We start from the raw sequence: 44,652 nt of genomic DNA, 5'->3' as shown, positions 1-44,652 counted from the left end.
TCCCAGCCGATTCGCGATGAGCGATGTCAGCATCGTGCCGGTGCCGCATGCGCCGCTGATGGCCTCCAGCGCCGACTGCCCGGTGCTGATCACGCTCGGCGAGGACGGCTGGCTCAAGGCCGACCGGGCGCGTCAGATCGTCGAGAACTCCCGGCTCGCCAGTTCGGATGTCATGCTGAAGGTGTTCAGCGCGGCCGAGACCGGCGCGGCGCAGGCCCATGCGGACAATCCGAGCCTTGCCAACGAATATATCTTCGACTGGCTCGAATCGCGGCTCGGCACCGCCGCGCGGCGGATCTGAGCGCGGGGCCCTAAAGCATGATCCGGAAAGTGCGCAGCGGTTTTCCGAAAAGATCATGCTTAAACAACAACCTGAAGCGAGATGACGATTCATCCTGATCGCATCGCGCTTTAGAAGTCGAGTGAGATCCGGACGCAGGCTTTCTGGAGGCGGTTCTTCAGCGTCGCGAGCTTGCCGGTGAATTCCGTCAATTCGTTCTCGTCGAACTCCTGGAAGACGAATTCGCGGATCGTCTTGTACTGCTCGTTGAGGCTTGCGATGTGCTTCTGGGTCTTGTCGGTCAGGGACAGCCGGACCACCCTGGCGTCGGTCGGCGAGGGGCGACGGCGGAGCAGGCCCTTCTTTTCGAGCAGCTTGGACTGGGTGGTGACGAAGGACGGATCGACGTGGAGGAGCTTGGAGACCACGTTGACCGGAATGCCGTCGTCCTTGTCGAGGTCGGAGATGGCCATCAGGATCAGCCATTGCGGGCCGCTGATGCCAAGCGTCTTCGCCCAGAACTGACGCAGCTCCTCCAGATACATGTTGATCGACGATATCTCCCAGGTGAAGCGCCTGATGATATCCAGGTTGCCGATCGAGCGCAGGCGCGCTCCTTCTTTCCTCGTCGCGGACACAGCGTCACTCCCGTGAACCGATTGTTCAGGCCGGTGTTCGTGGAGGGCCATAGTCCACGCAAGCCTGCTCTGACGCAAGTGCAGGGCAGGGTAATTTCGTCACTAAAACTACAAAGATGATCAGCTCAGCGATCGGCTTGGTCCCGGTGTTGCGCGCGGGGCACAGGCTTAGCGAAAACCGGAAAGCTGACTTAATAAAGTATTTTGATTAGCGAACGACGCAGGCATATTGGTGCGCGACGGTGGGGGGTACTCGATCGTCCCGTTGCAGGTGGTTCGCTGACGTTGCTCGCGTCGAAAGCGGGTGTGTCCGAAAGCGGCCGAGCGGATTGATAGAGACGGGGATCTTGGGGGGCCTCACGGTCCGGTCTCCGTAAAATGAGCAACTTGGAGGTTTTTAAGATGAAACTGGTGAAGAGCCTTTTGCTCGGCACTGCGGCGGGTCTGATCGCCGTCGGTGGAGCCCAGGCGGCCGATCTTCCGGTCAAGGCCAAGGCAGTCGAGTACGTCAAGATCTGCACGCTGTACGGCGCGGGCTTCTACTACATCCCGGGCAGCGACACCTGCATCAAGCTCGGCGGCTATGTGCGTGCCGAAGTGGCGCTCAACGCCGGCGGCAATTACAGCGCCCAGTACAACGGCGTGTTCGCGGCCAACAACCGCCTCACCAACTACTACTCGATGCGCGCTCGTGAAGACCTCAACATCGACACGCGCACCGCGACCGAGTACGGCGTGGTCCGCACCTATTTCGACGCGGTCTTCACCTGGACGACCGGCAGCTATGGCGGGACCGGTTCGGGCACGGGTGCGACCCAGTACAGCGGCACGATCGGCCTCAACGCGGCCGGCACCGGCCTCACCGGCTCGAGCGGCGGCAACATCAACGGCACCGACGGCAATCTCTCCGGCGGCGCGCTCGGTGTCTACTACGCCTTCGTCCAGTTCGCCGGCTTCACCATGGGTAAGGCCGTGTCGCAGTTCGACGCGCCCTGGATCAACTATCCCGGCAACAATTTCGACCAGCTCGTCGGCGGCAGCGGCACCACCAACGGCGTGACCCAGTTCACCTACACCGCCGACTTCGGCCAGGGTGTGACGGCCGCGTTCTCGGCGCAGGACCAGACGCAGGTCTTCCAGACCAACATCTGGAACACTGCGGGCATGTCGACCACTGGCGTTCTCGGTGGTGCCTACGGCTCGAACGACATCGGCGGCACCCGCTCGCCCGACCTCGTCGCCATGGTTCGCGTCGACCAGGCCTGGGGCCTGTTCCAGGCGTCGGTCGCCGCGCATGACAACCATGTCGGCTATTACGGTGCGACCGAAGCCACCGGTCATCCCGAAGACAAATGGGGCTGGGCCGTTCAGCTCGCGTTGGGCATCAAGAACATCCCGACCGGCGCCGGCGACGTGATCAACATCTCGGGCGTCTACACCGAAGGCGCGAGCCGCTACAACTTCCAGGAGCTGGCCGCGACCAGCTACTCGATGTTCGGCAGCTCGAACGCCGCCTATCAGAGCATCGGCTTCGCCGGCGTGTCCGATGCGGTGTTCGGACCGGGCGGCCAGCTCGAGCTGACCAAGACCTACGGCTTCCGGGGTGCCTTCACCCACAACTGGAGCCCGTACTGGAACACGGCGCTGTACGGCGCGTGGGCTGCGGTCAATTACAGCGGCACGGCGAAGAGCATGATCTGCGGCAGCGCGGCGTTCGCCACCCTGACCGGCTCCTGCAACCCGGACTTCAACATCGGCCAGGTCGGCGTCATCACCCGCTGGACGCCGGTGAAGAACCTGACCTTCTCGGCTGACTTCACCTACAGCCATCTCGACCAGAAGTATTCGGGCGTGATCACGACCGGAGCACTGACGGGCGTCGCCAAGCCGGCGGCGACCTACGAGCTCAAGGACCAGGACACCTACAGCATGCTGCTGCGCGCCCAGCGCAACTGGTAAGCTCGAGGTCTTCTCCGATCCGACACGGCCCCGGCGGGACACCGCCGGGGCTTTTTTTGTGGGAGCCTTCGGAGATCCGAATGGCCCGTGCGGAAGGCGAAGACGAGCTATGCGATTCCGTCGACCCCGATTTATTTACTTACATGAGTTACTAAGCTATATATCTCGCAGCCAAATACGAAAGTTGCGGCTCTTAGCTTTATGCTAAGCCTCCAGAAACCTCCGGCGATGCCCCGCCGGAGGTTTTTCGTTTTTGGGAGGCACAGCGTTTTCGAGCGAAGTGGATACCGGTTCGCGTCAAGAGAACGCGTCAAACAGATGCTAGCCGCGCATCACGCGGGCGCGTGAGTTCGGCCGGTAGGCGAGGCGGCTATGGCCGGCGCAATAGGGCTGAGCGTCGGGCGCGGCGTTGCCGCAGAAGCAGAAATCCTCGGCGCCCGGCGTCGAGATCGGCCAGCGGCAGCGGTTCTCGGCCAGCTCCATCAGCGAGCAGCGATTGGCGTCGTCGATCGGACCTGTGGCCACGGGTGCGTCGGTTTCGCCATAGATCGTGGCGAGCATCTCATATTGCAGCCGCGGCACGGCTCTCGGCGCCCGCGCCGGCCTGTCCTGAACCTTGCGCTCGTCGATGGTGCGGCCGCGCGTGAGATTGAGGCGGGACAGCTTGCCGATCACCGCGTTGCGGCTGACGCCGATGTCGGCGGCGATCTCGCGGCAGGAGAGGCCGGCCTCGAAATGCCGCTTCAGAAGTTCGATGCGCTCGTCGGTCCAGGTTTTCGAGGAATAAGTCCTCGCGGAATAAGTGCTTGAGGAAGACGTCGGCGCAGGACAGGTCGATGAAGACGTTGGTGAGAGAACAGGCATGTGTCACGGTCCCAGGTTGCAGATGTGGCCATCCGCCTTGCCGAGATCCGTCCGCCTCGCATTCGGCGCGCGCTCACGTCCTGCCATTGTCGCGAATCGACAAAAGCCCGTCCTTGATGGCGAGACGGATGCCTTCCTCGATCAGGGTACGTGCGACGCCGGGAACGCTGGTGCCGTGGGTGCCCTGTCTCACCAGCTTCTCCAAATAGGTGATGGTCGAGAGCGCCAAGGTTACGGGAATACGGTCAGTCTCGGCTTTTTCGGTGGCCATGGCGCGAACGCTAGCCTCTTACTCGGGTACATAAAAGTAACGATTAAGACTCTATTTAGGTTCGGGGGTGGAAGTCAAATGCAGGCTGAGCTTGATGCTCAGAACGTTGGAATCGCACGGGAAATTAGACGCGGCGAGGCGCGCCGCGCGGGAGTCCCGGCGGCGGCGTGGCGTCGACAGGTCAGGAGGTGCGGGCCGGCTCAGCCGTGCACGATCGCCTTTTCGATCATGCAATGGATGCCCTTGGCGCCGTTGACGGTCTGGGTCACCCTGAGATCTGCGGCCAGGCTGCACAACGTGTAGGCATCCTCGCGCGACAGGTTTCGCCGCTCGCCGAGCAGCGCGATCATGCCCCGCAGCGCGCGTACGACGCACTGGTCGAGGTCGGGATCCATCGCCATGGTCATGTAGTGGGTCGCCGTCTCGGCGCGGGGATAGTCGAACTTCAGGTCCTTGCGCAGCGTCAGGCGGAAGCGGCCCTGCAGCGCGGTCTCGATCGCGGTGACGCACACCTCGCCGTCGCCCTGCACGCCGTGGCCGTCGCCACAGGAGAACATCGCGCCCGGCACGAACACCGGCAAATAGAGCGTCGCGCCGGCGCCGAGCTCCTTGTTGTCGAGATTGCCGCCCATGGCGCGCGGGATCAGCGAGGAGATGCGGCCCCAGCCAGGGGGCGGCGACACGCCCATCACGCCGAAAAACGGCTTGAGCGGCAGGTCGAGGCCCCACGGCATGCGGCCGGTCATCCGCGTCCGGTCGAGCGGGATGTTCAGGATGCGGGTCTCGTGGAAATCGTCGGGCAGGGTGCCGGACAGTGGCTTGATCATGTTCCAGCCCCAGTCCTGCCGGAGCTGGACGTCGAGGATCTCGACCGCGAGCACGTCGCCGGGCTCGGCGCCTTCGACCGCGATCGGGCCGGTGAGAATGTGGCCGGGCAGCATGCGCTCGTTGTTGGCGTGAACCTCGAACATCTCGGGGGGAATGTGAAACTTGTCGCGGTCGGGCAGCATGTCGGGGCCGCCGCTGATGGTGTCGACCGTCACCTCGTCGCCGCTTTTGATCGTCAGCACGGGCTTGAGCGCGGCTTCGAAGAAGCCCCAATGGCAGGTTTTGGGGCTGGAATGCAGGTGGTGATGGGTCATGTGCCGCGTCCGGTCGCTTTCATCAGGCCGGGCTTGACCCGGCGATCGATCCTCTTTCAAGAAGATTTCTGAAGATCGCCGGGCAGGTCAAGCCCCGCGCGGACCGGCCAGTTCATTCCAGCGAGGCTCCCCTGTTTTTCGTCCTTTCCAAGACGCTTGGCACCGCGTTGCTGCCGATCAACTTCATGGTCGAGCTCGGCATCCTGTCGCTGGTGCTGATGGCGACGCGCTTTGCCGCGCTCGGCCGCAAGCTTGCCGTGACCACGCTGGTGCTGCTGGCGCTGGCGGCGTTCTCGCCGCTCGGCAATCTCCTGATCTATCCGCTGGAGTCGCGCTTTCCGGCGTGGGACCCTGCGCGCGGCGCGCCCAACGGCATCATCGTGCTCGGCGGCTCCGTCGACACCGATCTGTCGGCGGCGCACCGCACGCCCGTGGTCGCGCACGCTGCCGATCGCCTGTTTGCGCCGGCCGAGCTCGCGCGCCGCTATCCGAATGCGCGCATCGTGTTTACCGGGGGGACCGCGAACCTGGTCGCGACAGACGCGAAGGAGGCCGACTACTCCGCGCCGATCCTGGAAAATCTCGGCATACCGAAGCAGCGCCTGATCCTCGAGCGCAATTCCCGCAATACCTGGGAGAATGCGATCTTCACAAAGGAGCTGGTGGCGCCGAAGCCGGGCGAGCGCTGGCTTCTGGTGACATCGGCCTTCCACATGCCGCGCTCGATGGGGATCTTCCGCAAGGCCGGATTCGACGTCGAGGCCTATCCCGTGGACTGGCGGATGGGCGGACGTGACGATCTCTTCGCCTTCACCAATATGGGCGCGGACGGGCTGGGCCGAACCGAAGTCGCGGTGCGCGAGTGGATTGGCCTCGTGGCCTACCGTCTGATGGGCAGGACCGGCGAGTTGCTTCCGGGACCGGGCAAGGACTAGAACGAGAGCTGTAAAACAAGAACACACGGCGCACGATCGCCGGGCCGGAGGAAGCCATGCAACAGCAGAGTGCAGACAGCATCGATCTTGGCGGCCTCGTCGCCGATCTCAACAGCCTGCTGCGGCTGAAGACGACAGTGATCGGCATGAAGCTGTTCGCGCAAGCGGCAGAGATGGAGGCGATCCCGAAAATCCGGCGGCCGAATGCGATCCATACCACCGACCAGATCGTCAGCATGGCCGCGCGCCTGGGCTGGACCGTCGGCATCACGGCCGATGACCTTGTCGGCGCGCAATGCCGCGCGGTGATCGGGCTTGCGCCGCAGGACGAGAAATGGCTCGCCGGTGAAAATTATGTCGGGGTCTGGCACGGCACGGCGGAGGACGCGCGCAAGCGCCAGGAGGCGCTGGACGTGGTTCCATTCGGACACTATCAGGCGCTCGCCGTCAGTCCGCTCGCCAGCGGCCGGCTCGATCCGCCCGACATCTGCCTGGTCTATGCGACGCCGGGACAGATGATCATCCTGATCAACGGGCTGCAATATACCGGCTACAAGAAGTTCGAATGGGGCGTGGTCGGAGAGACGGCTTGCGCGGATTCCTGGGGGCGGGCGCTCAAGACCGGGGAGCCCAGCCTGTCCTTGCCATGCTATGCCGAACGGCGCTATGGCGGCGTGCCGGACGAGGAGATGCTGATGGCCTTGAAGCCGTCGCATCTCGCCAAGGCAATTGAAGGCATGAAGGCGCTGGCCAGGAACGGCCTGCGCTATCCGATCCCGCCCTATGGCATTCAAAGCGACGTCCGTGCCGGCATGGGCGTGAGCTACGCGAAGAAGTAAAGGCCAGTCATGAGCTCTGCGAAATTCGACATCGTCGTCTACGGCGCGACCGGTTTCACCGGCCAGCTCGTCGCCGAGTATCTGGCGGCACATTACAAGGACGACAAGGCGCTGACATGGGCGATGGCGGGCCGCAGCCTCGACAAGCTCAAATCGGTGCGCGACGCCATCGGCGCGCCCGCGGATACGCCGCTGATCGTGGCGGATGCGTCGGACGCTGCCTCGCTGAAGGCGATGGTGGCGCAGACCAGATCGGTGATCACGACGGTCGGACCGTACCAATTCTACGGTGAAGAGCTGCTCGCAGCCTGCGTTGCACAGGGCACAGACTATTTCGATCTCTGCGGCGAGCCGGTCTGGATGCGCCAGATGATCGACAAGTACGATGCGGCGGCCAAGGCGAGCGGCGCGCGCATCGTGTTTTCCTGCGGCTATGATTCCGTGCCGTTCGAGCTCGGCACATTCTTCGTGCAGGAAGAGGCCAGGCGCGTGTTCGGCGCGCCTGCTGCGCGCGTCAAGGGCCGCGTGCGCGACATGCGCGGCACGCTGTCAGGCGGGACAGCGGCGAGCGCGAAGGCGACCTTCGATGCCGTCGCCAAGGATCTCAGCCTCGTCGCCATCCTCAACGACCATTTTGCGCTGACGCCCGGATTTACCGGTCCGAAGCAGCCGAAAGGCAACAGAGCGGCTTACGAGGAGGATCTGCAATCCTGGGCCGCGCCGTTCATGATGGCGCTGATCAACACCCGCAACGTCCATCGCTCCAACATGCTGATGGGCTTTCCCTACGGCCGCGAGTTCGTCTACGACGAGATGGTCCTGACCGGTCCCGGCGAGAAGGGCGAGGCCAACGCGAAGCGCGTGATGGCGGTCAATGCCGAGAAGACCGGGCCGAATGCGCCGAAGCCAGGCGAGGGGCCGTCGAAGGAAGAGCGCGAGAACGGTCTATTCAACCTGCTCTATGTCGCGATCGCGCCCGACGGCCGCATGGTCCGCGCCGGCGTCACCGGCGACCGCGATCCCGGCTACGGCTCGACCTCGAAGATGATCTCCGAATGCGCGATCTGCCTGCTGCGCGACGCCGCGGACGTTCCGGCCGGCTTCTGGACCCCGGGCGCAGCGATGCAGCACAAGCTGATCAAGCGGCTGCAGGATCATGCCGGGCTGAGGTTTACCGTTGAGAGCTAGCTCGGTGCCGTAGGGTGGGCAAAGGCGCAACGGGCCGTGCCCACCATTGTCCCGATTTGCCCTGCGGCAGCGTTCGTGCTGCTTACACCGCCCGCGCATCATACGCGTACATGAACTCCATGCTTTTCGATCCCAGCGGCAGCAGCCATTTCAGCATCTGATTGCGCACCCACGCGCCGGTGGCGCTGAATTCGCGCTTGCTGTTGCCGTTGCGGCGCGCCATGGCGACGATCTTCTCGGTGCGCGGGCGACGCTCGGCCTCGAAGGCCTGGAAGGTGGCGCCGAGCTCCTGGCCGTCCTGCATCAGGCGGGCAAGGCGCATCGCATCCTCGAGCGCCAGCGAGGCGCCCTGGCCGGCATGGGGGCTGGTCGCATGCGCGGCGTCCCCAATCAGCAGCGAGCGCTTGCGCGACCAGGTCGGCAGGCTCGCGACGTCGAGCGTGTCGGTGACCACGATGTTCTCGGCGGCCTCGATGATGTCGGGGATCGGGTCGTGCCAGCCGCGGTGGAAGCCGCGCAGATGCTGCTTCAGCGTCGATGGGTCGAGCGCGCGGAACATCGCGGCGTCCATGCCGTGCGCGGGCTGCGTGCTCCACCACATCACGCCGTCCGTGGGATCGGGGCTGCAATAGCCGTAGCCGAAGAAGCCGCTCTGGCCGAACGTGGTCTCGACGTGCCGGCCGATCGATCTGCCGTCGAGCACGGCGTGCGGCACGAAGCCGCCGAAGCCGATCAGTCCGGTGTTGAACGGCTGGGGTCCGTCCGGCACCACCTGCCGACGTGTGATCGAGTGCACGCCGTCGGCACCGATCAGGAAGTCGCCCTCGGCGGTGGTGCCGTCGGAGAAGTAGGCGATGATCGGCTGGTCGCCGCGATCCTCGACCTTGATCAGGCGCTTCTCGAAATAGAGCGAAACGCAGGCGCACCAGGCCTTGTCGATCAGGATTTCGTTCAGCGTGGCGCGGCAGACGTTCACCGCAGGCTGGCCGAAGCGCCGTTCCATGTCGCGGTTGATCGAACCGAGCCTCACGCCGCCTTGCGAATAGAAGTCGAAGGATTCTGCGACCGAGCCGCGGCCGATCAACTCATTCGCCAGCCCGATCTCGTCCATCACATGCATGCCGTTCGGCGCGATCTGAAGGCCGCCGCCGATGCCCTTCGAATAGGGCCAGGCCTCGAAGATCGCGGACTCGATGCCGGCGCGGCGCAGCAGGATCGCGGCCACGGGGCCGGCAATGCCGGCGCCGATGATCAGGGCCTTGCGAGGTCGATAGGACATGGCTTGCTCCCGACGTTTCCGTGGTGCTAGGAGGAATTACGGTCGCTAAATATCTTAGTGACTAAGATATATATCGCCTAAGATATGAGGTCGGCCTTGTCAAGGACGAAGGCGCGCAACGCGCTGCTGCAGGAGCTCGAGGACGCCATGCGCCGGTCGTCAGCGCAAGGCGTGCTCTATGGGCAAACCGTTGCCAACGTTGCCGGAATCGCCAATTCCGATCTCGAATGCATGGACATCCTGTATCTCGAAGGACGCGTCACTGCAGGGAGGCTCGCCGAGGTCACGGGCCTCACGACCGGTGCGATCACCGGCGTGGTCGACCGGCTCCAAAAGGCCGGCCTGGTTCGCCGTGAACGGGATGAGAAGGACCGCCGCAAGGTCTTCATCGCGGTCGTGCCGGACGCGGCGATGAAGATCGGCCAATTCTACGTGCCGATGCAGCAGGCGATGGAAAAGGTATTCGGCGGCTATTCCGACGAGGAATTGAGGCTGCTGCTGCGTTTCGCCAACGAGGGCTACAAGGGTGTGCTCGCGGCAACCGAGGCGCTGAAGAGCCTGCTCGACACGCCGCCGGAAAAACGTCCGGCTCTCAAGCTGAAGACGCGTCCTCGCCAGCCCTGATCTTGCAGATCTGCGCGGCCGCGATCATGCCCCACATCGCGCCCAGCATCATCCAGAAGTGCCGCCAGTGGTCGGTGTCGATCACGAAGCTTTCGCCGACGGTGCCGACGAAGGCGGAGAACACGGCGAGATAAGCGCGCTGCCAGGGCACCGGGACGAAGATGTGCCGGAAGCCCATGATGACGGTGGTGAAGACCAGCGCGGGATAACACACGCCGGACAGCCAGCCGCCGGACATGAAGGCGTTGAGATAGGAGTTGTGGGTGTCCTCGGGGAAGAAGCGGTGGAATTGCAGGGGGCCGATGCCGAACGGCAGGTCGAGCGCCATCTCTGCGCCCAGGATGTGGCGGCCGAACCGGCCGAAGCGGCCCTCGTCGTAGCTCTGGTCGAAGCTCGCGCGCTGCTTGAACATCTCGGCGGTGGAATCGAACGACAGCAGCACCGCGATCAGCGCGAGCCCCAGCACGGCGGCGACGATCGCCATGATGATGATGCGCGAGCGCTGCGCGTTGGTGCGGCTGGTCAGCACCATCAGCGCCAGCATGAAGGCGGAGGTCAGCACGAGGCCGCCCCAGGCGGCACGTGAGAAGGCGAGCAGGATCGCGAGCGACATGATGCCGAAGGCGATGACGTTGCGGAACGCCTTGCCGAGCTTGTCCGAGACCACGCTCTGCAGCGCGAACAGCGCCGGCAGGATCAGGAAGGCGCCGAGCACGTTCGGGTCCTTGAACGTGCCGCGCGCGCGGCCGTAGAGCGTGAGGAGGTCGTTGCCGCCGGGCACCAGGTGGAAATAGCCGGCGACCGCCAGCAGTGAGGCGATCATCGCGCCGACCACGAGGCCGCGGCGGAGCATGTCGAGCCGGGCCGCGGTGTCCTCGGACGTGACCATGGCGAAGAAGACCACCGTCACCGCCATGTACCAGGAGGTTGCGATCCAGCTCACCACCTCGGGCTGCTCGAACAGCGGGATCGCGCTGATGGTGTAGCCGACATTGAGCAGGACCAGCATCAGCACCAGCGGCATCAGCGCGAGCCGCAGCCGCAGGCCGGTGGCGAAGAACGTGACGGCTGCGAGCAGCGTCATGATCTCGTAGGGGCTCGGCTCGATGAAGACGACCGCCCCGGAGGCGCCGACCAGCCACACCAGCGCGCGCTGCAGCGCCAGCACGCCGGGCGCAGCCGGTACGGCTACGTTCACTCCACCGGCTGTCGCCGCATACGCCATCACATGCTCACGCTATTCGGACGCCAAACACCGCTGTCATCGCCCGGTCAAGCCGGGGCATGACGGAAAACTCAATACGCGTTCTCGTTCTTGGTCAGCAGCGAGATCGGCGTCTTCAGGAGAATGTAGAGGTCGAACAGCACCGACCAGTTCTCGATGTAATAGAGGTCGAACTCGACGCGCTTCTGGATCTTCTCCTCGTTGTCGATCTCGCCGCGCCATCCATTGATCTGGGCCCAGCCGGTGATGCCGGGCTTGACGCGGTGGCGGGCGAAATAGCCGTCGACGGCTTCGTCGAACAGCCGGCTCTGCAGCTTGCCCTGCACCGCATGCGGGCGGGGGCCGACCAGGGAGAGATTGCCGGAGAACACCACGTTGAAGAGCTGCGGCAGCTCGTCGAGGCTGGTCTTGCGGATGAAGCGGCCGACGCGGGTGACGCGCGGATCGTTCTTGGTCACGACCTTGGAGGCCGTGGGATCGGCCTGATGGTGGTACATCGAGCGGAACTTGTAGACGTCGATGCGCTCGTTGTTGAAGCCGAAGCGCTTCTGGCGGAACAGCGCCGGGCCGGGGCTGTCGAGCTTCACCGCCAGCGCCACCAGTCCCATCACCGGCAGCGCCACGAGCAGCGCGAGACTGCCGACGACGCGGTCGAACAGCCATTTCATCACCAGATCCCAGTCGGTGATCGGCGCCTCGAACACGTCGAGCGTCGGCACCTCGCCGAGATAGGAATAGGAGCGGGGCCGGAACCGCAGCTTGTTGGTGTGCGCGGAAAGGCGGATGTCGACCGGCAGCACCCAGAGCTTCTTCAGCATTTCCAGGATGCGCGTCTCCGCCGAGATCGGCAGCGCGAACAGCACGAGATCGACGCGGGTGCGGCGGGCGAATTCGACGATGTCGTCGACCTTGCCGAGCTTGCGCGCGCCGGCGCAAGTGTCAAGCGCGCGGCTGTCGTTGCGGTCGTCGAACACGCCGAGCACGTGGATGTCGGAATCCTCCTGCGCTTTGAGCGCTTCGACCAGCTGCTCGCCGTTGCTGTCGGCGCCGACGATGATGGTGCGGCGGTCGAGCCGGCCCTGGCGCGCCCAGCCGCGCACCAGCGATCGCAGCACCAGACGCTCGGCAAGCAGCGCGGCGAGCCCGAGGAAATAGAAGGCGGCAAGCCACAGCCGCGAGATTTCGCTGCCGTATTTGGCGAAGAAGGAGATGCCGATGAACAGCAGGAAGACGAACGACCAGGACGAGATCATCCGTGTCATCTGCCGGAGCTGACCGCGGAACAGCTGCACCTGATAGATGTCGGCGGCCTGGAAGCAGATCACGGCTGCGATCGATACGGCGATGACCTCGGCGGGATAGACCCAGCTGAAGCCGGAGAGCGGCATGACGTAGCCGACATAGAGCGCGATACCGACGAGGCTGAGCAGCGCGAAGTCGGCCACGCGCACGAAGCCGGCGATCACGATCGGCGAATAGGCGCGGGCGACCTTCTGGTTGACGACGTCGAGGGCTGCGGGCGAGAGCCGGCGGCGGCGCTCCACGAAGGGTTGGTCAGCGGGTTTCGCCGCGGCACTGGTCGCGGCATCGAGCATCGAGCGTGCGTTGAGCGGTTCCACGGGCGTCCACGTCCATTTCAAGCACCCGCGGGCCAATGGCGTTGGCGCCCCGGGCGGCATCCCCCGGTCCTTCGATTATCGAACAAATCGGAAGATTTTCTAAAGCGGGCTTAAGGATGGTTAATGATTGGCAAATGCATCGCGATAGCCGGCGATCACGCCGTCGACCATGGCGGCTTGCGAGAAATGCGCCGAGATGCGTTCGCGCAAGGACACGGCGCGCTGCGCCGTTGCGGTGGGATCGTCGAGTGCGGCCGCGATCGCCTCGGCCATGGCCTCGGAATTGCTCGGCGCGAACAGGGCCGGACTGTCGGAGCCGAAGATCTCGGGAATGCCGCCGATGCGCGATGCGATCATGGGAATGCCGGCCGCGCCGGCCTCGATCACGACATAGGGCATGGAATCGCCGCGCGAGGGGACGACCAGCAGCCGCCCCTTGGAGAAGCCGTAGCGCGCCTTGACGTGACCGATGAAGCGGATGGCGCCGGACAAACCGAGCTTCTCGACCTGCGCCTTCAGCGCCGCCGTCTCCTCGCCGTCGCCCCCGAGCGTCAGCGTGACCTTCTTGCCGCCCTCGTGCAGGCGCGCCACGGCATCGACCAGGAGATCGGCGCCCTTGATGTGCCTGAACTCGCCGACATAGGCGAGGTCGGTCGCATCGTCGGTGGTCACGACCGGCTCGAACTCCTCGGGCGTGACGCCGTTGAAGACGCAATGCACCACGCCCTTGGGCGTGCCGACGATGCGTTGATAGGTGTCGCGGGCAAACGCGCTTTCGAACAGGAACAGGTCGGTCGAATCCATCAGCGAGCGCTCGAGTCGCGCGTAAAACTCGCCCTTCAAGGTGTTGAGGGGATAATGCAGCGAGCCGCCGTGCGGCGTGTAGATGCGGATGGTGTCGTCGGAGCGTCGCCGCATGCGGATGAAGGCGCCGGCCTTGGCGCCGTGGCCGTGCATGACGTCGGGCTTCAGGGTGGCAATCAGGCGCCGCATGCGAAGCCACACCAAAACGTCGTCCGGAGAGGGCTCGCGGCGGATCGCCATCCGGTGCACGCCGAGCTTCAGCCGCGGCGCGAGCTCGGCGAGGGCCTTGTCGGCGCGCTCGCCGCCGGTGAGGCTATCGGCGAGGATGCCGACATGGTGGCCGCGGTCGACCTGGCCGTTGGCGACGTCGAGGATGTGGCGGAAGATGCCGCCGACCGGAGCACGCACGGCGTGCAGGATACGAAGCGGCCGGTCAGGAGAGGGGGGCATGAATCAAAACCAGCGCTCGACGGCGAATGCCGAACAATTCCTAGGAAAATATCGAGACGGATTAAGGGGCCTCGTGGTTAACAAACGGTGACGCGTGCGCCTGCGCAAGTCGCCGCATGCCGCGATTAACCCAGCGGCAACCTTAATGGAGTGTAATCGCCGGGGTTGAGGTAGCTTAGTGGCGTTGCCCCTGCGGGAGTGTTCGATGCGTTTAGCGTTCTGGCGTGCCGGCAAGGACAAGGCGGTGGTTGCGCGGGCTGTTGGAAAGTCCAAGGCCGAAGTCGCGCCCAAAGCTGACGTCAAGGCTGAAGTCCAAGTCGAGCCCAAGATCGAGCAGAAGATCGAAGTCAGGCCTGCGCCGATCGTCACGAAGCAGGCCCAAGTCGAGTCCGGCGATATCGACCTGCACGCGCTCGGCGCGGCATTGGCGCGCAAGCGCGGCTGGATCATCGTGCCGACGGTGCTGGCGCTGGTCGCATCCTTTGCGATCGTCAATCTCGTCACGCCGCGCTACAAGTCCGAATCGCGCATTCTCATCGACGGCCGGGAGAACGTGTTCCTGCGTCCGAGCAGCGACCGCGCCGAGGAGCGGCAGGCGCTCGACGCCGAGGCCGTCACCAGCCAGGTGCAGCTGGTGCTGTCGCGCGATCTCGCGCGGGAGATCATCAAGAAGAACAAGCTCGCCGAACGCCCCGAGTTCGATCCGGTGCTGCAGGGCATCTCGCCACTGAAGTCGCTGGCCGCGATGATCGGTATCGGCCGTGATCCGTTCTCGATGACGCCGGAAGAGCGCGTGCTCGACGCCTATTACGAGCGCCTGCAAGCCTATGCCGTCGACAAATCGCGCGTCATCGTGGTCGAATTCCAGTCCGCCGATCCGGATCTTGCCGCCCGCGTCGCCAATTCGATCGCCGACGGCTATCTGGTGCTCCAGCAGAATGCGCGCCAGGACCAGGCCAAGAATGCCAGCCAGTGGCTCGCCGGCGAGATCGAGAGCTTGCGCAAGAAGGTCTCCGACGCCGAGGCCAGGGTGGAGGACTTCCGCTCCAAGTCGAGCCTGTTCATCGGCACCAACAACACCACGCTGTCGAACCAGCAGATGGGCGAGGTGAACACCCAGCTCAACAATGCGCGCTCGCTGAAGGCGGATGCGGAATCCAAGGCTAGGCTGATCAAGGAGATGCTCCAGAGCGGCAAACCGATCGAGGCATCCGAAGTCGTGAACTCCGAATTGATGCGGCGGCTGTCGGAGCAAAGGGTGACGTTGCGTGCGCAGCTCGCCGAGCAGTCGTCCACGCTGCTCGGCAATCACCCGCGCATCAAGGAGCTGAAGGCGCAGCTTGGCGACCTCGACAATCAGATCCGCGACGAAGCGGCCAAGATTTCCCGCTCGCTCGAAAGCGACGCGCGGATCGCCAGCGGCCGCGTCGATGGCCTGACCGTGAGCCTCGAGCAGCTCAAGAAGCAGGCGACCTCGACCAACGGCCAGGACGTCCAGCTCCGCGCACTCGATCGCGAGGCCAAGGCGCAGCGCGATCTGCTGGAAGGCTATCTCGCCAAGTACCGCGAGGCCAATACCCGCGAGACCATCGACACGGCGCCGACCGACGGCCGCGTCATCTCGCGCGCCATCGTTTCGAACACGCCGGCCTACCCGAAGAAGCTGCCGATCGTGCTGATCGCGACGATCGCGACGCTGCTGCTTTCGTCCGGCGTCGTCGTCACCGGCGAGCTGTTGCGCCAGACCGCACCGCGCGCTGTGGCCGCGGTCGGCCCGGCGCAAACGCAGGCACCGGTGCGCCGGGAACCGGTTGTCCAACCGGTCGTCCAGCCGGTTGTGCGGCCCGAGGTCGAGCCGATCGCCGATCCGGTCATGGCAGAGGCCGCGCCGCTTCAGCCGGAGATAACTGATCATGCCGACGTCACCGAATTCACCGAGATCGAGAATCTGGCCGGCAGCCTGCGCGCCGCGGGCGCTGCGGCGAAGAAGGTCACGGTGCTCGGCACCGCTTCCGGCGAAGCCATTACGCTGTCGACGCTGACGCTCGCCCGGCATCTGGCGCGCGAGGCGCGCGTCGTCGTGGTCGATCTCGCTGCGTCCTCGCCGACGATTGCCGCGGTGTCCGTCGATGCTTCGGCGCCCGGCCTTGCCGAGCTGATGCAGGGTGAGGCGTCGTTCGCGCAAATCATCACCCGGGACAAGCTGTCACGGCTCCACCTCGTCATGGCCGGCCGTCCCGGCTTCGACCGCAGCGTGCTGCAATCGCCGCGGGTGACGCTCGCGATCGACGCGCTGCTGCGCGCCTATGATCACGTGCTGGTCGACGCCGGCAGCGCCTCCGACCTTCCGGCCGAGCTGCTGACGGCGCATGCCCGCGCCGTCGTGGTGCCCGATGCCTCGATGGCAAGCGATGCGCGCACGCTGATGTGCGAGCAGCTCCGGGCGGTCGGCTTCAGCGAGGTGACGATGCTGAGCAAGCCCGTGCAGGCTTCGGATGCGATCGAGGCGCCGCGCGTGGTGGCGGCGTAGGCTTTTCTTTCCCTCTCGCGCACTCGGAATCGTAGGGTGGGCAAAGGCGCGTTCGCGTCGTGCCCACCACCTATTCCATACAGTAACAGAAGACGTGGGCACGCTTCCGCCTTCGCTCTGCGAGCTACGGCGGACAAGTCGCTTTGCCCACCCTACGATATCGGCGTTCGCGGAGAGGCTTTACCCGAATGCCTGCCGCAGCCGCCTGGCCAGATCAAACAGCATCTGGTTCTGCTTCACCAGCCGCTTGCCGTGGCTGAGCGAGGACATCGCCATCGCCGCGAGCTTGCCGCGCGAGGTCAGCGGGACAAAACTGTCGAAGATGTCTTCGTCGTCCTTGCAGAACATTCGCTTGTAGTCGTCCGAACCGATGCCGAGGTCGAGCGAGCGGTAGCCGCGCTCGCCGTAGCGATCGATGATGTAGCGCATCAGGATCAGGCCGGGGCTGTAGCGGGCGTGCTCGGACATCGTGTAGGTGTTGAACATCATCGAGAAGCGCTCACCGTCGGCGACGCCGGCGAAGATCGCGATCACCTCGTCGTCGCATTCCAGCGCGTGGATGTCGATGACGCGGCCTTCGCCGCGCGGCGCAAGGCAAGCGCTGCGGACGAACTGTTCGACGCCCGGCTCGGCGAAGACGTTTGGAAGCTTCTGTTCTGCCATCCGCACCGGCTTGACGCGGAAGAACCAGTCGAGCAGGCGGGTGACGTCCGCGTCTGACGTGGCAAGGTGATAGCGATAGCCGGCGAGCGCCTGGAGCTTCTTTTCCTTGCTCTTGAGGCGGCGGCGGAAGGAATTGCTGATCCGCGATGCCGGCGGCCCGCCCGGCTCCAGCACCAGTTGCGGGCAGCCGTTGATCGGGCTCTGCCGCGGCAATAGGGCAAACGGGTTCTGCTGGCCGTGCCAGCGCTGCGGCTGCTGCGTCAGCGCGAGCACGTCGATGTGCTCGCGCAGCGGCGCAAGCAGCGTATCGAGATCGGCGGCAGTGGTCTGCGCAGCACACGCGGCGTTCCACAGGCCCATGTTGAAGGTCGTATGCTTGCCGCCCATGAAGCAGGCCGTACGCACGCCGTGGCTTTGGCGCAGCGAGAGCGGCAGCAGCATCAATGGCGTGTGATCGGCGTCGCGGCCGATCACGATGAAGGGCCGCGCGCCCTCGCGCTCGCCGACCAGTCGCTGCCAGGGGCTCAGCAGATCGAACCGCTGATAGGGCGTGAAGAGATGGCCGGGCTCCTCGAAGGCGCGCCAGACCGCCTCGGCGGCGCCGAGATCGGTGACGATATCGACATGCGCGATACGGCTCGCTTTCGACCGCGCTGGCGCTTCTGCCGTCCGGCTTTGCATCGCCGCAGCCATGGTCATTCGCGAAACCTGTCGAGAAATCAAAATAGACGTAATTCGGCCTGTGGCCGACCTTTGCAAAGAAATGTCAACAAAGGGTAAGGACAATGAAGAGGGAACGGGCGCCTTCAGGGCGCGAAGGGTCAAGATTTTGGCATCCGACGACAGATGGCTGGAACGGCTGCGCCTCGAGCTGGCCTGGTTCACCGGCCAGGCTGCGCTGCGCAGCCGCGGTGCCGGCGCCATCCTGCGCTTTGCGCGGGTGCGGCCACGGCGGCGCGGCGGGTTTCAGCCGCTGCGCGCGGACGAGATCACGCCGCAATTTCTCGACCGCGCCATTCGCGCGTTGAAGCGCTGGAACTACGATTTTCTCGGCATGGACGAGGTCTGCCGGCGCGCGGTGACACTGCCGGAGAAGCGGCGTTTCGTGGCGCTCACTTTCGACGGCGCGAACAAGGATCTGATCGACTTTGCCTATCCGGTGCTGGCGCAGCAGGCCGTGCCCTTCACGATCTACGTGCCCACCGCGTTTCCCGATGGCGTCGGGCAGGCCTGGTGGCTCGGGCTCGAACAGGTGATCGCGCGCGAGAGCCGCATCAATCTGATAATGGGTGAGAAGGAGCAGCGCTTCACCGTCACCGGCAATGCCGAGAAGCAGGCGCTGTTTTCGCATATCGAGAGCTGGCTGCGCTCGCTGTCGCCGGCGGATCTGTCGGCCGCGATCGCCGATCTCTGCACGCGCTACCGGATCGATCTCGCCGCGCTCTCGCGCGAAGCGTCGATGGATTGGGAGGATCTGGCGAAGCTCGCCGCCGATCCGCTCGTCACGATCGGCAGCGCCACGGTGAACTATCCGGTTCTCGCCAACATGAAGGATACGGCAGCCTCGCGCGAGATGGCGATGGGCAAGGCCGTTGCCGAAGCGGCCTTCCGCCGCGATGTCAGGCATCTCGCCTTTCCGTTCGGCGATCGTACCTCGTTCCGGCGCGGCCACGTTGTGATGGCGGAGGAGGCGGGCTTTGCCAGCGCGGTGTCGACGATCCCGGGCATCGTGGACGCGGAGGGGCGGACCAATCTGCGCGCGCTGCCGCGGATTTCCTGGGACGGTCGCGTGCGCTCGCTGCGTATGTTGCGCGTGCTGGTGTCGGGTGTTGCGTTTGCGCCGGTGAGGCCGACCGCTACGAGCCAGACTTGACGCGATCAGGTCGCTGCATCCAGCTCACGATCGGCATCGCCGGCAGCACCCAGCCCATGCCGACCACCACGTAATAGATCGCCTGCCGCCAGCCGGACTCGGCGATCCACGGCATCTGCGCCGCCGCCATGCCGAGCAGGGCCCAGACCGTGGCCAGCACCAGGAGCAGGATGGCGCCGAGGAACTTGCGGGTGCGGATCGTCATGGCTGACTATACGGCCTTCGCGTAACTTGCGCTGCGGGAGCGGGGGACTATAAGGGGCACGCAGTCCGGTTCAAGCCCTGGTTTTAGCGCCTGAAATGACGACGAATTCCGTTCCAACCAACCCGCATCGCGCCGTGCGCTGGTGGCTGATCTCCGTCGCCGCGCTGATCGCGCTGATGGTGCTGGTCGGCGGTGCGACGCGGCTCACGGAATCCGGCCTTTCGATCGTCGAATGGAAGCCGGTCACGGGCAGCGTCCCGCCACTGTCGGAAGCGCAGTGGACCGAGGCGTTCGAGGCCTACAAGAGAATCCCGCAATATCGCGAGCTCAACGCGGGCATGAGCCTGTCCGAGTTCAAGCAGATTTTCTGGTGGGAATGGAGCCACCGGCTGCTCGGCCGTTTCATTGGCGTCGCCTATCTCTTGCCGTTCCTGTTCTTCCTGTGGCGCGGTGGGCTGTCCGGTGAATTGAAACGTAGACTGTGGCTTCTATTCGCGCTTGGCGGTCTCCAGGGCGCGGTCGGCTGGTGGATGGTCGCCTCGGGTCTCACCGAGCGGGTCGAGGTGTCGCAATATCGGTTGGCGACGCATCTTGTGCTCGCGCTCCTGATCTTTGCTGGCATCGTCTGGACGGTGCGGCGGCTCAAGGAGCGGCCGCAGATCGCGGCGTCTGCGCGGTTGCGCTTCACGGGCGCGCTGCTCCTCGTCGTGACGTTCGTGCAGATCTATTTCGGTGCGCTGGTTGCGGGCCTGCGCGCCGGGCGCGCCTACAACACCTGGCCGCAGATCGACGGCGCGTTCATTCCCTCGGCCGAGCGGCTGTGGTTCGAGACCCCGTGGTGGCGCAACATGTTCGACAATGTGCTGACGGTGCAGTTCGAGCACCGCATGACCGCCTATGCGCTGTTCGCGCTGGCCGCGCTGCATGCGATCGACGCGGTGCGTTCGCGCGCAGGTGCGGCCGCAAGCGGCGCGCTCTGGCTGTTCGCGGCGGTGAGCCTGCAGGCGGTGCTCGGCATTCTCACGCTGCTCAACCAGGTGCCGATCGACCTCGCGCTGTCGCATCAGGCCGTCGCAATCGTCGTGTTGACGCTCGCGGTGATGCAGGTGGAGCGGCTCGCTTCGCGGCGATCTGCGGAGGCGCAGCCGCGTGCGGTTCCGATTAGCCAGCCCGGCTGATCAGCAATAGCCGTAGATGCCGCACGCGTAGGGTAGGCGCCAGAAATAATCGACCTGCTTCCCGCCGTAATACGCGCCCTGATAGTCGTAGCTCCAGGGGCGGCCGTAGTAGCCCGGCAAGGTGTGCGAGCCCGGCAGCAGCGGCGTGCCCGGCAGATTGCGGATATAGCTGCCGATGCCATAGGCCGGCGAGATCAGCGCATCCGGGTCGGTATCGACATAGACCTGCGGCGGCTCCTGTGGCGGAGCGGCGGCGCGCCGCTTCGGCGTGGCCGGCAAGTCAGCGGCAACGGCGGCTGAAACCGTCAGCATCGCCGCAAGGGCAGGCACCATCCAGCGCAGCATCGTCGGCTCCGAATCAAAAGGGCGATCCAAGGACGATGTATGGGGCAGATATGGTTAATGACTGTTAACCGGGACGTCATTCCGGGGCGCATTCAGGCGTCCCGGAATGACCGGGAAAGCTACGCCCCCAGCGCCTGTTCCAGATCGGCGATCAGGTCTTCCTTGTCCTCGATGCCGATCGAGAGCCGCACCACGTCGGGGCCGGCGCCGGACTTCACCTTGGCGGCGTCGTCGAGCTGGCTGTGCGTGGTGGACGCCGGATGGATCACCAGCGAGCGGGTGTCGCCGACATTGGCGAGATGCGAGAACAGCTGCAGTTTCGACACCAGGCTGACGCCGGCGTCATAGCCGCCCTTCAGGCTGAAGGTGAACACGGCGCCCGCGCCCCTCGGTGCGTATTTGCGCGCGAGCTGGTTATACTTGTCGCTTGCCAAGCCCGCATAGCTAACCGACGCCACCGCCGGATGGCCGGCGAGGAATTCGGCGATCGCTTTCGCATTGTCGCACTGCTTCTGCATGCGCAGCGGCAAGGTCTCGATGCCGGTCAGGATCATGAAGGCGTTGAACGGCGACAGAGCGGGGCCGAGGTCGCGCAAGCCCAGCACGCGGCAGGCGATCGCGAAGGCGAAATTGCCAAAGGTCTCCTGCAGGCGGATGCCGTGATATTCCGGTCGCGGCTCCGACAGCATCGGATATTTGCCGCCGGTCGACCAGTCGAAGGTGCCGGCATCGACGATGATGCCGCCGAGCGAATTGCCGTGACCGCCCAGGAATTTCGTCAGCGAGTGCACGACGATGTCGGCGCCGTGGTCGATCGGACGGATCAGGTAGGGCGAGGCCAGCGTGTTGTCGACGATCAACGGCACGCCCGCCTTCCGCGCCACCGTCGAGATCGCCTCGATGTCGGTGATGCTGCCGGCGGGATTGGCAATGGACTCGATGAAGATCGCCTTGGTGCGCGGCGTCACCGCGCGCTCGAAGCTTGCGATATCGTCGGGATCGGCCCACACCACGTTCCAGCCAAAGCTCTTGAAGGCGTGCGTGAACTGGTTGATAGAGCCGCCATAGAGTTTTCGCGCGGCGATGAACTCGTCGCCGGGCTGCATCAATTGCTGCAACACCACGACCTGTGCGGCATGGCCCGAGGCCACCGCAAGCGCGGCCGTGCCGCCTTCGAGCGCGGCGACGCGCTCTTCCAGCACCGCGTTGGTGGGATTGCCGATGCGGGTATAGATGTTGCCGAACGCCTGCAGGCCGAACAGCGAGGCGGCGTGGTCCGCATCGTTGAACACGAACGACGTCGTTTGATAAATCGGAGTCGCGCGCGCGCCGGTGGTGGGGTCGGGCTGTGCACCGGCATGCACGGCGAGGGTTGAAAATCCCGGAAGGCGATCGCTCATTGAGGGCGTCCTGTTCTCTTGGTCTGAAATCGCGCGGCATGCTGATGGGCGCCGCGCTCGGCGTCAAGGCGCCGTGTCACATCAAGACCATTTGGGAATGATCTTGCTACGCATTGTCGCGTTGGCAAAATGAATCCCTCGCAATTGCGTCAGCTTTGCTCGGTCTTGTTTTTGGCGGCACGATCGGAGGCCGCAGTGTCGCCGCCGCCGACGCTCATCCGATTGAGGGATAGCCGCATGCCTTGCGTCGGTGCCGGCGCGCGCTTGGAGCTGAGCGTGCGCGAATTCACGCCCATCCAGGAGATCTCGGACGACAGGCGGCCATATTCGATCTTGGGGCAGCGGTTCATCACCACCTTGATACCGACCGACTCAGCTTTCGCTGCCGCCACGTCGTCACGTGCGCCAAGCTGCATCCAGATCACCTTCGGCAGCGGGTCGAGCGTGAGCGCTTCCTCGACGACAGGCATGATGTGGCTGGAATTGCGGAAGATGTCGATCATGTCGATGGGACGGCCGATGTCGGACAGCGAGGCGATGAAGGGCTTTCCGAGCAGCTCCTTGCCGACATGGCCGGGATTGACCGGGATCATGTCGTAGCCACGCTGCGCCAGATATTTGAATGCGAAATAGCTCGGCCGCACATTGACCGGCGAGGCGCCGACCATCGCGATCGACTTCACGCTGTTGAGGATGGCGCGGATGTAATTGTCGGAATAGGAGTCGTGGTTCATTTGTTCTTTTTCCTTGTCATTGCGAGGAGCGAAGCGACAAAGCAATCCAGTCTTTTTCCGCGGAGGGATTTCCGGATTGCTTAGCTTCGCTCGCAATGACGAATTCTATTCATCCCGCCATGTCGGCGTGCGCTTCTCGATGAAGGCGCCGATGCCTTCCTCGGCATCGCGTGCCATCATGTTCTCGGTCATTACCTCTGCGGCATAGCGATAGGCATCCACAAGGCTCATCTCGGCCTGGCGATAGAACGCCTCCTTGCCGAGCTTGACGGTGTAGGCCGATTTCAGCGCGACCTGCTCCGCCAGCGCGATCGCGGCGTCGCGTTCGGTGCCGGCGGGCACCACGCGGTTGATGAGGCCGATCTCGCGGGCGCGCGCGGCCGTAACAGGCTCGCCCGTCAGCAGCATCTCCATCGCCTGCTTGCGCGGCACGTTGCGCGATAGCGCCACCATCGGGGTCGAGCAGAACAAGCCGATGTCGACGCCCGGCGTTGCGAATTTCGCGTCCTCCGAGGCGACGGCGAGATCGCAGCTGGCCACGAGCTGGCAGCCGGCCGCGGTCGCGATACCCCGGACGGATGCGACCACAGGTTTTGGCAGGTGCACGATCGCCTGCATCATCGCGCTGCAGGCGGTCATCATCTCGGCAAAGAAGGCGCGGCCACGATCGGGGTCAGTGCGGCGCGCGGTCAGCTCCTTCATGTCGTGGCCGGCGGAGAAGGCGGGACCGTTGGCGGCGATCACGACACCGCGGACGGCCTTGTCGCTGCTGATATCATTGAGCTCGGCATGCAGGCTTGCGATCATCGCCGCCGACAGGCTGTTGCGCGCGGCGGGGCGGTTCAGCGTCAGTACGGCGATCGGGCCTACGGTCTCGCGCAGCAGGATCGGCGGTTGCGGGGAGGGAGCGCGGGCAGCCTGGGCGGACATCGAAGCGTTTCCGTTGGATTATTGCATTTGAATGACGCAGATAACTTAATGTAACAGGGCAAGTGAAGCGAGGGTGGGGAACAGCATGGCGTTAGCGAAAATGAGCGTGGCAGAGGTCGAGCAGTTCCTCCGCCACGAGTTTCCCCAGGCCTTCAGCGGCGACGACATCACGATCGAAAGCGCGGACGGCCAGACCTGCCTTTTGCGCCAGCGCTACAGCGAAAGGATGCTGCGACCCGGCGGAACCGTGTCCGGCCCGACGCTGATGGCGCTGGCCGATTTCGCGATGTACGTGGTCCTCCTGTCCGCGATCGGGCCTGTCGGGCTCGCCGTCACCACCAATCTCAACATCAACTTCCTGCGCAAGGGCGGGCCCGGGCAGGACGTGCTGGCGGAGGCGCGGCTGCTCAAGCTCGGCAAGCGGCTGGCGGTCGGGGAGGTGAAACTGTTGTCCGGCAGCTCGCCCGATCCGATCGCCCATGTCACCTCGACCTATTCCATTCCAAATGTTTGAGCTTTTTGCAGGTAATATAGCACCATATTTTCAAGCCATTGATATTACGGTACTAATTTCCGCCGCCGGGCATTGACCGTTGCGCGTCTCTTCTCTAGAAAACCGCGCAGTCCGGTGCGGTGTTCGCGCCGATGCTCCCCGTCCACGGAAACTCTGACATGAAAACCTTTTCGGCAAAGCCGGCTGAGGTGACGAAGAAGTGGGTGCTGATCGACGCCAAGGGTCTGGTCGTCGGCCGCCTCGCCACCATCGTCGCCATGCGCCTGCGCGGCAAGCACCTCCCGACCTACACCCCGCACGTTGATTGCGGCGACAACGTCATCATCATCAATGCGCAGCATGCGGTCCTCACCGGCCGCAAGCGCGAGCAGAAGACCTATTACAAGCACACCGGCTATGTCGGTCACGTCAAGGAGCGCACCGCGCGCCAGATCCTCGAGGGCAAGCATCCCGAGCGCGTGCTCGAGAAGGCCGTCGAGCGCATGATCCCGCGTGGCCCGCTCGGTCGCGTCCAGATGGGCAATCTCCGCGTCTATGGCGGCGCCGATCATCCGCACGAGGCACAGACGCCCGAGAAGATCGACATCGCCAAGTTGAACCGCAAGAACACGAGGGCCGCATAACATGGCCGAATCCATCCAGTCGCTCGACCAGCTCTCGCAGCTCAAGACGGCGGCGGCGCCCGATGCGCCCAAGCACGAGAAGAAGGTCGACAAGTTCAACCGCGCCTATGCCACCGGCAAGCGCAAGGACGCGGTCGCCCGCGTGTGGATCAAGCCGGGCGCCGGCAAGGTCACCGTCAATTCGCGCGAGGTCGAGGTCTATTTCGCCCGTCCCGTGCTGCGGATGATGATCGAGCAGCCGTTCTCCGTGGCCGCGCGTTCGGGCCAGTACGACGTGATCTGCACGGTTGCCGGCGGCGGCCTGTCCGGTCAGGCCGGCGCGGTCCGTCACGGCATCTCCAAGGCGCTGACCTATTTCGAGCCGGAGCTGCGCTCTGTGCTCAAGAAGGGCGGCTTCCTGACGCGCGACTCCCGCGTGGTCGAGCGCAAGAAGTACGGCAAGGCCAAGGCCCGCCGGTCCTTCCAGTTCTCGAAGCGTTAATCGCTTCGGTCACATTCGCCGCGAAAGCGGCTTCAATGAGATGCAAAAGGGCGCTGATTTCAGCGCCCTTTTTGTTGTTCGTTTGTATGCAAATTGATGGCGTGTTTCCCGAAAACTTGGCCTCCCGCGAAAACCTGAATGGAACTCGCGCGACCTAGCGTCGCATTCGGAAGGGCGCGCAAATCGGCTGGGCCGGTCGCGTAACTGCTATGTTCTAGAGGGGGCCGACATGATGTCGCTCGATAGCATCACGCTCTATTTGGTCGCCACCATGGTTGCCGCACTGCTCGGCGCCATGATGGTGTTTTTCGGCAGGCAGGAGAACAGCCCTGCACTGAAATGGTGGGGCACCGCGTATCTGCTCGGTGCCGCCTCCGTCGCGCTGTGGACCGCGGCCGGCGACAGGCTGGGCCCGCATCTTTACCTTGCGCTGAACGCGGTCGGCTTCGTCGCCTGCGGCATGGTGTGGAATGCGGCGCGGGTCTTCCACGGCCGCAAGCCGAACTGGCCGGGTCTCGTGCTCGGCGCGCTCGCCTGGGTCGCCGCCGTCACGCTGCTCGACCCCGAGGCATCCATGTTGCGGATGATCATCGGCGCCGGCATCGTCTCGGTTTACGCGGCATTGACCGCCAGCGAGCTCTGGACCGAACGGCGCAAGAGCCTGCAGCGGCGCTGGCCGGCCTTCGTGATGCCGGTGATGCATGGCTGCGTGTTGATGCTGCCGGTCCTGATCGGCAGCTTCCTGCGTCCGCACGATGCCGGCTTCTCCCAGAGCATCTGGGTCAAGGTGTTCGCGGTTGAACTCATCCTCTACGCCGTCGGCACCGTGTTCGTGATCTTCATGCTGGTGTCCGAGCGCACCGTGACCGCGCACCGCACCGCCGCGTCGACCGATCCCCTGACCGGCATGCTCAACCGGCGCGGCTTCTCGGAAGCCTGCGGCCGCGTGATCGAGCGCGAGGCCAAGGCCGGACGTCCCGTGACCGTGATGATCTTCGACATCGATCACTTCAAGTCGATCAACGATCGCTTCGGCCACCCCGCCGGCGACGAGATGCTGAAACTGTTCTCCACCGTCGTCGTCAGTAATTTGCGCATCACCGACATGTCGGGCCGCATCGGCGGCGAGGAGTTCGCCGCGCTGCTGCCGTGCTCGCTGGAGGAGGGCGTGCTGGTCGCCGAGCGCGTGCGCGAGGCGTTCGAGACCTCCGGCGTCGTGGTCGATGAAGGCCCGGTCGACACCACCGTCAGCATCGGCGTCGCCGGCGGGCCCGCCGGCACCGAGCTCGAGGTGCTGCTGGCATCCGCCGACACTGCGCTCTACCAGGCCAAGCGCGGCGGCCGTAACCGCGTCGAGGCGGCGGAGGAGCTGCCGCTGTCGCTGGAGAACTGGCGCCGACAGAGCGCCGCGCGGATCAGTGCGCCGCAGCCGCGGCCGGCCACCGCCTGAGACGCGGGGGCAGCACCCGCGGTAATCCTCTGTTTACCATTCGATCCCTACCATTGCGGTCATGGAATCGATCCGTCGACAGAACCCGCAAGCTGCCCTGATGTCGCTCGAAGCCGCTGCGGCCTCGGCACGCAGCGGCTTCGCCTGTCTGTTCTCCACTGCGGATGAATACGAGAGCGCGCTGATCACCGAGCGCCGCGCGCAGGGGCGTTACACGCAAGGCCGCCGCAGCTACTGGCCGCTCGCGCTGTTCATCGGCTGCGCCCTGATCGTGGCGGGCACCGTCCTGCTGCTGATCTGAGAGACCTGCATTTTTGGGCCGACCAGGGCGCCGTTTCGGCGCCTTTTTCTTTCTTGCTGCCTGCGCTAGACACGCCCATCGAACAAAAAGGGTGGAAACCGATGATCACCGAGATCGCGCAAATCGACGTCAAGCCGGGCAGCGAGAAGGACTTTGAGGCCGCCGTCGCCAAGGCCAGGGCCGCCTTCGGCCGCTCCAAGGGCTTTCACGGCTTCGAGCTGCACAAATCGATCGAGAAGCCGCAGCGCTACCGGCTGATGGTGAAATGGGCGACGCTGGAAAATCACACCGTCGATTTCCGCGGCTCGGAAAACTTCACCGAATGGCGGGGCCTCGTTGGCCAGTACTTTGCCTCGCCGCCCGAGGTGGAGCACACCGAGACCGTGCTGACGACCTGAGGGTTTATTTCTGGAGCATGATCTTATCGGAAAACCGCTGCGCACTTTTCCGGATCATGCTCTAGGCCGCTTCTGCCAAAGGCGGCGCCTCATAGGTCTTGAAATGGTCGATCATGACCTTGGCGATGGCGACCAGCGGCAGTGCCAGCGCCAGGCCCCAGATGCCGAACACGACGCCGAGCACGATCTGGAACGCGAACAGGGTGGCCGGCGGAATGTCCAGCGCCTGCCGCTGCAGGATCGGTGTCAGCACGTAGCTCTCCATGGCGTGCACGCCCATGAAGAGCAGAAAGGCCGATAGCGCCGGGATCCAGCCCGAGGCGAGGCTCGCCAGCACCACGACGACGCCGGCGATGATGGCCCCGATGGTCGGGATGAAGGCGAGCAGGCCGGCCTGAATTCCCAGGATGAACGAGCTGGGGATGCCGATGATGGCAAGCCCGATCCAGGTCACCACGCCGACCGCGAGCATCACGATGATCTGCGCGATCAGCCAGCGCTCCAGAGTCTCACTGATGCGATCGATGATGAGGGCGACGCGGGTGCGGTGCCTGGCAGGCGCCAGGAATAGCAGACCGTCGTGATAGACGGCCGGCTGGGCGGCGAAGGCGAAGCCCAGGAACAGCACGATGAAGATGTTGCCGACACCGTGGATGGTGCCGAGCAGCAGCTTGAAAGTCTGGCTCACGATCGCCCCGCCACTGGAGGCCAGCGCGCCGGCGCCGGGCAGGGGACCGCGCGAGGGCGCTGCTGGTGCGGGCGCCGTCTCCGACGGCGCAGTGGCCGAGGCGTCGGTCGCGCCGTTGCCGAAATCGAAGAAGCTGGTGTCGATGCCGTGGTTGTCCAGGAAGGACTTCACGTTCCCGATCTGCGACTTGATGGTCTTGCTCAGCAGCGAAGCCTGTTCGGCAATGGTGGCGCCGCCGAGATAGGCGATGCCGGCCAGCATCAGGGCGAGCGCGGTGCAGACGATCGCGAGCCGCACCGGATGCGGCAGGGGCACGCGGCGGCCGAGCGCGCCTGTCAGCGCGTTGAGGCCGAGACCGAGCAGCATGCCGGTGAAGATCAGCAGCAGGGTGGCGGCGAAATACCAGGTGAAGGCGAGCAGCGCGGTGAACAGCACGACGCCGATGCCCCCGACCGAGATCGCCCAAGCGAGGTCGCCGCAGGTCCGGGAGCGTTCATCTTTGGACGACATGGTCACATCGGGTCCTTTTCAGCGCAATGCGCGCTGCACTCTCCGGGCAAACGCGCTTCGGATCAAGACCGCGTCAACACGCTGGTTTGACGTCGGCGTGCCGACGGTGCAGAGCGATGAGGAAAGAGCAATGGGGGCGGTTTGAGCTTCATCAGCAAATGGGCCGGTCTGCTCGGGCTTCTCGCCGTGCTCGTGGTCGGCGACCAGATCCGGATCAACCGGCCCGGCCACAAATTTCGTCTCACGGTCGAGGTCACGACGCCTGACGGGATCAAGGCCGGATCCGGCGTTCTGGCCGTCGTGCCCGACCGCAACTATAACCGCGGCGGCCGCACCACGATGCGCGGGGAGGCCGTGTTCGTCGACCTCGGCCAGAGCAAGAATCTGGTGGCATTGCTGGCGCACCGGCAGGACGCCAAGCTGGACTTCGACGACATCAACTATGTCGCGCTCCGTGCCTATGGCGCCGCGCGCGGCAACCGCGTCTCGTTCAACGATATCCACCGGCAGACCGGCGTTGTCCCGGTGCAGGCAGACCTCGTGCCGGTGCTCGTGAGCTTTGGCGATCCCAAGGATCCTAAGACGGCCCGCCTTGTCGCCGGCGACCATGCGGAGGCGGTTCTGGGCGAGGGCTATGCGATCCGGGGCATCACTGCCGAGGTCGAGCCCAACGGGTTCTGGCCGATCGATTTCGGTGGGGTGCTCGGAGAGCCCGTGACGCGCGGCATCGATGCGAAACTGCCCTGGCTGGCCGCCCCGGGCGATCCTGCCGCAACCGCACTGCAGGCCGCCGGGCTGCCCGCCGGGGGCGAGGCCCGGGAGGCATTTGCGCGAAAATAGCATTGCCGTCCCGCGATCCCTTCTGTTGAATTTGTTCCAGCCCAAGGGCATGTTTGGAGAATCTTCTTATCGGAGAGGCGCGGAACGACAGATGAGAAAGCCGGTCGTCGGCGTGATCGGGAATGCCCATCGCGTCGAAAATCGATTTCAGGTCCAGATGGTCGGCGAGCGCAATTTGCGCGCCGTGGCCGAGGTTTCCGGTGGCCTGCCGATGATGTTCGCAGGCGCGCCTGATATCACCGATATCGGCGCGCTGCTCGACGTGGTCGACGGCATCGTGCTCACCGGCGCCCGCGCCAACGTCCATCCGACCCGCTTCAATGTCGATCCCTGCGAGCGCCACGAGCCGTACGATATCCATCGCGACGAGGTGGCGCTGGCGCTTTCGGTCGCCTGCGTCGCCCGCGGTGTGCCGCTGTTCGGCATCTGCCGCGGCCTCCAGGAGATGAACGTCGCCTTCGGCGGCTCGCTGCATCCCGAGATCCGCGAAATTCCCGGCCGCATGAACCATCGCATGCCCAGGCTCGAGAACGGCGAGATCCACCCCGATCCGACCGTGGTGTTCGCCGACCGTCACGACGTCGAACTGACGCCGGGCGGGGCGTTCGCAAAACTGCTCGGCTGCGAGAAGATCAGGGTCAATTCGCTGCATGGCCAGGGCATCCTCGATCCCGGCAAGCGCGTGCTGGTCGAGGGCGTCGCCGAGGACGGCACCATCGAGGCGATCCGGATCGCGGAAGCCCCGACCTTCGCGCTCGGCGTGCAATGGCACGCCGAATACGATCCCCAGCGCAATCCGGTCAACCGCAAGCTGTTCGAGGCCTTTGGCGAGGCCCTGGTCGCGCGGCAACGCGCGGCGGCGTAGGGTACTCTCGTGTCCCGGACAAGCTGCAACGCGTATGCGTTGCGGCGCAGGGCCGGGACCCAGCGCCGCCCTGCGAACCGCTGCGAGGTGGGCCCCGGCTCTGCAGCGCACCGCTAAGGGGCGCTGCGCTGCGTCCGGGGCACGAGAGGCGGCTGAGGCGCTTTCTCCCACCGTCATTGCAAGCGTAGCGACTTGTCCGCCGAAGCCTTGGCGAAGGCGGAAGCAATCCAGAATCTTTCCGCGGTGGGATTCTGGATTGCTTCGTCGCAAGAACTCCTCGCAATAACGGAGCAAGGTGCATCGTCGGCATCTCCACGCTCTCAGCGCAACTCGCAGACATGCCTCTTCAATCTCGCGGCGCGTTTCGCCCGAGGCTTGCTGTCGTTTGCGCTCCTTGAAGACCAAAGGGCGCAGGGAAGGCCGGGCGCCGGCGGCACCCGCAAGTCCGTGCGCGACGAAGATGCACACGGGGTGGACCACAGGTGTGCCGGTCGCCCGGCCTTCCCTGCGCGGATGGTTTTAACGGTGTCCTTCGTGCTCTCCCCGGGGAGCGATGCACTATTGCCCCCGTCGCCTTGCGGATGATCGATGCGCGTGCCCGGTTGGGCCGCCGCATCACCGCAAGCCTTGACGCACAGACCCCGGGCGTCAGGACCACACGACTTCTCCGTCCGCGGACGATCCCGCCGAAATCCCGGAAGGCTTGCGTGTGCTCGCCTTCTGGCATCGACGAAACCGCTGTGACCGCGCCGGGTCGTATCGCGTCGCCTGAGGACTCACGGTTGCCCGCCCTGTCATCATGCCGAGCCGCGCCGGCGCTACCGCGTCCACCGCCACCCGGCCCGCATCTCGTGACGATCGCGCAGCGCCCCTTTGGCAGGGGCCGGGATGGGCGAGGGTATGCCACAAATCCGAAATTCGGGAAAGTGGAATATTTTTGCGCCAAGGGCTTGACCGGGTGTTTTGCCCGACGCCTCGCGGGAGTGACCCTGGTAGGGACTTATTGCGCTATCCCAATGCCGGTAGCCGCTTTATCGGGAAGACTTGTTTGGTGGATTTGGCAGATACAACTAAAGTTCTGCCCCAAGACGGAGGATGACCTTCATGAGCAGACCTGTGAAGACGGAAAGCGAACTGATCGCCATGGCGAAGGCCGAGTTGAAGGTCCACGCCGATTGTCCCGATGGAATGACAATCTCGATCCTCCGAGATGGTACTTCCTGGGAGTTTCGAGCCAGCGCGGACCAGGCCACCTCGGACCGGCCCGGCTACCCTGAATGCGTTGCCATGCTGGTCCAGATCGGCGATCACCTCTGCAAGCAGTACGACGTGGAAGGGTAGGCGCGCCCGCGCTTCGACCATGCCCCGCAGGTCAACCCGTTAAGCACTGCGACGATGTTTTAGACCCCGCTGCGGCAAACTGTCCAATTTTCCTGTTGACCCGGAATTGGGCGACGGTAATGGTGGCCTCGCTTCACGCGGCTGGCGAGACCTGAACATGTCTTGTCTTGCCCAAAACAAGAACGGGCGGAAGCATCAGGAGGGGAACTAGCTCCCGCGCAGAAATGGAAGGCTGCTGCTGCAGCGCCATGGTCCTGCTCGCCTGGGGGGTAGCACTCAGCGAGCGGGGAAAAGGCATCGATGCGCCCATTGTTGGCGGTAAGTACGGCTATCGACTGGCTGAATGAAAAAGTCGGCAACGTCTGCAACGTTTTGGTGCTCGCGGCCTGCGTGGTCAGCGCTGCAAATGCGATGATCCGTTATGCCTTCAGTTACAGCTCCAACAGCTGGCTCGAGACGCAGTGGTATATGTTCGCCGTCGTCGTGATGTTCGGCTCGTCCTATACTTTCAAGCGTAACGAGCATGTGCGCGTCGAAATCATGTACCTCATGCTTTCCGAGCGCGGCCAGCTGTGGCTCGACCTGATCGGGACATTGGTATTCCTCGTCCCGGCGTGCCTGCTCCTCAGCTACCTCTCATGGGCGATGTTCCACAACTCGTTCATCATCGGCGAAATGTCCAACAATGCCGGCGGCCTCCTCCGGTGGCCGATCAAATTTGTCCTGCCTGCGGGATTCTTCATGCTGGCTTTGCAAGGCGTCTCGGAGGCCATCAAACGCATTGCGGCCTTGCGTGGTGAAGTCACGATCGATGCGAAATACGAGCGGCCGACCCAATGATCACGATTGAAATGATGCCGCCGATGATGTTCGGCGGGCTGGTCCTGGCCATGCTGATCGGATTTCCGGTCGCCTTCACGCTGGCCGCTCTCGGGCTTTCGTTCGGATTTCTCGCGATTCACGAGGGATTTTTCGGGTTCAGCTTCCTCCAGGCCATCCCGGAGCGCATCTACGGCAGCGTTCTGGCCAACGAGCTGCTGCTGGCAATTCCTTTCTTCACGTTCATGGGCTCGATCCTCGAACGATGCGGCCTCGCCGAGGATATGCTGGATTCAATGGGGCAATTGTTCGGTCCCATTCGCGGCGGCCTCGGCTATTCCGTGATCATCGTCGGCTTCATCCTCGGCGCCATCACGGGCACCGTGGCGGCGCAGGTCATCGCGATGGCGCTGATCTCGATGCCGGTGATGATCCGGTACGGCTACAACATGCGCTACATCACCGGCGTGCTCGCAGCCTCCGGCACCATTACCCAACTGGTGCCTCCCTCGCTGGTTCTGATCGTGCTCGCGGACCAGCTCGGGAAGTCGGTCGGCGATATGTATCTGGGCGCCTGGGGCCCCTCGATCCTCCAGATCGCACTGTTCGCCGGCTACACGTTTGCGCTGAGCGTGATCAAGCCGGGCCATGTTCCGGCCGTGCCCAAGGAAGCAAGGACGCTCACTGGCTGGGCGCTCTGGCGCAAATGCCTTTTGGGCATCATTCCGTCCGCCGTCCTGATCTTCGTGGTGCTCGGCACGATGATGCTGGGCCTCGCCACCCCGACCGAAGCAGGCGCGATGGGCGCCGTCGGCGCGATCGTCCTTGCCGTCATCCATCACAAGGATTTCAGCCTGGCTGGCCGCAAGATATTGCTCGTCGGCGTTGCGGCGGCGGGTGTCGGCACCATCATCGGGATCTACTTCACGCAGAATCTGGCGTTCAAGATCGCCTTCGCGATTGCCTATCTCGCCGTCGCCTGGGTCTGCATCGAGGCGGTCAGGATTCCGGACCTGCGCACCCTGGTCAAGCAGGGCTACGAGACCACTATGCGCATCACCTGCATGGTGACGTTCATCCTGATCGGATCGACCTGCTTCTCGATCGTCTTTCTCGGTTGCAACGGTGGTGTCTGGCTGGAGCACATGCTGACATCGCTGCCGGGCGGGGTCTGGGGATTCCTGATCTTCATGAACCTGTTCATCTTCTTCATCGCCTTCTTCCTCGACTTCTTCGAGATCGCCTTCATCATCATCCCGATGATCGCGCCGATCGCGCAGAAGCTGCTCACTCCCGTCGTCGGGGCGGATGCTGCCTTGATCTGGTTCGGTGTCATGCTCTGCGTCAACATGCAGACCTCCTTCCTGCATCCGCCGTTCGGCTTCGCCTTGTTCTACCTGCGGGGTGTTGCGCCGAAGGAGGTCAAGAGCTCGGACATCTATTGGGGCGCTATGCCCTGGATCGGCCTGCAGGCGATCATGGTTGCGGTCGTCATCGCATTCCCGATCACGGTCACGGGGCTGCTGGACGCTCCGAGGAAGGTGGATCTGGACAAGATCAAGATCGAAATTCCGGACATCGAGCTGCCGCCGCCGCTTGATTTCGGCCAGCCGAAGAATTGAGGAAGTATCTCCGCCCGGGGATTGATCCAAAGATATTGGAGGGCTGCCGGTGACCTGCGAACGCTGCCCTTGCACGGGGAGCGGCGGATCTCGATTGCGACGTCGCAACTGATCAGCAGGCTGGCGGAGTAGACGGTCGCCTCGCGCTGTGGCTAAGTCCGGGCCCAGAGCAGCGAAAGGGGCGCCCGATGCCGTATTTCCGTCTGGACACGACCGAGACTTCCGCGTCTGCAAGGTGCTTGCCGACCTGTTTTGCGCAATCTTGCTCGGGACCTTTTCCATCGTCTTCTTCGGCTGGGTCGGCGGCATTGTCGCGTTCGTTGTCCTCGAAGTGTGCCTGATCGGGCTCGATTGGCTGATCCCGAGCACGGACGACGCGGCTGGCGTTGTTCGCTAAGGGCAGCGATGAAGCGCAGCGCCACCGTCACGGTCCTTCTCCTGCTCGCATCCTCCGCATTCGCCCAGAGCGGGCCGTAGGGCGGATTAGCCGAAGGCGTAATCCGCCATCTTGTCTTGATTGGGCAGCTTCAATGCCAAACTATCGCCGTGCATTTGTTGCGGGTGGTTGCTGGTTCTTCACGGTCAATCTTCTCGACCGCAAGCAGAGGCTGCTCGTCGAGCACATCGCAGCGCTGCGCGCGGCTGTTGCAGCGACGCGTCGGGACTAAGCTTTCGCGATCGATGCGTTTGTCGTTCTTCCGGACCACCTTCATGCAGTCTGGACGCTTCCGGACGGCGATGCCGATTTTTCCATGCGGTGGAGATTGATCAAGACGCGCTTCGCGAAGACCTTGCCGAAGACGGAGCCTTTGACCGCGGTACAGATCGCAGGACGGGAGCGTGGCATATGGCAGAACCGATTCTGGGAGCACCTCATCCGCGACGAAACCGACTACGCACGCCATGTCGAGTATTGTTACATCAATCCCGTGAAGCATGGTTATGTGACCCGCGTGTTGGACTGGCCGCATTCGTCGTTCCACCGAGATGTCGAGGCGGGCCTGTTTCCTGAGGATTGGGCAGGAGAGCAGCACGGACGGTGACTTTGGCGAACGCGCATGAGCGTCACCAGCAGTCGGCGGATTACGCCTTCGGCTAATCCGCCCTACGTAAACCAATCAGTAGGAATTGCTCCGCCCTGATTTTTGCGGCTCTGATTTGTTCTTTGAGAACGAAGTGGAGTCGGATGCGGAACGAAAGCGGACGGCTCGAAGGCGTCTCACATCGTCCGCTCCATCCGTCGCGCGCGATAGGCCTGCGGTGACATCAAAGTGAGCTTGCGGAACGCCTTGCGAAAGCTGCTCTCGTCTTCATAGCCGGTCGTGCGTGCGATCGCCTTGATCGGCTGTGTCGTCGTCTCCAGCAACGTGCGCGCGTGCTCGACGCGGCGGCGCATGATGAAGGCCTGCGGCGGCTCGTGCGTGAGCTCCTGAAACTTCCGGTTCAGCGTCCGCTCGCTGAGGCCGAGCGCGCCGGCAAGCCGTTTGACCGTCATGGGAGCCTTGCCGGTGCGGCGAACCAGGAGGTCGGCCCTGGTCAGCAGCGGGTCCTGCGAGAGCAGATAGCCGACGGGCATGAAGATCGATTGGGTGCGCTGCGCGGTATCGATGACGACGTAGTCCGCGCATAGTTTTGCGGTCTCCTTGCCCTCGACCAGCTCGATCAGCCTGAGCAGCAGGTCGACCCACGACATCGGGCCAGCTGCGCAGACGATGCGGTCCGCAACCGTGATGACGGCGTCGGCGGCGAGGTCGATGGTGGGATGACGCTGCCGCAGTTCGCCCTGCAGCCACCAGGTGATGGTGGCGCGGCGGTTGTCGAGCAGGCCGGCGCCGGCCAGCAGGAACACGCCGCTGCAGAACGCGCCGATCAGCCGGCCGTTCGCGTGTTGCTGCCGGAGCCAGGCGCCGGCCCGGGCATATTGCGGTTGCAGGCGCTCGGCCGTGACGTGATCGACGAGGTTACCGGGGACGAGGATCGCGTCGAAGCGAGTGCGTTGCCCGATCCCGCCATCGACCACGACCATCCGGCCGCCGCCGGCGCGCACGGATTTGCCGTCGAGCGAAAGCGTCTGCCAGCTGAAGCGGGATTTTGCGCCGCTCTGCTGCATGACGTGATTGGCGAGCGACAGGATGTCGGCGACGCCGGCGATCGCCGAATGCATGCAGCCTTGCAGTGCCAGAATTGCGAGCTTGATGAGACCCCCCGGGGTTGACGCCGCGATCCTATCCGATGGGGTCCGCGGGCGCGTGGCGGAAATTGCCTGATCTCTGTCTTATCCGCCACTGCCTTGCGGAGAGCGTCCGGTCCAATCTGCCGCCGTCGTCAACCGACATGATTGGAGAGAGACATGCCTTACGTCACCATTTCCACCGTCCGCGGCATTCTGGATGCCGCGCAGAAGAAGACGCTGCTCGAACGCGTCACCGACCTCCTGGTCGAGGTCGAAGGGCAGGGCAGCCCGGATTTCCGCCGCAACGTCTGGGTCAGGATCGAGGAGCAGGAGCCCTCGCACTGGTCGCTCGGCGGCATGCAGCCGACAGCTGAGATCATCGCGAGCACGTTCGGCCCGATCGGGACGGACGGGGTGCGGATCGCGCGGCGCTAGCAGCACGGAATGCGTGGGCGGATCAGCTCAAGGCATGGTCCGCCCGCCACCGCCCCGTGCTCAACCGATCTACGGGGCGGTTTCCATTGCATCGCACAATCAGGACAAGGGCCTGCACCAGCACACGGCTGCATTGAGGTTCGAGAGGCGAACACCATATGCTCTGCAAGGGAGCCCTGCCGTGCAGACCATGAAGGCGGCCCTCGTTGCGGCGATTGGCGTCGTGGCTTTGATCTGCTGCCTCCTTCCCAGTTCAGCGGAGGAGAACGGCCGTCTTGCACTGATTGTGTCGATCGACGGAGCCATTGGCCCTGCGTCGGCCAGTTACGTGAAGGAGGCCTTGGCCAAGGCAAGCGAACGGCGCGCCGAGGTCGTGCTTCTGAGAATCAACACGCCCGGCGGCCTCAATACCAGCATGCGCGAGATCATTGCGGATGTGCTGGCCTCGCCCGTGCCTGTCGTCGGTTACGTCGCCCCCTCCGGCGCCCACGCGGCGAGCGCGGGGACCTATATCCTTTATGCGACCCACATCGCGGCGATGGCGCCGGGCACCAATATCGGTGCGGCAACGCCGGTGCAGATTGGCGGACCGCTGCCGGGGCTGCCGGGCGGTACACCGGACAAGGGCGGCAAGGACAAGAAGGACGGTGACCAGCAGAGCGAGAAGGATCAGCCCAGAGATCAGCCCAAGGATGCGATGACGGCAAAGGTGACCAATGACGCGGTTGCTTTCATCCGCAGCCTTGCGGAGCTGCGTGGCCGCAATGTGGACTGGGCGGAGAAAGCGGTCCGTGAGGCCGCCACTCTCTCTGCCAACGGCGCGCTGCAGGCCCACGCCATCGAGCTGGTCGCGCGCGATCAGGCTGAATTGCTGAGGCAGCTCGATGGCCGCGTGGTGGAGGTTGCAGGCGGCAAGACGCAACGCCTCGCGACCAAGGATGCGGTCGTCGAAGCCATCGACCCCGGATGGATATCCCGCTTCCTGGCGGTCATCACCGATCCGAATGTGGCGTTCATTCTCCTGATGGTCGGCATCTACGGCCTGATCTTCGAGTTCATGTCTCCCGGAGCCGTCGCTCCCGGCGTGGTCGGCGCGATCTGCCTGCTGATCGGTCTCTATGCGCTCAATTTGCTGCCGATCAACTATGCCGGCCTTGCCCTGATGCTGGTCGGCATCGTGCTTCTCACCGTCGAAGCCTTCAATCCGACGGTGGTGATCGGTCTCGGGGGGATCATCGCTTTCGTGCTGGGAGCGCTGATGCTCTTCAGGGTCGAGGCGCCCGGCTACCACCTGTCGTGGTGGGTGATCGGCATCACGGCCGCCGTGTTCACCGGCTTTGCTCTGGTCGTGCTCGGTTCGCTTCGGCGTGCCGCCCGGGCTCCGGAACGGGTCGGCGCGCAGGCGATGCGAGGCTTGCCCGCCGAGGTTCTCGACTGGACTGGGAGCGAAGGTCACGTCTTCGCCCATGGCGAGCGCTGGCAGGCGCGTGGCGCCGAAACGTTCAAGCCCGGAGAGACGGTCGAAGTCGCGAACGTCGTCGACCTGACGCTGCTGATACGGCGCGCACCGGCCAGGACCGGTGAGGGAGGTACATCATGATGCTGGAATATCTGACCTATGCGGCGCTTCTGCTGCTCGTCATCATGTTTCTATCCCAGGCCATTCGGATCCTGCGCGAATACGAGCGTGGCGTCATCTTCACGCTCGGCCGTTTTACCGGCGTGAAGGGCCCGGGCCTCATCATCCTCATTCCGGTCGTGCAGCAACTCGTCAAGGTCGACCTCCGCGTGATGGTGCAGGTCGTGCCGCCGCAGGACGTGATTTCGCGGGATAACGTGTCCGTCAAGGTCAACGCCGTTCTGTACTTCCGCATCGTCGACCCCGAACGTGCCATCATCAAGGTCGGCGATTACATGGCCGCCACCAGCCAGCTCGCGCAGACCACGTTGCGCTCGGTGCTCGGCAAGCACGAGCTCGACGAGATGCTGGCCGAGCGCGACAGGTTGAACGCCGACATCCAGGAGATCCTCGACAAGCAGACCGACGTCTGGGGCATCAAGGTGACCGGCATAGAGATCAAGGACGTCGATATCAACGAAACCATGGTGCGCGCGATTGCCAAACAGGCCGAGGCGGAACGGTTGCGGCGCGCCAAGGTGATCAATGCGATGGGCGAGCAGCAGGCTGCCGAAAAGCTCGTCGAGGCCGGCCGGATTCTCGCGCAGGAGCCTCAGGCGATGCAGCTGCGTTATTTCGCGGCCCTGCACGATATCGCGGGCGAACGGTCGTCGACCGTGGTCTTTCCGCTGCCGACGGGCCTGCTCGACCATTTTATGCCGCGGCGGGACAATCCTTAGCGACAAGAACAGGCCGACCCATCTTCGGCCCCATTGGGCGTATCGAATGTCGATCCCAACTTGAACGGGAGGAGAATTCGATGACGCAGCATGCCGCCAGACCCGCAATCCACCGCCGAAATCGGCCGTCGATCCTCGCCGCTCCGCTGATCGCCCTCGCACTTTGGTCGTGGGGGATCGCCGCGGCGCAGGCCGCGGAATCGGGCAAGGACGCGATGGCTGCCGGCCTGCCGCGCATTCTCGTGCTTGCGACCGGCGGCACCATCGCAGGCCAGGCCGACGCGCGTGCGACCGGCGCCTACAAATCCGGCCAGATCACGGGCGAGCAGCTGATGCAATCGGTGCCGGGCCTGGACAAGCTCGCAAGGCTGAACGCCGAGCAGATCTCGTCGATCGGGTCCCAGGACATGAACGACAAGGTCTGGTTTGCGCTGGCTCGTCGCATCCAGGAGGCCTTCGACAAGAACGAGGCCGATGCGGTCGTCATCACCCATGGCACCGATACGCTCGAGGAGACCGCGTTCTTCCTCGACAACGTGGTGCGCGGCGACAAGCCGGTGGTGATCGTCGGCTCGATGCGGCCGGCGACGGCCGTCAGCGCGGACGGCCCCGGCAATCTCTACGAGGCCGTGCAGGTGGCGGCCGACCCGCGCTCGCGCGGGCGCGGCGTGCTGGCGGTGCTGAACGACAAGATTCAGGGCGCACGCTCGGTCACCAAGACCAACACCACCAGCATCGAGACGTTCAGCTCGGCCAATGACGGGCCGGTCGGCTATGTCGACAGCGCCGGCGGCATTCGCTTCATGGCGCAGGCTCAAGGTCTCAAGCGCGCGACCTATCAGCTTCCAGCCGGCGAGCAATTGCCGCGCGTCGCGATTGTGTACTCGCACGCCAACATGGACGCCGTTCCGATCGAGGACGCCATCTCGCACGGCGCCAAGGGCATCGTGCTGGCCGGCGTCGGCGACGGCAACACCTCGAAGCCGGCGCTCGATGCGCTCGAAGCTGCGGCGAAGAAGGGCGTCATCGTGGTTCGCTCGACGCGGGCTCGGTCGGGCTTCGTGACGCGGAACGTCGAGGTCGACGACGACAAGAACGGGTTCGTCGTGTCCGAGGACCTCAATCCGCAGAAGGCGCGGGTGCTCACGCAATTGCTGATCGCGGGCGGCGTGACCGCGCCGGCAGAGCTGCAGAAGGCCTTTACGGCGACGTGGTAGCGGGCAGGTCGTACACCCTATGATTCAAACGAAAAGGCGCTCCTTGCGGAGCGCCTTTTGCTTGTCGGATACCTTCCGGGCCGTTTAGCCCGAATAGTACATCTCGAACTCGACCGGATGCGGGGTCATTTCGAAGCGGGCGACTTCGGTCATCTTCAGCTCGATATAGGCGTCGATGAAGTCGTCGTCGAACACGCCGCCGGCCTTGAGGAAGCCGCGGTCCTTGTCGAGGTTTTCGAGCGCCTCGCGCAAGCTACCGCAGACGGTCGGGATCTGCTTCAGCTCTTCCTTCGGCAGGTCGTAGAGGTCCTTGTCCATCGCCGGCCCCGGATCGATCTTGTTCTTGATGCCGTCGAGGCCGGCCATCAGCATCGCGGCGAAGCCGAGATACGGGTTGGCCATCGGATCGGGGAAGCGCACCTCGACGCGCTTGGCCTTCGGCGAAGCGGTGTAGGGGATGCGGCAGGAGGCCGAGCGGTTGCGCGCGGAGTAGGCGAGCAGCACGGGGGCCTCATAGCCCGGGACCAGGCGCTTGTAGGAGTTGGTCGACGGGTTGGTGAAGGCGTTGATCGCCTTGGCGTGCTTGATGATGCCGCCGATGTAGTGCAGGCAGGTCTCCGAGAGGTCGGCGTATTTGTTGCCGGCGAACACCGGCTTGCCGTCCTTCCAGATCGACTGGTGCACGTGCATGCCCGAGCCGTTGTCGCCGAAGATCGGCTTCGGCATGAAGGTGGCGGTCTTGCCGTAGATGTGCGCGACCTGGTGGATGCAGTACTTGTAGATCTGCATGTGGTCGGCCATCAGCGTCAGCGTGTCGAACTTCATGCCGAGTTCGTGCTGGGCGGACGCGACTTCGTGGTGATGCTTCTCGACCTTGACGCCCATCTTGGCCATGGCGCCCAGCATCTCCGAGCGCATGTCCTGCACCGAGTCCTGCGGCGGGACGGGGAAGTAACCGCCCTTGGTGCGGATGCGGTGGCCGAGATTGCCGCCTTCATATTCGGTGTCGGAGTTGGTCGGCAGCTCCGAGGAGTCGAGGCGGAAACCGGTCTTGTAGGGCTCGGCCGAATAGCGCACGTCGTCGAACACGAAGAACTCGGCCTCGGGGCCGACGAACACGCTGTCGCCCACGCCCATCGACTTCACCATGGCCTCGGCCTTCTTGGCGATGCCGCGGGGGTCGCGGTTGTAGGGCTCGCCGGTGGTCGGCTCGAGCACGTCGCAGGTGATGACCATCGTGGTCTCGGCGAAGAACGGGTCGATCGTCGCGGTGACCGGATCGGGCATCAGGCACATGTCGGACTCGTTGATCGCCTTCCAGCCGGCGATCGAGGAGCCGTCGAACATCGTTCCTTCGGCGAAGATGTCATCGTCGATCATGCTGACGTCGAACGTCACATGCTGCCACTTGCCGCGCGGATCGGTGAAGCGCAGGTCGACGTACTTGACGTCGTTGTCCTTGATCGATTTCAGGACGTCTTTGGCGGTCTTCATGCATACCCCTTTTGGCTCTGCGGGTCGGTTTCCAGATGAGCAAAATTATTCTCGCTCGGGCGAGTTTTGCGCGACCGCACAAACGAAATCAGGCCGCCGAAGCAGCCTTCTTTCTAGTCGGAGTGTCGCAAAATTCGGGATAGCACCCGGCTCAGATAGCGTCCAGCCCGGATTCGCCGGTTCGGATGCGGATCGCCTCTTCGATGTTGGAGACGAAGATCTTACCATCGCCAATGCGTCCGGTTTGCGCGGCGCGGCGGATCGCGTCGATGGCGCGCTCGACCAGATCGTCGCCGATCACGATCTCGATCTTCACCTTGGGCAGGAAGTCGACGATGTATTCTGCGCCGCGGTAGAGCTCGGCGTGCCCCTTCTGCCGGCCAAAACCCTTGGCTTCGGTGACGGTGATGCCCTGAAGGCCGACTTCCTGAAGCGCTTCCTTCACCTCGTCGAGCTTGAATGGCTTGATGATGGCTTCGATTTTCTTCACTGCGCGCCTCCGGCCTTTCGATCAAATAGCAACGTCTTCGTCAGGATGCGCTTTTCTTAACGCACGATCTTGTCTTCGCTATGCCTGAAACCCTGACCAGTCCGGCAACAACGGCCGGCCACACCCTGATAGATGCCAGTGAGCACGACGAACCGAAGCGGCTTCCTCGAAAGCAGGGTCTATGCCAAGTTGCACATGTCCTGATTGTTGGAGCGTTATCAGCCTTTTAACGAGCATCTCTGAGTAGTGGTGCCGACCTGCACAAAATACCGAAGACTACGAAATAGGCAAACGGTTCAATAAGTGTGCAGATCGATGTTCCCCAGGGTGGGGCGGCGCGGCATGTGCCTGTTGAAAAGGCGTTTGGACCAGGGAAGTGGCATGGAAGTTCTGACCACCGCTGAAATGCAGCGCGCCGACCAGCTCACCATCGCGGCCGGCACGCCCGGTTTCAAGCTGATGCTGAGCGCGGGCCAGGCCGTCGCCGAGGCCGCCCAGGCGCTGGTGGAGGAGGGGCCGATCCTGATCGTGGCCGGCCCCGGCAACAATGGCGGTGACGGTTTTGTCGCAGCCGCCGAGCTCGCCGCGCAGGGGCGGGAGGTCTCGGTCATCCTGATGTGCGAGCGCGACCAGCTCCAGGGCGACGCGGCCTCCGCGGCGCGCGGCTGGAAGCATCCGGTGCTGCCGTTCAATCCACAGGCGATCGGACGCCCAGCGCTGATCATCGATGCGCTGTTCGGCGCAGGCCTCAGCCGTCCCGTCGACGGCGAGGCGCGCGCGATGATCGAGGCGATCAACGCCAACGGCGCCCCGGTGCTCGCGGTCGACCTGCCGAGCGGCATCAACGGCACCAGCGCGGCGGTGATGGGCGCGGCGGTGAACGCCACCGAAACCGTCACCTTCTTCCGCAAGAAACCGGCGCATCTCTTGCTGCCCGGCCGGATGCATTGCGGCCGCGTGCGCGTCGCCGACATTGGCATCGACGCGCAGGTGCTGGACGAGATCGCGCCGCAGACGTTCGAGGACGATCCGGATGTCTGGGGCGCCGCTTTTCCGGTGCCGCGCCTCGATGGCCACAAATACGCGCGGGGGCATGTGCTGGCAGTCTCCGGCGATGCGGCGGCGACCGGCGCTGCGCGGCTCGCCGCGCGCGGCGCGCTGCGGGCAGGGGCGGGCCTTGTGACATTGGCGAGCCCGCGCGATGCGCTCGCGATCAACGCGGCTGCGCTCACGGCCGTCATGGTTCGCCCCGTCGATACCGTCGTCGAGTTCGGCGAGCTGCTCGGCGACAAGCGCTACAACACCTGCATCATCGGCCCCGGCGCGGGCATCGGTGAGCGCACCTGCGATCTCGTCCACACCGCGCTCAGTGCGCAGCGTCGTCTGGTGCTCGATGCCGATGCCCTGACGAGCTTTGCCGCAACCCCCGAGCGCCTGTTCGAATCGATCAAGTCATCGCAGGACAACGCGGTGGTGCTGACCCCGCACGAGGGCGAGTTTCCGCGCCTGTTCTCGGACCTCAGCAACAAGCATCCGGGCCGCTCCAAGCTGGAGCGCGTGCGCGACGCCGCCGAGCGCTCCGGCGCGGTGGTGCTCCTGAAGGGCCCGGACACCACCATTGCCGCCCCCGACGGCCGCGCCACCATCGCCGCCAACGCGCCGCCCTGGCTCGCGACCGCCGGCGCCGGCGACGTGCTCGCCGGCATCATCGCCGGCCTGCTGGCGCAAGGCGTGCCGGCCTTCGAAGCCGCCAGCATCGGCGTCTGGATGCATGGCGAGGCGGGACGAGAAGCCGGGCCGGGCCTGATCGCGGAGGATCTCACCGAGACGCTGCCGGCTGTGCACCGGCGGATCTATGATGCGTTGGGGGTGGAGTACTGAGCTGTTCGCTACGGCGGGTAGGACGGGTAGGGTGCAGCGAAACCGATCTTACAAGAGATCACTCCACCCCATACCACCGCACCAGCCGTGGCGCGGCCCAGTCGGTTGCGACGGATTCGATCAGCCATTGACCGGGGGAGGTGGCCGCGAAGGCGATGCGCTGGGTCTGGCCGGGCT

At 64.4% G+C, this 44,652-nt stretch carries 43 protein-coding genes and 2 pseudogenes; 27 read left to right on the top strand and 18 right to left on the bottom strand.

What is annotated here, in order from left to right; genetic code table 11:
• Window positions 1-301: pseudogene (locus IC66_RS0120045) on the top strand (alpha/beta hydrolase family protein); the annotation flags it as partial.
• Window positions 302-411: 110 nt separating this feature from the next.
• Here the strand turns inward: IC66_RS0120045 and IC66_RS0120040 are convergent.
• Window positions 412-918, bottom strand: coding sequence for a MarR family winged helix-turn-helix transcriptional regulator (locus IC66_RS0120040; RefSeq protein WP_026202299.1), 507 nt, complete (start codon window positions 916-918; stop codon window positions 412-414).
• Between the two features lie 402 nt (window positions 919-1,320).
• On the opposite strand from IC66_RS0120040, the gene IC66_RS0120035 reads away from it, so the two are divergent.
• On the top strand, window positions 1,321-2,877 hold the full coding sequence (locus IC66_RS0120035; protein ID WP_038948780.1) for a porin: 1,557 nt from the start codon (window positions 1,321-1,323) through the stop codon (window positions 2,875-2,877).
• A gap of 321 nt (window positions 2,878-3,198) precedes the next feature.
• Here the strand turns inward: IC66_RS0120035 and IC66_RS0120030 are convergent, their stop codons facing one another.
• The 3 genes from IC66_RS0120030 to IC66_RS0120020 all read right to left on the bottom strand — a co-directional run bounded on the left by IC66_RS0120030 (window position 3,199) and on the right by IC66_RS0120020 (window position 5,154).
• Window positions 3,199-3,741 (bottom strand): GcrA family cell cycle regulator, encoded by a 543-nt coding sequence (locus IC66_RS0120030; RefSeq protein ID WP_038948779.1) that lies wholly within the window; start codon window positions 3,739-3,741, stop codon window positions 3,199-3,201.
• A gap of 73 nt (window positions 3,742-3,814) precedes the next feature.
• Window positions 3,815-4,012, bottom strand: a complete 198-nt coding sequence (locus tag IC66_RS0120025) for a hypothetical protein (RefSeq protein ID WP_007603456.1) — start codon at window positions 4,010-4,012, stop codon at window positions 3,815-3,817.
• A 200-nt stretch (window positions 4,013-4,212) separates the two neighbouring features.
• Window positions 4,213-5,154: an acetamidase/formamidase family protein gene (locus IC66_RS0120020; protein ID WP_038948778.1), complete on the bottom strand. Its 942-nt coding sequence runs from the start codon at window positions 5,152-5,154 to the stop codon at window positions 4,213-4,215.
• Window positions 5,155-5,321: 167 nt separating this feature from the next.
• On the opposite strand from IC66_RS0120020, the gene IC66_RS0120015 reads away from it, so the two are divergent.
• Genes IC66_RS0120015 through IC66_RS0120005 form a run of 3 tightly spaced genes read left to right on the top strand, consistent with a single transcriptional unit; the run spans window position 5,322 to window position 8,116 of the window.
• The gene (locus IC66_RS0120015) at window positions 5,322-6,089 is read left to right on the top strand and encodes a YdcF family protein (protein WP_038973482.1); all 768 of its coding nucleotides are present in this window, start codon (window positions 5,322-5,324) and stop codon (window positions 6,087-6,089) included.
• A gap of 56 nt (window positions 6,090-6,145) precedes the next feature.
• Entirely contained in the window at window positions 6,146-6,928 is a 783-nt protein-coding gene (locus IC66_RS0120010; RefSeq protein ID WP_038948776.1) for a DUF169 domain-containing protein, read from the top strand.
• Between the two features lie 9 nt (window positions 6,929-6,937).
• Window positions 6,938-8,116 carry a saccharopine dehydrogenase family protein gene (locus tag IC66_RS0120005; RefSeq protein ID WP_038948775.1) on the top strand — a complete coding sequence of 393 codons (1,179 nt, stop codon included), beginning with the start codon at window positions 6,938-6,940 and terminating at the stop codon, window positions 8,114-8,116.
• Between the two features lie 82 nt (window positions 8,117-8,198).
• Here IC66_RS0120005 and IC66_RS0120000 read toward each other — a convergent pair whose 3' ends face one another.
• The gene (locus IC66_RS0120000; protein ID WP_038948774.1) at window positions 8,199-9,395 is read right to left on the bottom strand and encodes an FAD-dependent monooxygenase; all 1,197 of its coding nucleotides are present in this window, start codon (window positions 9,393-9,395) and stop codon (window positions 8,199-8,201) included.
• A gap of 147 nt (window positions 9,396-9,542) precedes the next feature.
• Between IC66_RS0120000 and IC66_RS0119995 the strand changes: the two genes are divergently transcribed.
• Entirely contained in the window at window positions 9,543-10,019 is a 477-nt protein-coding gene (locus tag IC66_RS0119995) for a MarR family transcriptional regulator (RefSeq protein WP_049806573.1), read from the top strand.
• On the opposite strand, the gene IC66_RS0119990 is transcribed toward IC66_RS0119995, so the two are convergent.
• The 3 genes from IC66_RS0119990 to IC66_RS0119980 form a co-directional block, all read right to left on the bottom strand.
• Window positions 9,988-11,244 carry an O-antigen ligase family protein gene (locus IC66_RS0119990; protein ID WP_038948772.1) on the bottom strand — a complete coding sequence of 419 codons (1,257 nt, stop codon included), beginning with the start codon at window positions 11,242-11,244 and terminating at the stop codon, window positions 9,988-9,990. The genes IC66_RS0119995 and IC66_RS0119990 overlap by 32 nt on opposite strands.
• A 71-nt stretch (window positions 11,245-11,315) precedes the next feature.
• A complete protein-coding gene (locus tag IC66_RS0119985) occupies window positions 11,316-12,863 on the bottom strand; it encodes an undecaprenyl-phosphate glucose phosphotransferase (RefSeq protein ID WP_028141408.1) in 1,548 nt (515 codons plus the stop codon).
• 120 nt (window positions 12,864-12,983) lie between these two features.
• Window positions 12,984-14,117: a glycosyltransferase family 4 protein gene (locus IC66_RS0119980; protein ID WP_028141409.1), complete on the bottom strand. Its 1,134-nt coding sequence runs from the start codon at window positions 14,115-14,117 to the stop codon at window positions 12,984-12,986.
• A gap of 205 nt (window positions 14,118-14,322) precedes the next feature.
• Here IC66_RS0119980 and IC66_RS0119975 point away from each other — a divergent pair, with 205 nt between their 5' ends.
• Window positions 14,323-16,647 carry a GumC family protein gene (locus IC66_RS0119975; RefSeq protein WP_038948771.1) on the top strand — a complete coding sequence of 775 codons (2,325 nt, stop codon included), beginning with the start codon at window positions 14,323-14,325 and terminating at the stop codon, window positions 16,645-16,647.
• A gap of 180 nt (window positions 16,648-16,827) precedes the next feature.
• On the opposite strand, the gene IC66_RS0119970 is transcribed toward IC66_RS0119975, so the two are convergent.
• The gene (locus tag IC66_RS0119970) at window positions 16,828-18,009 is read right to left on the bottom strand and encodes a GNAT family N-acetyltransferase (RefSeq protein ID WP_038948768.1); all 1,182 of its coding nucleotides are present in this window, start codon (window positions 18,007-18,009) and stop codon (window positions 16,828-16,830) included.
• A 130-nt stretch (window positions 18,010-18,139) separates the two neighbouring features.
• Between IC66_RS0119970 and IC66_RS0119965 the strand changes: the two genes are divergently transcribed.
• Window positions 18,140-19,183: a polysaccharide deacetylase family protein gene (locus IC66_RS0119965; protein ID WP_038948767.1), complete on the top strand. Its 1,044-nt coding sequence runs from the start codon at window positions 18,140-18,142 to the stop codon at window positions 19,181-19,183.
• Here the strand turns inward: IC66_RS0119965 and IC66_RS0119960 are convergent.
• Window positions 19,167-19,388 (bottom strand): DUF2842 domain-containing protein, encoded by a 222-nt coding sequence (locus tag IC66_RS0119960; protein ID WP_018320088.1) that lies wholly within the window; start codon window positions 19,386-19,388, stop codon window positions 19,167-19,169. The two genes, IC66_RS0119965 and IC66_RS0119960, sit on opposite strands and share 17 nt — an antisense overlap.
• A gap of 95 nt (window positions 19,389-19,483) precedes the next feature.
• Here IC66_RS0119960 and IC66_RS0119955 point away from each other — a divergent pair, with 95 nt between their 5' ends.
• On the top strand, window positions 19,484-20,566 hold the full coding sequence (locus IC66_RS0119955; protein ID WP_028141413.1) for a COX15/CtaA family protein: 1,083 nt from the start codon (window positions 19,484-19,486) through the stop codon (window positions 20,564-20,566).
• Here the strand turns inward: IC66_RS0119955 and IC66_RS0119950 are convergent, their stop codons facing one another.
• The 4 genes from IC66_RS0119950 to IC66_RS0119935 all read right to left on the bottom strand — a co-directional run bounded on the left by IC66_RS0119950 (window position 20,567) and on the right by IC66_RS0119935 (window position 23,975).
• Window positions 20,567-20,911 carry a hypothetical protein gene (locus tag IC66_RS0119950; protein ID WP_028141414.1) on the bottom strand — a complete coding sequence of 115 codons (345 nt, stop codon included), beginning with the start codon at window positions 20,909-20,911 and terminating at the stop codon, window positions 20,567-20,569.
• A gap of 119 nt (window positions 20,912-21,030) precedes the next feature.
• Window positions 21,031-22,311 (bottom strand): O-acetylhomoserine aminocarboxypropyltransferase, encoded by a 1,281-nt coding sequence (locus IC66_RS0119945; RefSeq protein ID WP_028141415.1) that lies wholly within the window; start codon window positions 22,309-22,311, stop codon window positions 21,031-21,033.
• 149 nt (window positions 22,312-22,460) lie between these two features.
• Window positions 22,461-23,045: a CoA-binding protein gene (locus IC66_RS0119940; protein ID WP_028141416.1), complete on the bottom strand. Its 585-nt coding sequence runs from the start codon at window positions 23,043-23,045 to the stop codon at window positions 22,461-22,463.
• A 105-nt stretch (window positions 23,046-23,150) separates the two neighbouring features.
• Window positions 23,151-23,975 carry an enoyl-CoA hydratase gene (locus tag IC66_RS0119935; RefSeq protein WP_038948766.1) on the bottom strand — a complete coding sequence of 275 codons (825 nt, stop codon included), beginning with the start codon at window positions 23,973-23,975 and terminating at the stop codon, window positions 23,151-23,153.
• Window positions 23,976-24,060: 85 nt separating this feature from the next.
• Here IC66_RS0119935 and IC66_RS0119930 point away from each other — a divergent pair, with 85 nt between their 5' ends.
• The 6 genes from IC66_RS0119930 to IC66_RS0119905 all read left to right on the top strand — a co-directional run bounded on the left by IC66_RS0119930 (window position 24,061) and on the right by IC66_RS0119905 (window position 27,742).
• Window positions 24,061-24,489: a PaaI family thioesterase gene (locus IC66_RS0119930; RefSeq protein ID WP_028141418.1), complete on the top strand. Its 429-nt coding sequence runs from the start codon at window positions 24,061-24,063 to the stop codon at window positions 24,487-24,489.
• Window positions 24,490-24,647: 158 nt separating this feature from the next.
• Window positions 24,648-25,112: a 50S ribosomal protein L13 gene (rplM, locus tag IC66_RS0119925; protein ID WP_008137961.1), complete on the top strand. Its 465-nt coding sequence runs from the start codon at window positions 24,648-24,650 to the stop codon at window positions 25,110-25,112.
• Between the two features lies 1 nt (window position 25,113).
• Window positions 25,114-25,593, top strand: coding sequence for a 30S ribosomal protein S9 (gene rpsI, locus IC66_RS0119920; RefSeq protein ID WP_008547917.1), 480 nt, complete (start codon window positions 25,114-25,116; stop codon window positions 25,591-25,593).
• 229 nt (window positions 25,594-25,822) lie between these two features.
• Window positions 25,823-27,043, top strand: coding sequence for a GGDEF domain-containing protein (locus IC66_RS0119915; RefSeq protein WP_028141419.1), 1,221 nt, complete (start codon window positions 25,823-25,825; stop codon window positions 27,041-27,043).
• A 61-nt stretch (window positions 27,044-27,104) separates the two neighbouring features.
• Window positions 27,105-27,344, top strand: a complete 240-nt coding sequence (locus IC66_RS0119910; RefSeq protein ID WP_038948765.1) for a hypothetical protein — start codon at window positions 27,105-27,107, stop codon at window positions 27,342-27,344.
• 101 nt (window positions 27,345-27,445) lie between these two features.
• On the top strand, window positions 27,446-27,742 hold the full coding sequence (locus tag IC66_RS0119905) for an antibiotic biosynthesis monooxygenase family protein (RefSeq protein WP_028141421.1): 297 nt from the start codon (window positions 27,446-27,448) through the stop codon (window positions 27,740-27,742).
• A gap of 61 nt (window positions 27,743-27,803) precedes the next feature.
• Here IC66_RS0119905 and IC66_RS0119900 read toward each other — a convergent pair whose 3' ends face one another.
• Window positions 27,804-28,940, bottom strand: a complete 1,137-nt coding sequence (locus IC66_RS0119900) for an AI-2E family transporter (RefSeq protein ID WP_085971753.1) — start codon at window positions 28,938-28,940, stop codon at window positions 27,804-27,806.
• A 141-nt stretch (window positions 28,941-29,081) separates the two neighbouring features.
• Between IC66_RS0119900 and IC66_RS0119895 the strand changes: the two genes are divergently transcribed.
• The 7 genes and pseudogenes from IC66_RS0119895 (at window position 29,082) to IC66_RS0119865 (ending at window position 35,489) form a co-directional block, all read left to right on the top strand.
• Window positions 29,082-29,780, top strand: a complete 699-nt coding sequence (locus IC66_RS0119895; protein WP_038948763.1) for a hypothetical protein — start codon at window positions 29,082-29,084, stop codon at window positions 29,778-29,780.
• 91 nt (window positions 29,781-29,871) lie between these two features.
• On the top strand, window positions 29,872-30,645 hold the full coding sequence (locus IC66_RS0119890; protein WP_028141424.1) for a gamma-glutamyl-gamma-aminobutyrate hydrolase family protein: 774 nt from the start codon (window positions 29,872-29,874) through the stop codon (window positions 30,643-30,645).
• A 1,104-nt stretch (window positions 30,646-31,749) separates the two neighbouring features.
• The gene (locus IC66_RS0119885; RefSeq protein ID WP_028141426.1) at window positions 31,750-31,986 is read left to right on the top strand and encodes a hypothetical protein; all 237 of its coding nucleotides are present in this window, start codon (window positions 31,750-31,752) and stop codon (window positions 31,984-31,986) included.
• A gap of 300 nt (window positions 31,987-32,286) precedes the next feature.
• Entirely contained in the window at window positions 32,287-32,826 is a 540-nt protein-coding gene (locus IC66_RS0119880) for a TRAP transporter small permease subunit (RefSeq protein WP_028141427.1), read from the top strand.
• Complete coding sequence (locus IC66_RS0119875; protein ID WP_038948762.1) at window positions 32,823-34,427, top strand: TRAP transporter large permease; 1,605 nt, start codon at window positions 32,823-32,825, stop codon at window positions 34,425-34,427. Before IC66_RS0119880 ends, IC66_RS0119875 begins: the two co-directional genes overlap by 4 nt.
• A gap of 235 nt (window positions 34,428-34,662) precedes the next feature.
• On the top strand, window positions 34,663-34,824 hold the full coding sequence (locus tag IC66_RS47745) for a hypothetical protein (RefSeq protein ID WP_162832275.1): 162 nt from the start codon (window positions 34,663-34,665) through the stop codon (window positions 34,822-34,824).
• A 133-nt stretch (window positions 34,825-34,957) separates the two neighbouring features.
• Window positions 34,958-35,489, top strand: a pseudogene (locus IC66_RS0119865) (REP-associated tyrosine transposase).
• Window positions 35,490-35,646: 157 nt separating this feature from the next.
• On the opposite strand, the gene IC66_RS0119860 reads toward IC66_RS0119865, so the two are convergent.
• Window positions 35,647-36,591 carry a GlxA family transcriptional regulator gene (locus IC66_RS0119860; RefSeq protein WP_244429129.1) on the bottom strand — a complete coding sequence of 315 codons (945 nt, stop codon included), beginning with the start codon at window positions 36,589-36,591 and terminating at the stop codon, window positions 35,647-35,649.
• Window positions 36,592-36,777: 186 nt separating this feature from the next.
• On the opposite strand from IC66_RS0119860, the gene IC66_RS0119855 reads away from it, so the two are divergent.
• The 4 genes from IC66_RS0119855 to IC66_RS0119840 all read left to right on the top strand — a co-directional run bounded on the left by IC66_RS0119855 (window position 36,778) and on the right by IC66_RS0119840 (window position 40,610).
• The gene (locus IC66_RS0119855; protein WP_028141432.1) at window positions 36,778-37,035 is read left to right on the top strand and encodes a tautomerase family protein; all 258 of its coding nucleotides are present in this window, start codon (window positions 36,778-36,780) and stop codon (window positions 37,033-37,035) included.
• Between the two features lie 181 nt (window positions 37,036-37,216).
• Entirely contained in the window at window positions 37,217-38,635 is a 1,419-nt protein-coding gene (locus tag IC66_RS0119850; protein WP_038948759.1) for an NfeD family protein, read from the top strand.
• Window positions 38,632-39,393, top strand: coding sequence for a slipin family protein (locus tag IC66_RS0119845; protein ID WP_018320108.1), 762 nt, complete (start codon window positions 38,632-38,634; stop codon window positions 39,391-39,393). The genes IC66_RS0119850 and IC66_RS0119845 overlap by 4 nt, the downstream gene beginning before the upstream one ends.
• Before the next feature lie 80 nt (window positions 39,394-39,473).
• Complete coding sequence (locus IC66_RS0119840) at window positions 39,474-40,610, top strand: asparaginase (protein ID WP_038948758.1); 1,137 nt, start codon at window positions 39,474-39,476, stop codon at window positions 40,608-40,610.
• Between the two features lie 84 nt (window positions 40,611-40,694).
• On the opposite strand, the gene glnA is transcribed toward IC66_RS0119840, so the two are convergent.
• Together glnA and IC66_RS0119830 are read right to left on the bottom strand one after the other, a co-directional pair.
• A complete protein-coding gene (gene glnA / locus IC66_RS0119835; RefSeq protein ID WP_018320110.1) occupies window positions 40,695-42,104 on the bottom strand; it encodes a type I glutamate--ammonia ligase in 1,410 nt (469 codons plus the stop codon).
• A 151-nt stretch (window positions 42,105-42,255) separates the two neighbouring features.
• Window positions 42,256-42,594, bottom strand: coding sequence for a P-II family nitrogen regulator (locus IC66_RS0119830; protein ID WP_007603495.1), 339 nt, complete (start codon window positions 42,592-42,594; stop codon window positions 42,256-42,258).
• 381 nt (window positions 42,595-42,975) lie between these two features.
• On the opposite strand from IC66_RS0119830, the gene IC66_RS0119825 reads away from it, so the two are divergent.
• Entirely contained in the window at window positions 42,976-44,475 is a 1,500-nt protein-coding gene (locus IC66_RS0119825) for a bifunctional ADP-dependent NAD(P)H-hydrate dehydratase/NAD(P)H-hydrate epimerase (RefSeq protein WP_038948757.1), read from the top strand.
• Window positions 44,476-44,652 lie beyond the last annotated feature (177 nt).

Origin of the sequence: Bradyrhizobium genomosp. III (assembly GCF_000261705.1) — a bacterium.
In the GTDB taxonomy this organism is placed as follows: domain Bacteria; phylum Pseudomonadota; class Alphaproteobacteria; order Rhizobiales; family Xanthobacteraceae; genus Bradyrhizobium; species Bradyrhizobium ottawaense.
The sequence above is the reverse complement of the archived record's forward strand: the minus strand, read 5'-3'. Positions and strand labels throughout refer to the sequence as shown.

What these genes read in the sequence shown, in the direction of transcription:
- IC66_RS0120035 (WP_038948780.1), top strand. Translation starts at nt 1,321, where the DNA reads ATGAAACTGGTGAAGAGCCTTTTGCTCGGCACTGCGGCGGGTCTGATC.
- IC66_RS0120030 (WP_038948779.1), bottom strand. Translation starts at nt 3,741, where the DNA reads ATGCCTGTTCTCTCACCAACGTCTTCATCGACCTGTCCTGCGCCGACG.
- IC66_RS0120025 (WP_007603456.1), bottom strand. Translation starts at nt 4,012, where the DNA reads ATGGCCACCGAAAAAGCCGAGACTGACCGTATTCCCGTAACCTTGGCG.
- IC66_RS0120020 (WP_038948778.1), bottom strand. Translation starts at nt 5,154, where the DNA reads ATGACCCATCACCACCTGCATTCCAGCCCCAAAACCTGCCATTGGGGC.
- IC66_RS0120010 (WP_038948776.1), top strand. Translation starts at nt 6,146, where the DNA reads ATGCAACAGCAGAGTGCAGACAGCATCGATCTTGGCGGCCTCGTCGCC.
- IC66_RS0120005 (WP_038948775.1), top strand. Translation starts at nt 6,938, where the DNA reads ATGAGCTCTGCGAAATTCGACATCGTCGTCTACGGCGCGACCGGTTTC.
- IC66_RS0120000 (WP_038948774.1), bottom strand. Translation starts at nt 9,395, where the DNA reads ATGTCCTATCGACCTCGCAAGGCCCTGATCATCGGCGCCGGCATTGCC.
- IC66_RS0119995 (WP_049806573.1), top strand. Translation starts at nt 9,543, where the DNA reads ATGCGCCGGTCGTCAGCGCAAGGCGTGCTCTATGGGCAAACCGTTGCC.
- IC66_RS0119990 (WP_038948772.1), bottom strand. Translation starts at nt 11,244, where the DNA reads ATGGCGTATGCGGCGACAGCCGGTGGAGTGAACGTAGCCGTACCGGCT.
- IC66_RS0119980 (WP_028141409.1), bottom strand. Translation starts at nt 14,117, where the DNA reads ATGCCCCCCTCTCCTGACCGGCCGCTTCGTATCCTGCACGCCGTGCGT.
- IC66_RS0119975 (WP_038948771.1), top strand. Translation starts at nt 14,323, where the DNA reads ATGCGTTTAGCGTTCTGGCGTGCCGGCAAGGACAAGGCGGTGGTTGCG.
- IC66_RS0119970 (WP_038948768.1), bottom strand. Translation starts at nt 18,009, where the DNA reads ATGACCATGGCTGCGGCGATGCAAAGCCGGACGGCAGAAGCGCCAGCG.
- IC66_RS0119960 (WP_018320088.1), bottom strand. Translation starts at nt 19,388, where the DNA reads ATGACGATCCGCACCCGCAAGTTCCTCGGCGCCATCCTGCTCCTGGTG.
- IC66_RS0119955 (WP_028141413.1), top strand. Translation starts at nt 19,484, where the DNA reads ATGACGACGAATTCCGTTCCAACCAACCCGCATCGCGCCGTGCGCTGG.
- IC66_RS0119950 (WP_028141414.1), bottom strand. Translation starts at nt 20,911, where the DNA reads ATGCTGCGCTGGATGGTGCCTGCCCTTGCGGCGATGCTGACGGTTTCA.
- IC66_RS0119945 (WP_028141415.1), bottom strand. Translation starts at nt 22,311, where the DNA reads ATGAGCGATCGCCTTCCGGGATTTTCAACCCTCGCCGTGCATGCCGGT.
- IC66_RS0119940 (WP_028141416.1), bottom strand. Translation starts at nt 23,045, where the DNA reads ATGAACCACGACTCCTATTCCGACAATTACATCCGCGCCATCCTCAAC.
- IC66_RS0119935 (WP_038948766.1), bottom strand. Translation starts at nt 23,975, where the DNA reads ATGTCCGCCCAGGCTGCCCGCGCTCCCTCCCCGCAACCGCCGATCCTG.
- IC66_RS0119930 (WP_028141418.1), top strand. Translation starts at nt 24,061, where the DNA reads ATGGCGTTAGCGAAAATGAGCGTGGCAGAGGTCGAGCAGTTCCTCCGC.
- rplM (WP_008137961.1), top strand. Translation starts at nt 24,648, where the DNA reads ATGAAAACCTTTTCGGCAAAGCCGGCTGAGGTGACGAAGAAGTGGGTG.
- rpsI (WP_008547917.1), top strand. Translation starts at nt 25,114, where the DNA reads ATGGCCGAATCCATCCAGTCGCTCGACCAGCTCTCGCAGCTCAAGACG.
- IC66_RS0119915 (WP_028141419.1), top strand. Translation starts at nt 25,823, where the DNA reads ATGATGTCGCTCGATAGCATCACGCTCTATTTGGTCGCCACCATGGTT.
- IC66_RS0119910 (WP_038948765.1), top strand. Translation starts at nt 27,105, where the DNA reads ATGGAATCGATCCGTCGACAGAACCCGCAAGCTGCCCTGATGTCGCTC.
- IC66_RS0119905 (WP_028141421.1), top strand. Translation starts at nt 27,446, where the DNA reads ATGATCACCGAGATCGCGCAAATCGACGTCAAGCCGGGCAGCGAGAAG.
- IC66_RS0119900 (WP_085971753.1), bottom strand. Translation starts at nt 28,940, where the DNA reads ATGTCGTCCAAAGATGAACGCTCCCGGACCTGCGGCGACCTCGCTTGG.
- IC66_RS0119890 (WP_028141424.1), top strand. Translation starts at nt 29,872, where the DNA reads ATGAGAAAGCCGGTCGTCGGCGTGATCGGGAATGCCCATCGCGTCGAA.
- IC66_RS0119885 (WP_028141426.1), top strand. Translation starts at nt 31,750, where the DNA reads ATGAGCAGACCTGTGAAGACGGAAAGCGAACTGATCGCCATGGCGAAG.
- IC66_RS0119880 (WP_028141427.1), top strand. Translation starts at nt 32,287, where the DNA reads ATGCGCCCATTGTTGGCGGTAAGTACGGCTATCGACTGGCTGAATGAA.
- IC66_RS0119875 (WP_038948762.1), top strand. Translation starts at nt 32,823, where the DNA reads ATGATCACGATTGAAATGATGCCGCCGATGATGTTCGGCGGGCTGGTC.
- IC66_RS0119860 (WP_244429129.1), bottom strand. Translation starts at nt 36,591, where the DNA reads ATGCATTCGGCGATCGCCGGCGTCGCCGACATCCTGTCGCTCGCCAAT.
- IC66_RS0119855 (WP_028141432.1), top strand. Translation starts at nt 36,778, where the DNA reads ATGCCTTACGTCACCATTTCCACCGTCCGCGGCATTCTGGATGCCGCG.
- IC66_RS0119845 (WP_018320108.1), top strand. Translation starts at nt 38,632, where the DNA reads ATGATGCTGGAATATCTGACCTATGCGGCGCTTCTGCTGCTCGTCATC.
- IC66_RS0119840 (WP_038948758.1), top strand. Translation starts at nt 39,474, where the DNA reads ATGACGCAGCATGCCGCCAGACCCGCAATCCACCGCCGAAATCGGCCG.
- glnA (WP_018320110.1), bottom strand. Translation starts at nt 42,104, where the DNA reads ATGAAGACCGCCAAAGACGTCCTGAAATCGATCAAGGACAACGACGTC.
- IC66_RS0119825 (WP_038948757.1), top strand. Translation starts at nt 42,976, where the DNA reads ATGGAAGTTCTGACCACCGCTGAAATGCAGCGCGCCGACCAGCTCACC.